The organism is Rossellomorea vietnamensis (genome assembly GCF_008180415.1).
Taxonomy (GTDB): Bacteria; Bacillota; Bacilli; order Bacillales; family Bacillaceae_B; genus Rossellomorea; species Rossellomorea vietnamensis_C.
Window position 1 is genome coordinate 461373 of sequence record NZ_VTEI01000002.1, and the last position, 57671, is coordinate 519043.

The window sequence follows — 57671 nt, forward strand, 5'->3', positions numbered from 1 at the left end:
CTGGCGAATATGAGAATCGAAACTGCCAGAATGGCTCGCTGACTGTCCGGATTCCACAAGTCTATAATTCCATGTTGCCTGAACAGCTCTCCTGCCAGCCAATCTTTTAAATTGAATATCCATCCTCCCATTAAAATTGCTGAAACCATAAATATTTAAGGACCTATGTAATCCACTCTGTTTGAAAAATATTATTTTTCAGCAAAAAAAGACCGATGAGACATCGGCCTGTTCTCGTATTACTTCATTTCATATTTAGATTAATATCAGCCTTTAGGCGCGTAGCAAACTGCCCCGATAATGATCAATAAAATAAACAGCACAACAATCAACGCGAATCCACCCGCATACCCTGCACCAGCTACAGGTGCTGCAGGATAAGCATAACAACAATTGTCATATCCGTAATGCATAAAACATATCACTCCTCGGATTTATTTCTGTTTCACCATTACTCTATGTAGCAAACGCCTAATGTGTTTGTGCTTTTGCCCAATTTCTGTTCACTGCAGCCACCAGCAGGCGATGTTTGTGCTGCCCCCTTCCCCAAAGCATCTATTTGCTTTATACTTACAAAATAGTAATCAAGGAAGTTCAATTGGATTTCAAAAATACTTACAAACTTATATGAATAACAAGGAGATCAGGATGAAGTACTTAATAAAAAATTTCTTTAACGGTGTACTGACCATTTTGCCAATTGGTTTGGTGATTTACGTAGTTTATAAGCTTTTTATTTTTCTAGACGGTCTGCTTGGGAATGTACTCAGACCCTACATGAATGAGAATTATATTCCCGGTATTGGCATATTGGCAACGGTAATACTGATCACGCTCCTTGGATGGCTTTCCACAAGATTCATAACCGGTTCAGTCATCAAACTGCTTGATTTTACTCTTAAAAAAATTCCTTTGGTTAAGACTCTGTACAGCATCATTAAGGATACAGTACATTCGTTTATAGGTGATAAGAAGTCGTTTTCACAGGTGGCGCTTGTTACTCTTCCCGGTACTGGAATGAAATCTCTCGGCTTCATCACCTCAGAAGAGCTTGAAAAGTTCCACGGCCACCTTCAGCCATATGTCGCTGTCTATATTCCGCAAACTTTTCAGGTGGCCGGATTCACTTTTTTAGTTCCGAAAGAAGAAGTGGAGATCATTGATGTCAGTCCTGAAGATGCCATGAAGTTCATTTTATCCGGCGGCATGACATCCTCAAAAAAATAAGAAAGTCTAAGTGGTTGTGATCTTCATGATCTGGATCTTCATGATCTGGTCCGAAATAATGAACTAGTCGAAAAAAGCCATAAAAAAAGAGCTGAAAATTTTTTCAGCTCTTTTTTTTATTTTGCAGAAACCGTCATTACTTGGCTTTCCCCGGCTGTTACATCTCCTGTTTCTGCTTTCTCAATTGCCTCAAAGTCATCTCCATTTGTAATGATGACAGGTGTGATGGTACTCTTCGCTTTCTCTTTTACAAGATTGATATCGAAGGTCACAAGAGGATCTCCTACTTTGACTTTTTTCCCTTCAGATACATGGGCTTCAAATCCTTCTCCATTCATGGAAACTGTTTCAAGTCCGATATGGATGAGAAGTTCAGCACCATTTTCAGCCTTGATGCCGACAGCATGTTTGGTTGGGAATACTTGAATGATCTCTCCATTTACAGGTGAAATCACTTTTCCTTCCGATGGCTCGACAGCAATACCATCACCCATCATTTTCTGAGAGAATACAGGGTCCGGCACCTCTTCAAGGTCAAGCAGCCTGCCAGTTAGAGGAGAATGTACATTGATGGAAGTTGGTGCTTCTTTTTTTTTTCCGAATAGCTTCTTAAGCATTTCAATCAACCTTTCATTGTCTGAAGTTTGTCATAGATTATGTTTTAAAGGAATGATTCAATCAGCCTCACATCAATCACTCAAAGAGTTTATTATATTTGCCATACCCCTCTTTTTCAAGGTCTTCCTTAGGAATGAACTTCATTGCTGCTGAGTTGATGCAGTATCTGAGCTGATCCGGACCTGGACCATCATCAAAGACGTGACCGAGATGCGAGTCACCAGATTTGCTTCTGACTTCCTTCCTGACCATGAAGTGGCTGTAATCCATCTTTTCTTCTACTTCCTCTTCTGTGATCGGCTTTGTAAAACTTGGCCATCCGCAGCCTGCATCATACTTATCTTTGCTGCTGAACAATGGTTTGCCGGAAACGACATCAACATAGATACCGTCACCGAATTCATCCCAATATTCATTTTTGAAAGGAGGTTCTGTTCCATTGTTTTGTGTTACCTCATACTGCATGGGTGTTAACTCTTTTTTTAACTCTTCCTTTTTCTTCACTGCTGCTCCCCCCAATGCTTTTTGGTAAATGCTTTTCGGCCTGAACCGATACTGTATCTTTGATAATGCGAAGGGTTCTTCTTGTAGTACTGCTGATGATAGTCCTCTGCTTCATAAAAATCTTTGGCCGGCAGGATCTTGGTAACAATCGGCTTTTGAAACTTGCCGCTCTTAGCCAAGTCCTGTTTCGATTCTTCCGCTGCTGTCCGTTGATCTTCATCATGATAGAATATGGCCGTTGTATAGGATTGTCCCCTGTCAAAAAACTGTCCGCCTGGATCAGTGGGATCTATTTGCTGCCAGTAAAGTTCCAGCAATTTCTCATAAGGAAACTTTTCCGGATCATAGGTGATTTGGACAGCCTCATAATGGCCTGTTGTTTCTGAACACACTTCGCGGTAAGTTGGGTTTTCTTTGTCTCCGCCGGTATAGCCGGACACCACATTCAGTATACCCGGCATTTCCTCAAACGGCTGAACCATGCACCAAAAGCAGCCGCCTGCAAAGGTCGCTTTCCGAGCCTCAGGAGTTTCCTTCATTACTCTCATCCTTTCTGCGTTCTCCATAACAATATTCCCTTTATTGCATAATTCTAACGTGAAAATGAGTAGAGGTAAAAGAATTAGATTACCGTTGGCCCATTCTGTTTTGCGTGGTCTTCTTCCACTTCTTTTTTTCAAGAGATTGAAGGCGTTTATCCGCTCTTCTTTTGGAATATTGGATTTCCCTCTGCAGCTTTTGATAACTCCTATACCGCTCTTCTTGCAGAAGTCCTTGTTGGATTGCCTGCCTGATCGCACATTGAGGTTCTTCTTCATGTGTGCAATCACGGAACTTGCACAGTTCTGCATATTCTTCTACATCCCCGAACTGAGTGGAAATCCCTTCATTGCCTTCCCACATTTGGAGCTCTCTCATACCGGGTGTGTCAATGATGAACGCTCCATTTTCCAGAAGGAACATCTCCCTATGTGTTGTCGTATGCTTTCCCTTGCTGTCTTGTTCTCTTATCTCCTTTACAGCCTGCAGGCTTCTGCCTGCCAAACTGTTCAACAATGTGGATTTCCCTACCCCTGAAGATCCAACTAACGCAGCTGTTTTTCCTATAGCCAAATAAGGAGTGAGCTCTTCCAATCCCCTTTTTTCTATTGAAGAAACCGGAATAATGGGTACTCCCATCGCGACTGCCTCCACCTCGGCAGCCTTTTCGATAGCGTTGTCACATAAGTCCGCTTTGCTCAGAATCAGCACCGGACTCGCACCGCTTTCCCAGCAGAGAAGCAGATATCTTTCAAGCCGATTGATATTCAGGTCTCCGTTCAATGATGAGACAATGAATAAAAAATCGATATTGGAAGCGATGATTTGCTCCTCTGCTTCATCTCCCGCTTTCTTTCTGGAGAATTTGCTTGAGCGCGGCAGCACTTTCTCAATCATCGCCTGTTCATGCTCCAAAGGTACGAATCCTACCCAGTCTCCAACAGCTGGCAAACCCTCAATTGTATGCGTCTGATAGTAAAATTTCCCTGGTAGCTTTGCTTGAAACTCTCCATAGAGAGACAGCAGCGTGTATACTCCTTTATGCTGTGAAGTCACTCTTCCTATTTCAAGAGCTTCATCCTTCAACTGATTGGCCTTTTCTAAAAAAATCGTCTCTAATCCGTTCAAATTGTTTCCTCCTAATATATCCGGTCTTCCGGAAAATGAACACACAAAAAAACCATGGCATAGGACACGGCCATGGTTCATATGCATATCGAAGAAACAGTTGAATCTTAAGATCAACCAGATATCATGATACATCCGCACATTGAAAACAGGCCGTGTCAGTAAAATCAAAAACAAAGTACAAATTAGATTTACTCATAACACATCACCTGCTTTCTATTTATTAATACTATTATGGCATTATTCACCATAAATGACAACATTTTTATTAAGACTGTATTCGCATGGCTCTTTTCGTAACATTTGTTGCTATTTTAACTTCATGAGATAACTGCTTTATGTTCTGGTAAGCCAAAAGAAATGAACTGCTCCCCCCACCCGATTAAAGAGAAAAATCTTAGTATAAGGAGGAAGACCATCTTATCGAAAGCAAAATTAAATACGAAAAAAGTCTTGGCTTTTTCCCTATTAATTGTGCTGATTAGAATGCGAATTCCCCATCATGCCCTTTACGCAGGAGGATCTTCGCTGCAGGCGTACGACCTCCTGCGGGACAAGCGTGTCTTTTATTTCCAGCACCCAGCCCCTCGGGGTCGTCCGCCTGGGGCGGAAATCCATATCATTTTAAACAGCCATAACATTTGAAAGAAAAGCCCTTATTTATTAAGACAATTCCCTTCTCAAGCCTTATTTAAGTTGCACAGTACTATATTGAGGTCAATGGCTTGGAGCATCTGCAGCTTAAATTTATCACGGTAGAAATGCCGTTAATGAATTGAACTCTTTTATAAAATCTAGGTGTTTTCACCAATTTTCCCAAAGGAGCATAGGGTATTGAAGTAAATTCAAATATAGGAGAGAGATGAATGACAAACAGAGAAGCCTATCTTCAGAAAGCTGCCATGTATGATTTGTTATCCATGTATTTTAAATATTCCGATCCCCGGCTGCACATACATTATTATCAAAAGCACTTGAAGTACATGCAAAAAGGGGTTCACAGTATGAGAGACCATCAACAGGAACGCCCTGCCCAAGTAAGGGTCCTTCATGCAGTCCCTGATGCACCGAATGTAGATATATATGTAAATGGCAATCTAGTCTTGAGCGATATTGCTTTCAAAGACATCACCGGATTCATGCCGCTTCCTGCCGGAAAATATCATATTGATATCTACCCTGCCGGCACAAGCGTCAGCACCGTCATCAGCAAAAAAGTGACGGTGGAAGCAGGAAATATTTATACTCTTGCCGCAGTCGGGCAAGGAAACAAACTGCAGCTTCTTCCATATGTAACGGATCCGTTCGTTCCTCACGGTGAAACAAAAGTGCGCTTTATCCATTTGTCACCAAACGCTCCAGCTGTCGATATTGCTGTTGCCAAAGGAGATGTTATCTTTCCGAAGGTTTCGTTCAAGCAAGCAACGGATTATCTAGGTCTGACGCCGATGACTGTTAATCTAGAGGTGAGAGCCGCCGGCACCAAGGATGCTGTACTAAGTGTTCCGAATGTTTCTTTACAGCCTAATCAGTCCTATACTATTTTTGCGGTTGGCCTGCTAAATGATTCTCCAGAATTGGATGCACTGTTAGTTATGGGGTGATGCGAACTCAGGCCGGATATACGATTAGACTGTGCTCTTATAGTTGTACATTCGGAAATTCCAGACTATGGACATAAGAGCCGTTTTTTTCCTTCTGAACAGGATATTAATCCAAATTAAAATTTTAAGCTGAATTTTGAAAAGCGCTTTATAGACTCAGGAGAGATATTCTTCTTGGCCGAACGCTGGGGGGATATAGAGAGAAGGTCACCCTTGCGATTCTTGGAGGCCAAACTCTGCTGGTTTTGAGTGAAATGGGCACCTAGAGTCATCCTAGCTGCCCTATTCCCATTAGTTTTGAGAGCAATCGGCATTTAGCGCCATCCTAGCTGCAGATTTTCTGCTAACAAAAAGGCTGTTTTCGCATATATTGTTGCTTTCGGAAAAATCCCAAGAGCCGGATTTTTCCCCGGATACTAAGGGATTTCTCTCTAATCGGGAACGCAGCTCTTTTCTTTTCATGATTACCAGGTTAGTAAGGTAAAATATAGTTAGTTTTTTTCGGAATTAGTATAGAATAGCAACAAAGTTTACGAAAAGAGCCAACAAAAAAGAAAATGACACCAAGAGAAAATCTAGCTGCTCTAACTCCGATGCAAATGATTGAAGTAGTCACCAAGCGAGTGTAATTGCGATATCTCCATAAAAAAATAATGGGGCTGCGGCACCCCATCATTTTTGTGTATAAAGAATTTAGTCTACCGGAACCAGCATATTAAAGACGATATCATCATTCTCCAAGTCGAACTTTTCTGCGCGAACCTGCAGATCACTCTTCATTTCCAAGTTTTGCAGCGAAACATATATTAACTCTTCGTTTGGCTGGATTTTTATCCATTCTGGGAACTCATATGAATCCCGTATGATCTTTAACACATGCTCTACAGGCAGCTTCAGGGCTCCCACCGAAATCGAGTCCTGCTTCAGGAGTAAATCACCATTCTCCAAAGCCCTAGGCTCAAATGTCATCTTAAAGTTTATTTCACTGGTAAAGACAGGCACCGCTCCATTTAGTACCACCTGGTCATCCAATACGACAGAATAATCCACAGGTGCAGTGAATTCATCCTCAATATAATGGTCGATCATTTGATTTAAATCCTTCTTGGTCGCTCTAATCTGGAAAGCGACATCCTCTCTCTCATTAAGACTTTCTTCAGGCAATGCATCATCCTCTATCGGAACCATCAACAGAACGGCAAAGAACAGAAGCACCAAAATGTTAAGTCCCAGGAGAGTAAAAAAGCTTGCCTTCCATCTTTTTTTCATATCAAAGCCCCTCTTCCCCGACAATAAATTCACTTTGAGTCAACTCTGCTAACGTTTCCCGTTCAGTCAGTTCCTCAAACATTCTCTCCGCCATTAATTCATACCCGTCATCATTAGGATGAAAGTAGTCGCCTTCAAACAGCAGGCTGTCCTGTCCTTCGATAAAAATTTCATTAATTTTGACAAAGGCTGTCCTATCATATTCAGCCAATACTTCTTCACTAAGCAGATTCCAGTTCAGGATGATTTCATCAACCTCTTTAATCTCTGAAAACCACGTATTGAAAGGGTTATAGATACCGACCAATACAATGCCGCCGTCAGGGTTGTACTGCCGGATAAGTGTCAGGATTTCTCGGAGGCGGTCAGCATAGTTAACCATTTCTTTATTAAAGACAGCAAGATTTAAATCATAGAGGTTTTCCTTAAATACCTTCATGACATCATTCCCGCCAATGGTAATGAAAACCAGGTCAGAGTCTGAGATGGCACTGCTAACCTCTTCACTTTTCAACCTTTTCAATAACTGATCGGTTCGATTCCCTCTTACGCCATAATTAGTGAATTCAGCTGTTTTAATGGAATCAAGTCTTTCAAGATCGGACTGCAAGAATGGAACATATCCACCACTTTTGGTGCTGTCTCCCACCCCTTGTGTCAAGGAATCACCGATTGAGACAATCTTAATATCTTTCGGTATGAAGTCCGCGGGCGGCTGTTCCTTCTGCAGTAAGCTATGGGTGACTTGCGGATGCGGTTCAATATTCTCACTGGAGCAGCCTGAGATAACTAGTAGAATGAACAAGAGAGAGAAGAGAATTTTTTTCATAAGACAGATCTCCTCTCTTTTTGTGGCTGTATTCGAATAAAATTGCCGCTTAGGAAAATAACCATGATCCTTAAAAAGAAGAAGCTTTTTCAAGGCTTGCTTACCAGGATATTTCAAGTAAGCAGGAGGATGCTTCCTCATAGTTATTTAGGGCAGCAACACTTTAGAATAGGCTCTTTTGTTTTCATTATATCATGAGTATATATTGAAGTCCGACTCTTTTTGCTTCGCTGCTTTCACAAACCTGCAGCACCCAGTGCATTCTGCATTCTATCCCGCAGGACTGCCGGGCTTCTTTCATCAATTTTTAACGGGCAGGAGGATTTTTAAACGTTTGAAACACATCTTTTATGAAACGGCTGTAGTTAAAATTGACAGCAACGTTATGAGATTTCCACTCTATTTTTTCTGTGCTGTCCCTGAAATCGCCTGAACTTTGACCGAATGTAATGCCCAGGTTTACTTCAATTTTCACAGGAACCTTCACAAATTCCATTTCAGAATCACGCTTAATCGACCAAAGAGCAAGAAGGTCATGCAGCGGACTCCCAGCTAGTTCCGGATATGTTTTCTTATAAAACCTCTGATAATAATCTACCAGCGGTTTAATAATACCCCCCACTTTATCACCTGTTTGCTTAAAGTAACTATCCAGATCGTTTATCATTTGAGGCGTGAAGAGAGCATACTTAGTGACATCCAAAGGTACAATGTAGACAGGCTTCGGGGACAACTGCAAGACGATATTAGCGGCATAAGGATCTCCGTAAATGTTAGCTTCTGCTACAGGGGTGATGTTTCCGGGTACCCCAAAAGCCCCTCCCATGAGATAAAAATCGTTCACGAGCTTCATCGTTTCTGGATAAAGAATAAAAGCAGCAGCCAATGACGTAAGCCTGCCTGCACAAAAAATGGTAATGTCATGCTGATATTGTGTAATGATGGTTTTCACTTCAAAGAAATTTTCTAATAAAGTTTCATCTGCATGATGATTTTCAGGAATAATCGGGCCTAGTCCCGCTATTCCATGTATCTCTGGAAAGTATTGCGGCAGCTCCCCTGTCAAAGGAGAAACAGCCCCTCCAATCACCGGCCTTTCTGCACCTGTCAACGTTTGAAGGTAGGCCACATTTTTTAAAGCGATTTCCTTTGAGACATTTCCGTAATCAGCCACGATGCCCACTATCTCGATTTCTTCACTATAGAAACCATAGAGAAGGGCTATAACGTCATCCACTCCGAAATCAGAAAACAGCAATACTTTTTTTCTTGCCACTCATCACCACTCCTCATCCTGAGATTAAGGCATTGCAACGCCTTTTCCAATTTTGTCAGAGATCCTACTGATTATGTTAAGCCATAAAGACATATAGCTGGGTGTGACTAATCGGCATTAACACATAACTAAGTTATCCCTCTAGAAAACAAGTTCACGTGACAAAGTTGTAACAATTGCACACTTATATACCACTGAAAGGTCCAAGCTGTTATGATAAAAACATTAAATAAAGGAAGTGATGAATATGCAAAAAGGGATAGCTTTATATATTGTTAGTCTGGCAGTGCTGATGTTATTCATAGCAGGGTGCAGTCCGAATGAAAAAAACAACACCGCGTCTTCAGAGGATCATGAGCATCACCATGAGGAGCTTGCTAACGGAGATATAAGAGAAGAGACAGCAGGACCAGAACAGCTGCCGTCTTTTTTAGATGATAAAGATGAAAACATTCAGCTGGTCTATGCCTCGGCTGCTCAAAATCCGGAATTACTGGAATACATTCCATGCTACTGTGGATGTGGAGAGTCTGCCGGGCACATGAATAATCTGAATTGCTTTGTCCATGAAATTGTGGATGATAAGGTCATATGGGATGATCATGGCACAAGGTGTCTTGCCTGTCTTGAAATTGCTGCCGAATCCATTGTGATGCATAAAAAAGGAGAGTCCATCAAAGATATCCGAAATTATATTGATGAAAAATATAAAGAAGGATATGCAAAGCCGACTCCGACACCGATGCCTTCTTAATGAGGAATCTTTTGAGGTAACAGATACACATTGAGCAGAACGATTGATCTGCTGCTGCCCCCTCGCAGGCTTTCCTATCTGCTAAAATAAAGGAAGGTTCCATCTTATTGGAACCTTCCTTTTTGTTCAATCTGTATAATACATAAAGCCGATCGCACCAGGACCTGTGTGGGTGCTGATTATCGGAGTCGTATCCTCGATTTCGATAGCTTCATAGCCTGTTAATTCAGTGATCCGGCTCTTCAACTTCTGAGCGAGATCCAGTCCATCTGCATGGACAAGTCCTACACCGCGGATTGTCTTTCCTTTTACATCTTCCACAAATTGGGCTGATAAATATTTAACCACCTGTGAATGGCTCCTGACTTTTGCAACAGGAGTATATTCTCCTCCAGCCAGTGAGGCAATAGGCTTGATGTTCAGGAGAGACCCGATCAAGGCTCTTCCTTTTCCTATCCTTCCGCCTTTAACAAGATTCTCCAAAGTATCCACTACCACGAATAGATTGGTTTCATTTCTAATCTGATCCAGTCTTTCCAGAATGTTTTCCAGGCTTTTCCCATCCTCCGCCATCTTGGCAGCCTCTATTACCTGAAAGGCAAGAGCTTTAGAAATAAAACGGGAATCAACGACTTTCACATTCGCAGAGCTCATCTCAGCTGCACTTTCAGCAGATCTTACCGTGCCGCTCATATTCCCAGTCATATGTATAGAAAGTACAGTGCTTCCGTCGCTGCCCAATTTGTCATATAATTTCACAAATTCTCCTGCAGGGGGCTGCGAGCTTTTGGGAAGTTCATTGGACTGCTTCATCTTCTCCATAAATTCTTTTGGAGTGATGTCAACCCGATCAAGAAAATTCTCCCCTTCGATCGATATTGAAAGAGGGACTACGTGAATGCCGTAGGTTTCAATTTCTGCTTTTGAGAGATCAACTGTAGAGTCCGTTACAATTTTTATGTCTTTCATTTCCACACATCCTTGTCTCGTGTATGCTTGTATTATACCTTGATATGCAACCGTTTTAAAACATTTTACAGTATGAGCAGCTTCTTTTTTTGAAACGGTGATTTTAATAGGTGATTTCAGTAAGACTTCTTACTATGTAATCGGATGGTGATTTCCTCTTCAGGAGAAAGACTGGATAAATTGCTTCTTACTGAAAGATCCCAAGAGCGGATTTTTCTTCCGACACTAAAGTTTTCTCTCTAAACCGAGAGAGCCGCTCTTTTCTTTCCAGCTTACCAGGTTATTATAGTGAATTGTGGCGTTATTCTTCTGACATTCCGCCAGACATCGGCTATTATTGAATTGTTCAGTTTTTAACGAATCCTCCCCTATAAAAATGATATTTTCACGCAAAAAAAGAAGCACATCACGGGAGGAGTGCTTCAAAATTAAAGGGCTACGCATTATTTTTTAATTCTACGGCATGATAGATACTTTGGTATTCCGGCCACTTCAAATGCCTTTTTAAATAATCACGGAAACTGAAAACCTTTTTCCCGGTTCCCTGATTAATATCTGACAGGAACAATTGAAGCCGCATATTGACTTTAAAATAGAGCGGGTTATCATTGGCCAACACTGGAATGTCTAAAATCTTTACCTTCTGTCCATAACTATTTTTGAACTCAAGGCTTTTCAGTAACAAAATATCAATCCTCTTTTTCACCCGTTTATACTTATATTATACCTTATAATCGTTGCTGACAGATGAGATGTTATCGTAATTTTTAAATTTTCTTATGACAAATTCTCCAATGGTTTTACACAGGCTTCAAAATCATTCCTCGTAGAATTGACTTCTTGTGACACTTTATACTTTGTCATGAACTCCGAAGGAAAAGGCACAAGCAGCTCCTTCACATCATTGAAGGTGTAGTCTGCTGTAGAAATCCATTTCTTGATGCTTTCCTCTCCCTTTAGTATGACAGGCATCCGGTCATGCACCGGCTGTACAAGATCATTGGCAGAGGTCGTGATAATGGTCGAAGAAAATGCTGCAGAATTGTCGTTTGCCTGCTTATCCCACAAGCCGGCAAAAGCAAACGGTTCCTTATCCTTCATCATAAAGCGATAGGGCTGCTTTTCTCCGTCCTTTCTCTTCCACTCATAGAAGCTGTCCGCTAGAATCGCCGTTCTCCTTTTGTTCAGCAGGTGCTTGAAGCTTGATTTTTCTTCCAGCGTTTCACTTCTGGCATTGATAAGGGGCTTCCACTTGCTTTGATCTTTTACCCAAGATGGGATAAGTCCCCATCGAATCGGACCCGCCATCCGCTGTCCTTTACCTATAATCAAGGATAGGACCGCCTGCGATGGAGCAACATTGAAGCGAGGTCCCCATTCATAGACCCATTCATCTATAAGAAATTTTTCGACAAGCTCTTCATAAGACATTGTCAATGTGAACCGTCCACACATGGCTGCCGCCTCCCTCTTGTATGTATTTTAAATTATGACATATATTATATAAGACTTTTTGGAGCAAACCTAATAAAAGCAATGGAGGTTTCTTACTGATGGATTACAAACTTAATGCTGTGGACAGCGAAATTCCTGTTATCGTAACAATTGATCCGGATAACGGTATCTATACAATCAGAAAGAGTGATACAAGCGGAGAGATTTTTAATGATCCTGAAGATCTTTTAGCCTGGTATCAGGAGAATTTGGAGCCCGGCAGCTTCACCTCCTCCATTGAATACCAAAAAGCGATTCAATGGATTAAGGCGAATCTTCATTAAAGTCACGGGCGTTCTTTATCCAGCTCTTTGCACAAACTTTGGAACTATTTAAACCCCATAAGAAGCGCCTTATTTAAATTCATATCAAACATCAAGAAAAGAACTGTTCTTCCCATATATAATCTGCTCATTTACTTTTTATTTCAGAATTTTTCCTATTAAGGGGCCCTATCTTACGAAGATCATATGAAATAGCAACAAACTATACGTAAAGAGCCATTCAAAAACTCTTTTATTTAAAAGTTCTTACAGAAGCTAAGCATCTAACAATATCTTTCATTTGCCATACCGCCTCCGCCATATTATGATGAAAACAGGATAAAAAAAGGAGGTACAAATCGGTTGGCCTTTGATTATACAAACTGGAAAGAAGAAATTGCGAACGCTGTGACACACGGTATCGGGTTTCTCCTGAGCATCCCGGCTCTTGTGCTGCTGATTTTGGCTGCAGTTGAAAAAGGGACTGCTTGGCATATTGTAAGTTATACGATTTTCGGGGTTTCCATGCTGCTTCTGTATTTGTTTTCAACATTACTTCACAGCTTTAAACCCTCACCAATAAAAAAATTGTTCGCCATCCTGGACCATTCAGCTATATATCTGCTGATTGCCGGAACCTATACTCCATTTATGTTAGTCAGCTTCCGCACCTCTTTGGGATGGACGATTTTTGGGATCATATGGGGATTGGCTATAGCGGGGGTTGTCTTCAAGTGTTATTTTGTAGACCGCTATCAAATAATTTCGACCATAGTTTACCTTCTCATGGGATGGATGATAATCATTGCCGTCAAGCCGCTATACGAAATCCTCAGCCCTACTGGGTTTTTGCTTCTTTTGACAGGCGGAATCTTTTATTCCATCGGAGCAGTTTTTTACGTATGGAACAAGCTTCCTTACAACCATGCGATCTGGCATTTATTCGTATTGGCAGGAAGCACTTTTATGTTTTTGTGTGTATTGCTTTACGTTTAATAGTTAGATTGATTTCTATAAAAAAGACCCTGCAGGACGGCAGCAGCCATCCAGCAGGGTCTTTTTTTACTCATTTAATCTGCATTAGGATACCAGTTTTACAAGCATATGGGAAAGCATATGCTGCTCTTCTTTATTACCGGCTCTCCATAGTTCATATAAAAGTTTTTCTTCGCGGTTTTTCGGCTCTTCATGCTTTGCTAGATAATCTCCAACTTTTTGAGCTGCTTTTGCTTTCTGCTCTTCATTTAAGCCTAATTTGTCAGCCTTATCTACTTTGTCGCCCAAATAGGATTTGAAGCTTTCGAAGTTGTCTAGAATGTCTTCTTTTTTATCCTCTGACATGTTTGAAAGTTTGCCTTCTACTTTGCTGCCTACTTTACTGTCATTAGTATTAGTGTTGTGTTCCATTCTGTCTCATCTCCTTTTTATTGATTGCTACAGTGTCTATATTCCCGGCTGCCATTAGACTAAACCATCCTGAACACACTGAGAAAAAATTATTTTCAGATGAGAGACATGAAACATTTTATGAAGCTTTGTTGATCCTGCCGGTTTCAATGATTTCTTTTAAGAAGTCTGCCATATCCCTTGGCGTTTTGCCGTGGTAGTCAATAAGCGGAAGGGCTGGCAGGATATTAATACGAACAGAAGCTGGTTTAAGCCCTCTCTTCTGATTTTCATAAATATCGGCAGTGCCGCTTATATAAATGGGGACTACCGGCACACCTGCGTCAAGGGCAATTCTGAATGCACCAGTTTTAAACTCGCCAATGCCTCTGCCTTTATTCCGAGTTCCCTCCGGAAAAATCACCAGAGAATGGCCGTCCTTCAGTTTGGCAGTACACTCCCTTAAGGAAAGGACGGACTGCCTTTTATTCTTTCTATCAACAAAGACACAATTCAGGACTTCCATCCAGCCACTGATGATCGGTACTTTTTTCACCTCGATTTTCGACATGAATCCGAATGGCTTATCTACATACCCTAAAAGTACAGGAATATCGAAATCGCCCTCATGGTTGGAGATGAACAGTACAGGGCCATCCGGAATATTGCCTTCCCCGGATACCTCCACCGCAGTGCCGGTCCTCTTAATGATCCCTCTGGCCCACCTTTTAGCCATGGCATGTCTCTTTCTATCTTTCTCCTCAATAGGAAATGAATCGCTGATATTTTTCATTTTCACAAGATTGGGCACACTATAAATCAAATATAAAGCCATAAATGATAGCACATACAAAAAACGAAACATGGTAAACCCCTTTCTGATTTTCTCTCTGTTATTATATCTTTTTTTAGGCTCTTTTCGTAAACTTTGTTGCTATTTAATACTAACTCCGAAGAAATACCCATGTTACGAAGGGGATATCCGAAAACAACAATATATGCGAAAATATCTTTTTCATAGTGCATGACTTCTTTTTTTCATAGGATTTGGAGTATGCATTTTTTTAAAAATGTTATTGCGGGGAAAGAGCTGAGTTGATAGATGGGCACACTTGCTCATGTCAGTTAATAGGCAGGGTAAAGATTTGTTATAAAAAGGCTGTTTTCGCAAGGCTTGTTCAGAAAAAAACATTTAAAAAGAGCCGGCAGACTCTAACGTCTGCCGGCTCTTTTTTATTATTTCTTCTTGTATACTTCAAACACATAATGATAGGGATTTTGCTCGTTTTGTACTCCCTGCTTAGTGGAGATCAATTCATACTCATCCCAATTGAGATCAGGGAAGTAGGTATCCCCTTCGAAGGTTTCATAAATTCTTGTCACATACAGCTTGTCCGCGTAGGGGATGAATTTTTCAAATATCTCCGCTCCGCCTGTCACCATGACCTCGACTTCCATTTCTTCAGCATGATGGAGGACTTCTTTTATATCATGATAGACAATGCAGCCTTCTGCTTCATATGATGCATCTCTCGTGAGGATGATGTTTTCTCTTCCCGGAAGCGGCCTTCCGATTGATTCAAACGTCTTACGTCCCATCACGATTGGATGGCCCATTGTTGTTTCTTTAAAGAACTTCAAATCCTCCGGCAGTCTCCACGGAAGCTTATTTTCATAGCCGATTACACCATTTTTATCCATTGCCCATACGAATGAAATCATACACTTACCACTCCTTTAATATGAGGATGGGGATCATAATTTTCTAAAGTGAAATCATCGAAGCTGTAGCTGAAAATATCTTTGACATCTTTATTAATACGTATGGTTGGAAGAGCGCGGGGCTCTCGCGATAATTGAAGTTTGACCTGTTCCATATGATTTTGATAAATATGCACATCCCCGAAGGTATGGATAAACTCTCCCGGCTCTAAATCACATACATTAGCTACCATCATGGTCAGCAGTGCATAGGAGGCAATATTAAATGGAACGCCCAAAAAAACATCTGCCGATCGCTGGTATAACTGGCAGGATAACTTCCCGTCTGCCACATAGAATTGAAACAAGCAATGGCAGGGCGGCAGGGCCATCTTCTCAATTTCACCAACATTCCAGGCATTCACAATCAATCTTCTGGAATCGGGGTTATCCTTGATGTTTTGCACCAGCTCGGATATCTGGTCGATCGTTTCTCCCCCGGCACCTTCCCATGAGCGCCATTGCTTACCATATACTGGACCAAGGTCGCCTGTTTCATCCGCCCATTCATTCCAAATACGAACACCGTTATCTTGAAGGTATTTCACATTGGTATCGCCATTGAGAAACCAGAGAAGTTCGTGAATGATTGACTTCAGGTGCAGCTTTTTTGTCGTGAGCATCGGAAAGCCTTCACTGAGATCAAAGCGCATCTGATACCCGAAAGTGCTCACTGTTCCTGTCCCGGTCCTGTCTCCTTTCTCAGTCCCGTTGTTCAATACATATTCGCAAAGCTCTAGATATTGTTTCATGTCGTACCCCTTTTACATGGATTCCAATTCTGTGAAAAATTGGTGTGTCGCCGGAGCTTTTTCTTCCAGCTCCTCATTGGTTTTCAAGTTCAGAAAGTACATCGCAAAGGCCTCTGCGAAGTATTCCTCTTCATAATTCAGGAAATAATCTTCTTCTGGAAATAGAAAATGGGCTTCCTGTTTCCAAATAGCAGTGAACTTCATTTTATAGTAAAGATCATCAAGCACGTAACGATTGATGCTGTGTGCCAGTTCATGGAGTTCAAGATTAATGGATCCGTGGCCGGACCCTTTTTCGCTGTGCCCGATTTTCACGAGAACCAGCTTTGATCCTCCTATACCCGGCACCTCATCCCAGGTTCTTTCTGTATTAGTGTACCCTCTCGGAGTGACTCCTTTCAAGTGTTGAGTTGTGGGGAAACTAGTTAATTTATCTTGAAACAGACGGATCATGATTCCTTCTGTTTGAACAGAATGAAGTAGCCTTGTGGGTAGATGGTCAAGGCGGTAAATAATCTGCCTGGCTTCGGATTCATCAAATGGTTCCTCGGGAAGGAGAATGATTTCTTCAAGAACTTCTGAATTCAGTTCGATGTCTTTTGTTATGGGGGCCTTTTCGAGTAATAACCCGGGATAATCTGCGGAGGAATTCTGCAAAATAAAAAAGACTCCTGCAAAGACAGCAGCGACAAGTATTGAAAGTTTCTGATACATACCTGTTGTCACCCTTTCTATCGCATGAGGCTTCTTAACCGATTAGTGGACTATGTATCTATCATAACATATATTACAATAATATTTCTCTGTAAGATTATTGAAAAATCACACTATATACAATCACTATAAATAGTATTTGGATGAAATAGTTGGTTTTCACAATAATGAAAAGCAATGATTCATATAGTGTCTTTATAAAATTTAGCAGGTAATGAGAGTTTATCTTAACTCATTCAATGAATTTCCCACAAAAAAACAAGAACGTCTTCACGTCCTTGTTAACCGTGACTCTATGATAGACTGCTCCACTGGGGAGGTACATTTTTATCCCAGTATATATCCCCCAAAGTGTGATGCTCCTGGAAATTATCATGCTTGGTATGATAATGAAAGTTAAAATAGTAACCTTCTAAAGGAGGATGGTCTCTTCTTACATGAAAACGGATGATATCTTCACCGCTTCGTTCATCATAAATATGAAAAATCTTTTCGCTTTTCGCATAAGCAGGTACTTCCGAAATGGTTAAGTGTGAAAGTTCACTTTCAGGAAATTGCTCTGTCGTTTCTTCAATAGCGGTTTGGATTTTTGGCAGAATGACACTTTGGAATTCATTTTCAATCACCGGCTTGATTTTGCTGCCAAATTTAATATAAGCCTGGTGTTCTGCTTCAGTTAACATCTTTTGGACAAAGACCTCATGATCAACAACGGATTCTTCTGCAGTTTCGGTTACCTCAGTTTGGCTATGTATACTTGAAGCGGCTTTCGTATTGGTTTTAGTAAGGGTTTCATTCTCATTAAGAAATGCCTGTGAGGGAGTAACCAGCCCAAATGTTAAAATGGATATTAATACTACAAATGATTTTCTCATCCAATTAGACACGGAGATTCTTCCTTTCTATATGTATCTCTCTTTTTCCATTATACATATATAGACGGATGAATGGTCAAAAAGGTTTCGAAAATTTTATGAAGGATATTAAATGAGGAATATGGTACTATATTAAAAGAACTTGTAAAGAGGAGGAGTATCCATGAACGTTGAAATTATGGTGAGCATCGGTTTCTTGCTTTTACTGTTTTATTTTATTACCCTGACTATAACGGATTGATCAAAATACTTAAACGATAACGGGGTTTGCTCAAGGGAGCAGATCCCGTTATCCATGAACGGAGATAATTCCATACTGAAACTTGGCAGACGGACGTTTCCTCACATAAAATCCTAGTTCCTCAAACAGTGGTGAGTTGTAGTGTTCCTTAAGGATGACTCTGCCTTTTGCAACTCTTTCTGCCTCTCTGACTGTCTCTTTATCGATCCGCTGATATACCGCCCATTTGCGCAGTGTACTGATACCAGCTGAGTCTTCAATTGGCTCCTCAAACATTGGATCAAAATAAACTACATCAAAGCTGTTATCCTCCAATGACTTCAAACAGTCGATTGCCATGCTATGCACGACTTCAATTCTCTTCATTGCCGCATCCATCTCAATGACTCCAGAATCCCACACTTTTAAACCATGTTTAACCAAGTATGAAATTGGCAGGCTCGCTTCAATTCCTTTAACTTCTCCTTCCGTCCCGACCGTGTGACTTGCAATGATACTGTCAGAACCCATGCCCAAGGTGCAGTCGAGGAAACTCATTCCCTTCCTTAATCCTGCGGCTTCTGCAAAAGTATCACTTTCTCCCTTTAGGATTCTTTTCATGCGGAAGGAAGCTGAATTGGGATGAAAGAAAAAGGGCTGGTCAGAATTCAGTGAAAATAATTCCATACGCTCCTTTCCAACGACTAAGATATCCTCTTCATATTTCTCCCTCAGCCATTTTACTGTTTTCTTTTCTCTATTGATGTAAGAGAGGTTCAATTCATCTGCCGTTTTTTTCGCTTTTCGAATCATTTCGTTAGTTGTTCTGCCTGCCGTTGTAACCAACAAAGCTGCTTCCACCTTTCCTTTAGGCCATAATAGAAAATCCAGGCAAAAGGAATTATACATTCCTTCCTCCTGGATTCATTGCGTTTATTTCTGTGTTTTTTCAAGCCCGGTTTGGATTTCAGACATGATTTCTCCAATAGAGTGATCCTCAATATTGTCGCGGGGGATGAAGTGGATAACTTCCTTGCCCTTCATGACAGCCATTGATGGAGATGAAGGCTCATATCCTGTAAAGTATTCGCGCATCTTCGCCGTTGCTTCCTTATCCTGGCCGGCAAAGACGGTAAGCAGCTGATCAGGCTGTTTTTCGCTGTTCAATACAGATTGAGTGGCCGCCGGTCGTGCCAGCCCCGCTGCACATCCACAGACAGAATTCACGACAATCAATGAAATTCCTTCAGATTGTTCCATTGTCTGCTCCACTTCTGCTGCTGTTATTAATTCCTTGAATCCTGCTTGTGTTAATTCTGACCTCATCGGCTTGACTACTTGCTTCATATATTCTTCATATGCCATTGACATGCTTATCCATCTCCTTTTACTTTTTCTTTCCCTTTAACTATTGAGCTGATCTGTCTACTCTTACTTCTCATGTGTATGCTTTTACACAATTTGTACCATGAAATAAATATCATTTTTGGTGGGCAGCGAGCCTTTTACTGCTTTCGTGCTTCTGTCATCTGCTTCCACACAGAACCCTTGGCAGCCTCTCCGCCCTCGATTCTTTCAATAGCCATTCTGACCTGAAGCTTGACTTCAAATTCGGGATCATCTTCGGCAGCTTTCAAAGCAGGCAGTATGCTTTCATCTCCTGCTTCATATAGGAACATGGCCGCACGCCACCGCACAAGCTTATTTTTATCCTGAAGGGCGTCCGCCATTTCATTCATTGCCTCTTTAAAACCGAGGTCTGAGAGGCAGTCTCCTGCGGTTCTTCTGACTGTCACGGTCTTGTCTTTCAACCCTTTATATAATAAAGGAAGCACCATTTTGTCCTCGATCATTCCTACATATACGACAGCCAGCCTGCGGATGGAAGCTTTTTCATCATTCAATGCTTTCTCAAGAAGCGGCAAGTCTTCCAGCTCAGGATCCTTTATGCTATCTAAAAGCTGATACCGTGTCTGCCAATCAGGTGCATTAAAATCTTCAACGGTCACTTTCTTTCCGCCTTTACTTTGCTTCTCATCTTTACTTTCCGGATTCTGTGCTCTTTTAACTAGTGAGTGCAGACGGTCTTGGGGGTAAGCTGCAAGAAGCTCTTCCACCACGCTTTCCCCGATTTCTTCCAGTTCACCATAGCGGGCGCCCTGGTCTTTCCATTTTCTAAGGAGAACCACATTATCTCCTTCCATTTGTGCATCGCTTACAGCTTTAACGAACTGTTCCGGCATGGAAAAGCGTTTTTCCTCCGAATCAGTTGAAAGCTTCACCTGCATGGGAATTCCTTTGAATTCCTGTACACTGACAGCGACTTCCCCAAAATGCTCATCAGCTTGCAATGCTTCATTATGAGCTTCTGATTCTTCTCCAAATGCTTTTCTTACTCGGGGAAGAAGCTCCTGCCAGTCAAATTTAGCATTTCTTTCAACAGCCAGGAAGTCGGCAACATGATAGACGCCTTTAATTCCTTCAATCTCCAGGATATCTTTAATTCTCTTAGGTGCAGAATCCGCATCCTCTTTTTTATAGTTATTGCTTTTGCCGCCAGCCATTTCTTCATCTAAAATGATTTTCATTGTATTTGGGCTTGGCGTTGGTTCTATGGATTTGATCCTCATGATCTTGACCCCTTTCTCCGTCATAATTATCTATAGTTTAACATAGACAGAATAGGTTTCTAATGAATGTGCTTAATCCTCCGCAATTTCAGAAAGGTAGGACCATCGTTCAATTAAATGTTCCAGGGCTGTATTATACTGATTGATTTCTTCCATTAGTTTCTGGGCTCTTTCAAAATCGCTTCCGACCGCTTCAAGTGAGGCTTGTGCCTCAGCAAGCTTTTCTTCCGTATCTGCGATTTTGTCATCGATTGCTTCCCATTCCCTTTTCTCGTTATAATTCATCCGCTTCTTTTTCTCAGAAGCAGGCTTTGCGGCTGGCTTGTCTGAAGGCTTCTTTTCTTTCACTTCCGCTTTCTCATCCGTTTTCTGGGCAAGATACTCAGAGTATTCTCCTAAATAGGTCCCGATATGACCGCTTCCTTCAAAGACGAGAAGCTGTTCTGCCGTTTTATCAAGAAAATAACGATCATGGGAGACCGTAATGACTACACCTGAAAAATCCATAATATAGTCCTCAAGAACGGTCAATGTTTCTGTGTCAAGATCATTGGTAGGTTCATCGAGCAGGAGTACATTCGGCTTGGTCATCAATAATTTCAACAAGAAAAGCCTTCGTTTTTCTCCTCCTGAAAGCTTTCTGATCAGCGTTCCATGACTGTGCATGGGAAACAGGAAACGTTCGAGCATGCTTGCGGCCGATATTTGGTCTCCGCTGTCAGTTGTGATTACTTCTGCGGATTCCCTGATATATTCAATCATTCTTTTATTTTCGTCCATTTCTTCATGGCCCTGAGTATAATAAGCGATCTTCACTGTCTGCCCCTGGTTCAAATCGCCTGAATCTAGTTCGTCGGTGCCAGCTAGAATATTAAGGAATGTCGATTTTCCGCTTCCGTTTCTTCCGACCACCCCAATACGATCGCCTGGCTTGATCAAGTAATTGAATCTGTCGAGAATAATCTGTCCCGGATAACTTTTTACCGCATCCTTAAATTCAAAAACCTGTTTGCCCAGACGGCTTCCTGAAAGAGACATATCTATTCCATCACTTGCTCCTGAAGGAGACATGTCCTCTTCCAGATTTTCAAAACGTTGTATCCTTGCCTTCTGCTTGGTCGTCCGTGCTTTGGCACCACGTCTCATCCAGGCTAACTCCCTGCGATAGAGATTCTTTTGCTTTTCAGCCATATGTTTTTCTTGTTCATTTCTTTCAGCCTTCGCCTCAATGAATGCCTGGTAATTTCCTTTATAGGAGTAAAGGCTGCCTCCATCTAGTTCAAAGATCCGGTTAGTGACGCGGTCCAGAAAATATCTATCATGTGTGACAACCAGCACAGCGCCCTGATACCTTGACAGGTAATCCTCAAGCCACTTAATTGACTGATAATCGAGATGGTTGGTAGGCTCGTCGAGTATTAGAAGATCAGGTGTTTCAATCAACACTTGTGCAAGTGCCACACGCTTCTTCTGCCCTCCCGAAAGCTCACCGACCTTTTTAGAAAACTGCGAAATGCCGAGTTTAGTCAACACTGCCTTTGCATTGGCATTGGCATCCCAAGCATTATGGATTTCCATCTGCCTTTGCGCCTCAAATAATACTTCCTGATTGCGCTGGCTTTCAGGACTTTCTTCTAACTGGAGCAAGGCAGTTTCGTAATCACGCATCACCTTGATAACCGCGGCATCGCTTCGGAATACCTGGCTGAGTACGGTTAATGCAGGATCAAGATCTGGCTCCTGAGATAAATATGAAATCACATAATCATTCGGCTTGGTCATATCTCCACTATCTGCTTCATCCCAGCCTGCAATAATTTTCAAAAGGCTTGATTTACCAGTTCCATTGACTCCTATCAGCCCTGCTCTCTCCTTATCTGTTATCGTAAAGCCTATATTCTTGAAAAGGGTTTTCTCCCCGTAGGATTTTGTAATGTTTTCAACTGTTAACATCCTCATTGCTGACCATTCCATTCTTTGTAAAATTGCTTGAGAAAAAGTTCCATAAACCTATGCCGTTCTTCTGCGATCTCTCTTCCAGTCTCTGTGCACATCTTATCCTTTAAGAGAAGCAGCTTCTCATAAAAATGATGGATGGTGGATGATTCTCCATTCCGGTATTCATCATGTGTCATCTTTTCTCTCACCGCGAGTCCGGGGACATAGATCGGATTGCCTTTTTTGCCTCCATAAGCAAAGGTCCTCGCAATACCGATTGCACCGACAGCATCCAGCCTGTCTGCATCCCTGACTGCTTTGGCTTCCAAGGTATCCAGTGTGCCCTCTTGACCGCCGCGATAGGAAATCACTGATATAATCTCTAGAATCTTCTCTTTTTCTTCATTATGTAATTCTATACTATTCAGTACTCTATGTAACTTATCCTGCCCCTCCTGTTCACTTTCATTAAGCTTATCATCTGCCACATCATGCAGCAGAGCAGCGGCCTCTATCCTGGCGAGGTGGCAGCTTCCTTCATTTCTTCCTATATATAAAGCAAGATTTCTTACTCTGTCTATATGGTACCAGTCATGTCCGCTTGAGTCCCCGGCATGAATTTTTTTCACTAGCTTCTCCAGGATTTTAAGGTTGTTTTTCATGGAGGGTTCCTCCTTTTAACAAATTAAGTTATTGATCGAAAATCAGGCAGTCTTTCGAATCCAGTTTCGGCACCCAGGAATTCTTCTTAGCATCTAAGGAGCAAATAACCTATGGAGGACATTTGCCGGCGGGAGATAAAAAGGGAGCTTTCGTTTATTAATCTATTTTAACAGATTGGGGAAGTAAATTTATTGGTACTCTGATTATTGACCAAGGAGAAATAAGGAGACTATTGAATAGACCCTCTTGGACCTGATTTCTGTAAAACTCTGAGGCATTTAATCGTATGGATTATTATTCTTGGTACAACTTTCTCTTCATAAAGAATGTGAAGATTTTTTTGAGTTACCATGCCATTTTCTTCTTAGCTTCCTGACTTAATGGCACGTGTCCATGCTGCCAGATCTTCTGCTTCTTGTTTAGAAGGTGATCTTTGTAAATAAAGACGTTATCAAATTTATATAGAATGGCAGCATAGTTTGCCAAAAGAGTTTTACAGATGACTTTTACAAGAATGCATAAGATTAATTTTTAATATTCCTAAGCACAAAAAAAGAAGAGGGAATCTTCCCTCCACCTTACTGAGCAAACCAGCTGATTCCCAATGTGTTTTCCCCTGCATGCACTCCGATGACAGCACCTAGTTCATGCGAGGAAAAGTCAATATCGGGGTACTTTGCTGAAAGGCCGGTAATCCAGGAATCCGCTTCCTCTTTATTCGATCCATACAGAATATAAACCTCTTTGATTTTTTTGTGCAAAAGCACTTCATTCAAATAGTCTTTCATCCTGCTGTAGCCTTTTACTGTGCTTCTTACCTTTTCCTCTACTTCAAGTTTTCCATCTTTTATCGCCAGGATCGGTTTAATTTTCAGGACAGAACCCAGAAAAAATGATACTCCGTTCATTCTCCCGCTTTTGTGAAGTTGTTCAAGGCTGCCTACCATGACATACGTTTCACCGGAATCGATTTTAAACAATAAGAGCTCTTCAATTTCAGAAGGACTCTTACCTTTCTTCCACGCATCGATACCTTCCTCTATGAGCTTTGTCAGAGGGTAGGATAAGATTTTGGAATCAATAACGGTCACAGGTATATCCACAAGCTGTGCTGCCTGGCGTGCAGAAGAAATGGTTCCGCTGAAAGCTGCTGAGACATGTATGGAAAAAATATGATCATACTCTCCTTGAAGTTTTGAGTAAAGTTCCTTGAATACTCCGATAGATGGCTGTGAAGTTTTGGCATCGGAGCCGTTTTCTTTTAACAAGTGAAATAGTTCTTGAGGAAATAAGTCGACCCCGTCTTTGTATTCCTTGCCCCCAATCAATATATTCATCGGCACAACAAATACATTTTTCAGTTCATCCAATTTTTCAGTCCTGCATGCGGTACTGTCTGTCACCCACGCTATCTTCATCCTCCTCGTCCCCCTTACTCTATATGTATGTCCATGCACTATTTATCTATGAACTTATTTAGAATAATTGCAGCAATGAATTCTCTATATGAAGGACGATTTCCTCCAAATCGTCCACCATTTCTTCCGTGATGATCCGATTAAAGTCAACAATTGCCTGGTATAAAGATGGATGGAGGGTGGAAGTCACTTCCCGCCATTCAATTTTCCGGCGTTCCCCCCACCATTCTTCCATACTTGTGATGAAGGTTGCTGGAAACGGGCTTCCTTCTGATTCATACAGAACTTGAAGCCTTGCCCCCGGTTCTCCCCCGAACTCAGGAAAAGCCTCTGCATTCCATTCTTTAGCACCTGCACTCAATGAGACCGTCACAGTAATCTTTTCACTGGCTGGGTTGCAAAGGGTTAAAGAATATCTCCTTGCCAGACTTGCCAGATCTACATTATCTTCTCTATTAACCACCTTGAGCGACCCTAATAGTTCGAGTTCATAAAGAGCTCCCTGAAGGACCACTTTAAGGTTTTCATAGGCTGTAGGATCAAACACTGCTTTTTTCCCCTTTCATCCCTGACTTAATAAAGTCCGCTTACATTACCTTTTTCGTCTACATCCATCCCATAAGCTGCAGGGATTTTGGGAAGGCCCGGCATTGTCATGACTTCGCCAGTCAAAGCTACGATGAACCCTGCACCTATTTTGGGCCTGAGCTCCCTGATGTGTATGGAGAAATCTCTTGGTCTACCCAGCTTTTTTGCATCGTCTGAAAGGGAATATTGGGTTTTAGCCATGCATACCGGTAATTGTCCCCACCCATTACCTTCAATTTCTTTAAGCTGTCTTTCTGCTTTTACAGAAAACTCAACGTCTCCCGCTCCGTAAACATTGTAAGCGACCGTTTTGATTTTATCTTCAATGCTTACCTGATTGTCATACAATCTTTTAAAAGACTTCCGGCCATTGGTAATGACATCGATCACTTTGTGAGCTAAATCCTTTCCGCCTTTTCCCCCATTTTCCCATACTTCTGTCAGTGATACAGCTGCCCCATGGCTTTCACACCAGTTCATTAGAAAAGATAGTTCCGCCTCTGTGTCTGTAATGAACTTATTGACAGCTATGACATAAGGAACCCCGAACAGGCTGATGGTTTCCATATGCTTCTGAAGGTTCTCTAATCCTTTTTCAAGTGCAGTCAGATTCTCTTGAGATAAATCCTTCTTGTTCTGTCCTCCATGCATCTTCAGCGCACGTACGGTTGCTACCAGCACTACGGCATCCGGGCTGGTTCCGAGTGCAGTTGTTTTGATGTTCATGAATTTTTCTGCCCCTAAATCGGCTCCAAAGCCGGATTCTGTGACCACATAATCTGAAAGTTTCAAAGCAGTGCGGGTGGCAATGACTGAGTTGCAGCCATGGGCGATGTTGGCAAAAGGACCGCCATGAACAAGAGCTGGTGTATGTTCGATAGTCTGTACAAGGTTGGGTTTCATGGCATCCTTCAGCAGCATGGTTAGTGCTCCTGCTACTCCAAGCTGCTGAACGGTGACTGGTTCCTTATGTATGTTATAAGCGATCACCATGCTGCCAAGGCGGTTCTTTAAATCATCAAGGTCATTTGCCAGGCATAGGACGGCCATGATTTCAGATGCGACTGTTATGTCAAACCCATCTTCTCTCGGCACACCCTGGACAGGGCCTCCCAATCCAATGATAATCTGCCTTAGAGCCCTGTCATTCATATCAAGCGCCCTTTTCCAGGTGATTCTTCTCTGATCAATCTCAAGTTCATTTCCCTGGTGCATATGATTATCGATCATTGCCGCTAATGCATTATTGGCAGTAGTTATGGCATGGATATCCCCTGTGAAATGAAGGTTAATATCCTCCATCGGAAGAACCTGGGCATATCCGCCGCCTGCCGCTCCGCCCTTGACCCCCATTGTCGGTCCCAAAGACGGTTCTCTGAGAGCGATCATTGTTTTTTTATTGATTGAATTCAGGGCATCGCCAAGTCCGACTGTCACAGTTGATTTGCCTTCTCCTGCTGGAGTCGGATTAATGGACGTAACCAGTATCAGCTTCCCATCCTGTCGGCCTTCCAGTTTTTTTAACGTTTCATACGATAATTTCGCTTTGTATTTACCGTACAGTTCGATATCCTCTTCCTGAAGACCGAGGGATCCTGCTATATCCAAGATAGGGAGCATTTCTGCCTTCTGTGCTATTTCAATGTCTGATAAAAACTTCTTTTTATTATGTTCCATTTTCATTCCTCCTGAAATCTTAAGGCATCGCATAAATCTTTTTAACCCTATGTAACTTTTACAAAACTGGCTTAGTTCCTTCATATACACTTTACAAATTTTTTGTAACCTATTTTTATAGGATACCATTTTTTCTTTATATTGAGGGGGCTCTGTTTGTGCATAATAAAAGGCTGTTTTCTCATATATTGTTGCTTTCGGAAAAATCCGAAGAGCCGGATTTTTCCCCGGATACTAAGAGTTTTATCTCTTATCGAGGGAGAGTAGCCCTTTTCTTCGATGTTTCCAGATTTCACCTCTTTTCATATGGTTATTTTTTCGAATTAGTATCAAATAACAACAAAGTTTACGAAAAGAGCCTAATAAAATGACGATTTTGATATTGACTGCTCATTACGGTGAAGGACATGTCCAGACTGCTCAAACGCTTGCAGATACATTCATTGAGAAAGGTGTGCAAAATGTCCATGTTTGTGATCTGTACGGGGAAGCTTATCCGGCAATCCATAGCTTTGCACAAACTCTCCTGAAGAAAAGTTTTTCAAGATTAGGAGCTCCTTTGTATAAAGCGTTCTATTACGGCACAGATAAGCTGTCAGCCAAAGGGCTTTCATACTTCTACCAACATCTTGGGAAGAAAAGACTCATAGAATTATTCCAATCATACCGCCCGGATATTATCATTACCACTTTTCCTATGCATGCAGGTGCCTATCTGCGCTCACGTCCGGCATTCAACATTCCGACATACACCGTCATCACCGACTATTGTGCCCACCCTTTATGGACCCATCCCTTGATTGAACAGTATTATGTCGCCTCACAGCAGGTCAAAAATACTCTTACCAGTTTCGGAGTGAACGAGAATCGAATTGGAGTAACAGGCATACCAATCCGAAAAGGATTTAGCCACCCTCCTGATCGTTCATCGGAAACCTTCAAGAAATTCAGCCTGGATCACACTAAAAAAACAGTTGTTATTGCTGGTGGAGGACTTGGTCTTCTGCCCGATGTAGATGAAATCTATAAAGGGCTGAATACTCGCAGCATTCAGATCGTCCTCGTCACCGGAAGGAATAGTGAATTAAAAAATCAACTTTCGGATGTTTATAAATCCTATGAAAACATCAAAATCTTAGGGTATGTCGATAACATACTTGAACTCATGTCTGTAACTGACTGCCTCGTCACCAAGCCCGGCGCTATCACTCTCACAGAAGCCGCTTCATTGAATATTCCGGTTATCTTAGTAAATCCGAATCCTGGACAGGAGACTGAAAATGCACGATTCTTTGCCAGTAAAGGCGCTGCCGTCATTGCCTTAAAAGCCGAATCCATAACGCCCTATATTTCTTCGATACTTTCTGATGAAGTGCTCAGGCAGCAGTTTTCCAAAGGATACCAATCTATTTATAAAAGAGGAGCAGCCATGAAGATCGCGGATGATATCCTTGAACGAAATGTTCATCTTCGTCAACAAAAAGGAGCCAACTAATATGGATACACTGACTCATGTGATCATCGGTGGTGGAATTGCATCCTTAAGCATGCTGGATCCTGTTATAGCTGAATCAGGAATCACTCCATTCATTTATGCATCTTGTATACTGGGCTCTAATGCGCCTGATCTTGATTACTTATACAAGATAAAAGGAAAAAGTTCATACTACCGTAACCATAGAGGGTTTTCACATTCCCTTCCCATGGTGCTGGTATGGACACTTTTGATTTCCTTGCTTTTTGTTCCATTGGCCTCTCCTGTTACTCTGCTGCATATAGCCTTTTGGACCTATCTATCTGTACAATTTCATGTTATTTCTGATATTCTCAATATTCATGGAACACAGGCTTTACGCCCTTTTTCAGCAAAATGGCTGTCCCTTGATGCCATTCCGCTTTTTGACTTTTTTATTTTAGCCCTTCACGCAGGTGGGTTTGCAGCTATTGGATTAGGAGAACCGCCTGGTGAAAGCTTTCTTATTGTTTATGAGATTCTTGGCTTTTATTTTGGGATACGACTGCTGGTTTCTTTTTCAGTCAAAAAACATCTGAATGCTCATTTCAAAAATGCAGGAAGAATAAAAATCATTCCATCCATGAATTTATGGAGTTTTCACGTCATCATTGAAACAGAAGAAGATTTTATTCTCGGGCAGTACTCACTCGGTAATCTTGTCATTGAAACTATACTGAGCAAATCCTTAGAAATGGATAGCAGCGTGCAGGTTTCCTTGCAAGATGAAAAAATTGCCGATTTTCTATTCAGTACACCGTTTGTACTGCCGAAAGTTGTACACCGAAAGAACAGGATCGAAGTCAGGTGGATTGATTTGCGTTTCAGGAAGAAACTTTTCTTTCCCTTCATGGCAGTATTTGTGTTAAATAAATCCCTTACCAGCGGAAAAGCATATGCAGGCTGGTTCCACAGCCCTTTCCAATTCAAGAAAAAGGTAAATCAGTTGAACAATGATTTATAAATGCGGCGCATAGGATGACTTATTCTTATGGGCTCAGTCCTTAAACTCAAACCCCACTCCATCAAGTAACGGAGCGGGGTTTTCAATGGACCGAAAAGAACATCCGGCCAATCTATAGAATTCCTTTATTGCTGCTCGCTGTAATACACTTCTTCAAAAGGCTGAACAACAACGAACCCTTCTCCTTCAAATTTCATTTGGATGGATTCGCCGCTGCCTCGCCCGAAGAAGGTCTTCAAAGAGACATCTGTCACAAAATCAGGCTCAAGATCACCTGACCAAGCAACAGTAGCATTAGGGTCGGTATAGACTGGGCTGCCCGGCCTCACAATCAGTGTCAAAGGTTCGTAATGTGATGTAATAGCAACCATCCCGGTCCCCTCTATGTGTACATTAAACAAACCGCCTGCCATCATGCCAGCTACTCTTCTCATCAGTTTGATATCCCACCTCATTCCTGGCTGAAAAGCCAGCAAGTCATTTCCGTTCACATAAATCGACTCATTGTTCAAATGAAGAATGGAAATTTTCTTCCCTTGATCAGCCAGATACAGTTTTCCTTGACCCGCTGCTTTCATTAAAGAAGTGCCCTCACCTGTAAATGCCTTTTTGAACATCTTGCCCAATCCGTGCTCCAGTACACCCTCTCTCTCGAACTTGATGGAGCCTCTATAGGAAACCATTGCCCCCATTTTCGCCCAGACATCACCATCCAGATTAACTTCGAGCATCCTCGGTGTTTCCAATTCAAATAATCCCTCACCTTTATCTTCCTGTTGTGTCTGTTTGATAAATTCATCTATTGAAAAACGCTGTTTCATATCCGTACCTCCCGTTAATTGTCTTGTATTCTGAACATAAATAGGGTCATGAATGATAATGCCTGCTTTAATTCAGAGGAAAGATTCATTAAATGTTTCTCGGGAACACCCTGTTTGTAAATCCATTTCTCATCGTCTTTCACCATTCCACTATCAAGAGCAAGTTTTTCAAGCTCCCACGGCATCATGGTATTGCATATAACTTTTTCACCGTACAACCGGGGGAATGAGTTTTCCCTCGGGTGAGCCGTCGGACCAAGAATCCCTATGCATAACATGCCATTCTGTTTCACAAGTCCTTTAACTTCCTTCAAAGCGTGAAGAGGATTTTCTGTCCATTCCAAAGAATTAATCATCATGACTGCGTCAAATTCTTCTTTTTCAAAGGGAGGATTGGATAGGTCTCCCTGTATAAAACTTAATCTGTCCTTTTCTTGCTTTTTAGCGATTTCAACCATTTTTTCTGACAAGTCCATCCCTGTCACTTTGTACCCCTTCTCATACAGTAAATAGGAGCCAAATCCATCTCCGCACCCTAAGTCGGCCACCTTGCTGCCCTCCGCTAGATGCTTCACCATGAACGGTATGATCTCTTTCCTGCTGCCCTCTGTCCACATGTTCACACTTCTGCTATGCCAGTTGCTTGCATTGTTATTCCAGCGCTCCTGCGCACTTTCATGCCATTCATTCTTTTTCACTCTGTCACCTGCTTTGCCATTAAGGTATGTAAGTAAATTTCCCATCAATACTCTTTTCTCAACAGATCCCCAAAATCCTTCTTTTCGCGCCTTCTTTCTTGGGTGTTATTTTTCACTGATTGGCCATGTGCAGCCTATAGGGAGAAATAGGCCTCCACGAGCAACCAGCTCTAAGTCAAACAGCATGCTCTCGGCAATTTCGAAATCACCCTTTTAAATTTGCTTTTTTTGACCATACTAGGTGTGAAAATAATTTAAAGGATGGATAAACGATGGAGGAAATCACAAAGATTCAAAGGAAACATGACGGACAAATCATCAGTTTTCAGACCTCGTCAGGGAGGATCATCTCCTATCAAAAGGCTTTGATGGAGGCTCAAGAAGGAAATTTAACCGGAGTCAGCTTTGGACTCGATGAAGATGGAATGACCCATTTATCCAACAGCGTAGACGGTGATACAGGATTTTCGGATTTGCCGGAGATTTTTTGAATATCAAGTACAATAATGTTCTTGATACTCATTGAACAAGGATGGGAACGGAGGGATTTCGGCTACTGCATGACAAGCGGGATGAGCCGGGAGTGCTGCCTTCAGCCCTCCGAGTCATTCACCCTTCTTTCCCAGGCTATATTTGCCATTTAAACTAAAATTTGATTATCATCGCCTTTAGTCACGTGAAATAAAGAAAAATAAGCAGCTTTGTTGTAAAGAGACTTCATCCTTCTTAGCATCCAAGGATATTCGAAAGCAGCAAACTAAGCGGGATCAGCCCTTAACAAAGAGCGTGAACAAAAAGAGGACGATTCAGGAAATCGTCCTCTTTTCATTCGTTCTCATTTTTAGCGTGTATATCCCTTAAGCTTTTAAGAAGCTCATCATTATCCTCGAAAAGCTGTACAAGATCTCCGATTCTGTCGATCGAGTCCCAGCTTAAATGATGTTCTATTCCTTCGACGTCCTCATAAATATTTTCTTCTTTCACACCGATAATATTTAAGAATTGTTCCAGGAGCTCATGCCTGAAAACCAGTCTTTTTCCGATTTTGGTTCCCTTGGCAGTCAATACAAGACCCCTGTATTTTTCATATACAAGATAATCATCTTTATCTAATTTCTGTACCATCTTGGTTACTGAGGAGGGATGGACAGACAGGGCATCAGCTATATCTGAAACTCTGGCGTATCCTTTATTATCGATCAGTAAATAGATCTGTTCTATATAATCTTCCATACTTGGCGTCGGCATATCGAACCCTCCACATTGGTAAAATATCATTAAAAGTTTACTATAGATGCTTCTTGAATACAACCGAAAGTGACAAAGCCCTTGTTTCTTAAACCCTGATGCGAGACATTTACCGTCATTTTCCTCGTGTAAAAGGAATTAGATGAAAACGTTTAAATTTTCTCACAAAATCTTCGCTAACTTCCTTGACTCATTGGAACACCGTATTGTATATTTAAGACATCATTTACAGAATTCTATGTCTTCTTCTGTTGAGACTGACAAAAGGTTCTTACAATGATAATATTTCCAAGAGCACAAGAATGTGCTTGAAAGATTTAGGAGGAACAGTATTATGCAAAACGGTAAAGTAAAATGGTTCAATAACGAAAAAGGTTTTGGATTCATCGAAGTAGAAGGCGGAGACGATGTATTTGTTCATTTCACTGCTATCCAAGGTGAAGGTTTCAAATCATTAGAAGAAGGTCAGGAAGTTTCTTTCGAAATCGTAGAAGGCAACCGCGGACCTCAAGCTGCTAACGTAACTAAATTATAATTTCGACTATTATAGATAGTAAAGGAAGCTGTTTTGGCAGCTTCCTTTTTTATTTTTTTAAAGGCTCTTTTCGTAAACTTTGTTGCTATTTGATACTAATTCCGAAAAAGTAACCATATTAAGAGGCGGAAAATCTGGGAAGACCGAAAAGAAAAGAGCTACTCTCCCCGATAAGAAATAAAACTCTTAGTATCCGGGGAAAAATCCGGCTCTTGGGGTTTTTCCGAAATCAACAATATATGCGAAAACAGCCCTATTTAAACATATATATACAAAAGAAACTGTTTCCTTTTTCCCTACAGGCAGATGTTTCTCAAAGATTATCCTCTTAGAATACATTTAACTAAATAACCCCATTCGGCTTCACTACAGGGGAGTCACATCCTCTGGAACGGACTTAGTCCTCAGGGCCATATTATCCGATGAGAATACATTGGAGGACCTTCTTAAGTTATAATTTCCTCCCTAATTAAAAGGCTCTTTTCTAAAAGATTATTGTTTTAAATATTTATTATCCTCTTCCCCATTTTTACGGAGGAGGATCTTCGCTGCAGGCGTGCGACCTCCTGCGGGACTAGCGGTCGTCTAGTTCCAGCGCCTAGCTCCTCGGGATCAAATGTTCTCAAGAGAATAAAAGGAAAAAGCGCCTTTTTTTCTCTTGAGAACATTTGCCTGTCGGGTCTGACCAGGGCTGTTCCACTTTATATACAGGCGAAGCCGAAGAGGCTCATCCAGCTCCAGCGGCCGAGGGTCAGTACCCACTGGAACGGACTTAGCGACTAGCAGATTTCGGTCTCTCTCCTTGCGATAAGTCATCATCGAATCGCTTCGCTTTTCGTGATTCCTTTATCTCATACGAGGGCCCTAAAATCTGTACGTCGCTGAACGGCCACTTCCGCTTTTGCTTCACCGCCCGCCCCGCGGAGCCGTGCGCCTGGAGCGGAAATCCATTACTTTTAAAATAGCCACAATCTATGCGAAAACAGCCAATTAAAAAGAAGCTTGTTTTTAAAAGCTTCTTTGTTCTACTATGTTAAGTTCTTGCCCAATTCCTTGATCTCCTGGCCGACTGTGCATTTTTCTATGCAAAAGCGGTGAGCATAGGTTTTACCATGCTCCTTTCTAAAGTGTGCTTTCAGCAGACAGTCCTCACAGTATGTGGCATGAATTTCGTCCAGTTTTCCAATGACTTGAGTTCGTTCCACGTTCATCACCTTTCTTGTATCCGTACTTAATATTTGGCCCTTTTCGTAAACTTTGTTGCTATTTTATATTAACTTCGTAAGATAACGGCTTTTTATTCTGCTAAGCCAAAAGGAAATGAGCTGCTCCCCGCTTAGAGAGAACTTTTAGTGTCCGGAGGGTGATACTCTCGAAAGCAAAATTAATGCGAAAACAGTCTATTTAATAGGCTTTTTCTAATTAATTGCTGATTTAGAATTCGATTTCACCTTCCCCCCTTTATGTAGGAGGATTGAAGCGGAAGGCGTACGATCTCCTGCGGGATTAGCGGGACAGGTGAGACCCCGCAATCTAGTTCCAGCGCCTAGCCCCTCGGAGTCGTCCGCCTGGGGCGGAAATCCATTTCTTTTTAAAGCAGCCACAATCTTTGCGAAAACAGCCTAATATTTAGAGTGGCTGTGGATAAATGTATCCTGCAGTGCTTGATTCGCCAAATGATCTGCTTCTTTATTTTCTTTCCGGCCAATTGCCTCATAGGCAGGCCTGATGCCAAGTGATTTAATTTTTGCTTCAATGCGGTCCAGCCAATTATTCAATGATTCTTCATAGCAGGGCCATTCTCCTTCAAGCTGTTTCAATACAACCTGTGAATCCCCTTTGATTATGCAAGGAACACGGTGAACACCGAGTTCTTCTAGCAGACCCATACAGGAATAAAGAGCAGCATATTCAGCTTCATTATTATTATCAAGCTCGAGAAGTTTTTCGTTCTTCCTGATCCTGAAATCCTCTCCGCCTTTTTGATAGTATACCACCATTCCCAGACCGGCAAGTGCATTTTCTTTATCGTATCCGCCATCAAAATAAACTGTAATATTTTCTGGTTCCTGTTCGAGCTCTTCTTTCAGTTTGAGGAACTCTTTTCTGCTCCACTCATTCTCCATTTCATCACGGATAATGATATTCTTCGCTCTCCCCGTTCTCATTAGATCTTCAATTAAATAATCCACAAATTTCCGATTCATCCAATCAGATTCAAATGTGATATTCTCCGGAATCTTTCCGTTATAATTCCAAATCACTTTCATTTTCATGGGGTCCCTCTCCTTTCAGTCTTCTTATTTGTCCGATTTGTCTTAACTATGTATAATGTACAAGGTCTTTTTATTTTATTAGGGCGTATTTAGTCTGCTTTGCGTTAAGAATATATACTATTGATTGTTTATAGTATATGCATTAATTCACTATAATTACAGGGAGATGCTGTTATGTTTAATGAATGGTTTGGACTTTTATTTATTCTTGTCAATTTCGTCCTTGTCCTGGCAATGTACCGAATGTTCGGAAAGACCGGCCTCTTTGTCTGGATAGGCGTCTCAACTATATTAGCCAATTTACAGGTCATTAAAACCATCGAGGTTTTCGGGCTGACCGCCACTCTCGGAAATGCTATGTACGGGACCGCCTTCCTCGTCACCGATATCCTGAATGAGAAGTATGGAAAGAAAGAGGCCCAAAAAGCGGTGTGGCTTGGCTTCTTCACATTATTGACGATGACGATCATCATGCAGCTGGCTCTGCTCTTTGAACCTCATCCTGATGACTTTGCACAGGGCTCACTGGAAACAGTCTTCGGCATGATTCCGCGAATCGCTCTAGGAAGCCTTGCCGCTTATCTTGTAAGCCAATTTGCGGATGTTTATATTTTTGCCTTTCTAAAGAAAAAATTCCCAAGGGACTCCCAATTCTGGATTCGCAATAATGGAAGCACCATGATCAGCCAACTGCTTGATACCCTTGTGTTCACCTCTATTGCCTTTTTAGGCGAATTTCCTTTTGAGGTATGGATTCAGATTGCTTTCACGACTTATTTATTAAAGTGGATTGTGTCAGTAATCGATACTCCCTTTGGTTATCTGGCGAAAAGAATCTCACCAAAAGACTGATTTCTCCTGCCGCTTGAAACTTATCCTGAGTATTCAAGCGGTTTTTCTATTGCCGAGAATCCTTGTTATGATTGATGTTTTTGTACTTCTTATTAAACTGAAGATAATAGTTAACATAGTCGAGGTGAAAAAAATGATTGAAGTATACATAGATGGCGCGAGTGCTGGAGATCCCGGTCAAAGCGGTGCAGGAATTTTCATAAAAAATAACGGAGATAACCACTCCTTTTCAATCCCACTGGGCATAAAGGAGAATCATGAAGCAGAGTTTCTTGCTTGTATTAAAGCACTGCAGATCTGCAAAGAAAAAAATTACAGTGTGCTGTCTTTCCGGAGTGATTCTCAGGCAGTAGTCAATGCTGTTGAAAAAGAATTTGCAAAAAATAAAAAGTATAGGCCGCTTTTGGAACAAATTCTTCTCCTTTCAAAAGAATTTGATTTATTTTTTATTAAATGGATACCCAGTAAAGAAAACAAACGAGCCGATGAACTTGCAAGAAAAGCCATCCACTTGAATATTGAGGATCCAGATGAATAGAAAAAAGCTGAGGGTATCCTGACTGTCGCTGTACTGTCATTCGTATCCATGTTGCTATTCGAAGATTGGCAGAACTCCTAACGTGGCCAACTCTGCTCCATAGGGATATGCTGGCAGCACTTATTTCCACTGCCCTACTTGCTACTTCAGCTGCCTATTTTATCCAAACAGCCGCCCAAAAGTACACCACTTCAGCGAGGGCAGCAAATACTGACAATGGAGCCAGTATTTGCTGCCCTTTTCTCTTACCTTTGGATAGGAGAGCAATTAACCGGGCTAGCCGTGATTGGCTGCTTATTCATCTTCTTAGGCATGCTCCTGGCTGAATTGCCTGGTCTAATTAGTCTTGCTATAAAGAAAGCCATTAACAGACAGGCTTTAAAAAGTAAGCAGTTACGCCAGCATTGAAAAAATTCAAGGCTTAAACCAAATATCTTACGTTGGCAGTAAGAATCAATAATTTAAATTAAACAAAAAAGCTTGGAGTCTCCCAAGCTTTTTTGTTTTGAAATACTTTATTCTTGAGGATAGCTTTTTCAGTTACTTTCTTACAGGATTAAAGACCACGCAAATGCCCCTGACTCAGGCCAGCAGTTTCAGGCTTTCCGCATGCTTCCAAGCATCCTGTCTTGTGGTGATTTTGCTGGAATGCAAGGTTTCCAATAAAGACATATAAAAGCTGTTATCGAACCCCTTTTGCGCCTTTAAAGTGATTTCAATAGCAATATTAACAATTTCGTCAGAAGCATTCAATGACCGCTTCCCAAAATAAATAAAACCGATTGCATCTTCCCCGAATTTGAATCCTTTGTTCTCTAAATGAATAAGAAAGTCTTCAGTTGTCTGTTTGCTGTACCTCACTATTTTCCTCACCCTGCATATTAGATTAGAACTCATTTGTATGTATTCATCTTTCCAGACATCAGTATTTATATCAAGCGGAAGCCCTAAAATCTGTACGTCGCTGAACGGCCGCTTCCGCTTTTGATCCCGGCCAGCTTCAGTGCCCCAACGGCTAGCGTACTGCCCATCTCCTCCTTGCGATAAGTCAACAAGTTCATTTCCTTACCCTTTTGAGAGCAGATCATGAAAAAATCGGGTTGTGGATTTTTTCAGTTATCAATCGTATACTTTTTACATTCGCTCTTTTTTAAACGAAAAATGAACATCAACTCACTTCGTTCGTTGTGTTTCCTTTATCTCATGCGGAGCTGGTACAGTCCGTACGCCGCTGAGCGGGGCACTTCCGCTTTTGATCCGGCCAGCTTCAGTGCCCCAACGGCTAGCGTACTGTCCATCTCCTCCTTGCGATAAGTCAACAAGTTCATTTCCTAACCCTTTTGAGAGCAGATCATGAAAAAATCGGGTTGTGGATTTTTTCAGTTATCAATCGTATACTTTTTACATTCGCTCTTTTTTAAACGAAAAATGAACATCAACTCACTTCGTTCGTTGTGTTTCCTTTATCTCATGCGGAGCTGGTACAGTCCGTACGCCGCTGAGCGGGGCACTTCCGCTTTTGATTCTATCTTACAAAATATTTTCTTTTTTGTCTTTGTTTTTTTTCGAGGAGGAAGCTGGCTGCCCCAAGGAGGGAGCCGAAGATGGCACCGCCAACAACTTCAGCCGGCTGGTGGCCCAGCATTTCTTTTAGTTTCTTGGGCTTTTCTTCAAAGGGAATGGCCCGGTTCTGGTCGGCTTTGCTTACCAGTTCGTCCAGGGAATTCACCTTTAATGTCAGTTCACCTGTTTGCCTGCGAATCCCTTGGGCATCATACATGACGATCAGTCCAAATACGAAGGAAAGAGCAAAGTCGATAGTTGAAAATCCCTTTTTTAATGCTATAAAAGTGGTCAAAGAGGAAACCCCTGCTGAATGAGAACTTGGCATCCCCCCGGTCTGAAATAATAACATGGGATTCCATTTCCCGGTTTTAAAATAATACAATGGAATCTTTAGAGCTTGAGCTGCAACAATGCTCAATAAGGCCGTAACGACTCCTCTATTCATCATGAAACGCCTGCCTCTCGTTCTAAAAGTAATTACCCCAATAGTGTATCCAATTGATTTGATTACATTAGGCTGTATTTGCAGACATTGTTGCTTTGGGAAGAGCAGCTCTTTTCTTTCCTGGTTCCAAGGTTATTCCGGTGAATTATGTTTATTTTTTTGAATTAGGCTGAAATAGCAACAAAGTTTACGAAAAGAGCCTTACATTAAAACCATCACTGGTGGTGAAAATAAAAACGGAGGTGAAATTATGAGCAAAAATCATAGCAATAACAGAGGCACCAAGGCACCAGGTGTTAACCCGCAAGGATTCGGACAAGATGGCGTAAAAACTCCCGATCCGAAAACGGAACTTGAGAACAGAGCAAAGCACTCCAACACTAAAAGATAAGTCTTAATCAGTTACGATTAGCCAAATAACGTACCATTAAGTCAGAGCAACTCATATATAATGGTACAATTAGCCAGGAAACGTACCATTAAGTCAGTCCCGCCTGATGTTAATAGATAGAAAAAGGGACATTTCAAAGGCCTTATGCTTTTGGAATGTCCCTTTTAAAAAATAAAAATATTAAGCATGCTGACTGAGCAAATGGTCTTTCCCGACCAGATATCTTCTAAGAACTCTTAGCTCCAGCTCGTCCATCATGGAAATGGCATCAGGAGCTATCGCTTCCCATTTGGCAGACTCCATATTGAACTTCAGCGGGACATCGCATTTAATTTCAGCTAGCTGGCGGGATACATGAAGCATGTCTAGATCAGCCTCTATTTTCTTTCGTTGAGCCGGCGTAAGAAGGTGGATCCCCTCAAGGATTCCCTGGATATGCTGGTGTTCCTGAATCAGTTTTACCGCTGTCTTTTCACCAATTCCCTTTACACCAGGATATCCGTCGCTGGTATCGCCCATAAGCGCTTTAACGTCAATGAACTGAGAGGGAGTCAGCCCTTTTTCTTCAATAAAGTAGTCTTTTGAATAGGTGTGATAGTTACCAAAGCCCTTTTTCAAAAGAACTACATCAATATTATCATCCAATAGCTGCAGCAAATCCTGGTCACCGCTCAAGATCGATACTTTTGTTTCTTTGGAAGCACTTTTGGCAATCGTACCTATACAATCGTCTGCTTCAAAGCCGCTTAATCCTATATTATAAAGAGCAAACCCTTCTGCCACCTCTTTTGCAAGGTCGAATTGAGGAATCAACTCAACTGGAGGTGCATTTCGGTTAGATTTGTAGTCTGAATAAATTTCATTACGGAATGTCGAGCTGCCCATATCCCAGCAGACTGCTGTATGTGTCGGCCCGATATGCTCCACGGCCATCAGAAGGTGCTTCATGAACCCCTGAACCCCGTTTGTAGGCTGGCCTTTCGAGTTAATCATGAATTGCCCTGAAACGGCAGTAGCAAAAAATGAGCGAAATAATAATGCCATACCATCTATCAATAATAAATGTTCGTTATGTTTTTCCACTTTAACCACTCCTTTGTTCACCTTAGCATTATAACATATTTCCGTATGAATTTTTTTAGGAATTCTTAGGAGAAGGACGAATCACAAATAGTCTGATTCTCACCATAATAAAAAAAAGACCGGCTCCTTTTGGATGCCTGGCCTTTGGTCAACCCTGTCTATCATTCCGTTTCCACACTATTTTCCTCATAAGATATCCAGTCACTGTAGCTGCCTGTATAGAGCTTTGCATTTTTATACCCTGCTGTCCACAAGGAAAGGATATTCGCAGCAGCGGTTACTCCTGAACCGCAATAAACAATGATCGGCTCATCCTTATTGATATCCACCCATCTTTTTTGGTGATTCTCTTTAGGAAGAAAGCTGCCGTTGTTGAACGCTTCTGTCCAATCAAAGTTTTCAGCTCCTGGAATATGGCCGGCAACTTTATCAATGGGTTCAAAACGCCCTAAATACCGGTCCTTGGCTCTTGAATCGACCAGCAGTCCTTCTGCTTCTCCGTCCGCTATCATTCTGACATCCTCAACAGCCGCTGACATATCCGCCTGCATATCAGGGTGATATTCTTCAGGAGAAAACTCAGTCATTTCGGATGTTACTTCAAAGCCTTCATTCTTCCAGACTTCATATCCGCCATTTAAAATAAATGCTTCCTTGTGGCCGAGGTACTTTAACATCCACCAGCACCGTGCGGCAAATGCTCCTTCACCAGAATCATAGGCAATGACTTTAGTTGAGTTCGTTATTCCGGCCTTTTGGAGTTTCTGCACAAATTGGGCTATATCAGGAAGCGGATGACGTCCTCCGTGCACCTTAATTTCGCCTGAAAGATCTTCTTCCAAATCAAAATAAACTGCCCGGGGAATGTGTGCCTCTTGAAAAAGGATTTTGCCATAATCAGGTTCTCCCAATTTATATCGGCAGTCTATAATCCTGACATTTTCACTGAGATAATTGGACGAGAGCCACTCTATTTCTTTAATATGCTCCATCAGAATCCTCCTCCTTTTTCATAAGGTTCCTAATATGTTCTTTAGGACTCCAGCAATTGAACTCATATTGGGGCTGTGTTTCGAAACCAAGTCTTGTGCAAAGGTAAAGCATCTTTCCGCTTACCCTCTTTGCAGAAAAATGCTCGCAGGTGGCACAGGCATGAAATCGGTTCTTCTTCATATGCTCCTCCCCCTTAGCTGTACGAAGACAGTTCTGTGTATACAGCCTTCCACCTCTCTAGGTTTTCAATAGATTGGAGTGCTTCCAGCCAAGAGTCAATCTGATCAGCGGATTGAGATAATAAGGAGTCCGTCATCCGTCCATGCTCCAATTCCATGAATTCCAAAGCCCACTTAAGAATGGCTTCTTTTGATTCATCGAGATAATGATCGGCTGGGGTTTCCAGATCATCCTTCAGCTTTTCCATTACTTTTTTCTTTCCGTTATTCTCAAAAAAGTCCTTTGAATTCTTGAACAGCTTCAATGCCGGCTGAAATCGTTCCCTTTCAATTTCTAAAAATGCCTTTGAAAAATCAAGGCCTTCAGGATCTTCCTTTTCATAAGGAGATATGACAAGGTCTTCCTGCAGCTTACTGATTTTTTTCAGGTATACTTCGAATTGGGAATCCAGCTGTTTTTCTGCAAATTTCTCAGCTCTTAAAGTGGTTGCCCTCATCTCTTGAGCAAAATCAAAGCCTGTTGAATCAAGCAGTTCATCAAGTGCCGAGTGAAGTGCTGCCTTTGAAGTGGAATGCTGCGAAAAAAGAGCCGGATGAAATGCTTCCTTGAAAAAGTCTGAAAAGCGCAGGAATACTCTCTGTTTCACATAATGAATCAGCTCTTTAATTTCTTGAGTTATACGCAGCTTGATGCTTTCTGGAGCCTCGCTCTTCAGGAAATCTTTCAGCTTTTCTCTAAGCAGCAGCAATTCTTCTCTTCTAGCTTCACGCTTCTGCTCATCCATGGAAGAGTTCTCGATCAGTGATCTTAATCGCTCTAAGCCCCTCTTCCACTCTGCTTCTGCAGATTGAGCTGCCATCCACTTTAACTCTCCATCAATGAATTGATCGAATTCATCTTTGAATGAATCTATTCCGGAAAGACTTGCATCCTCTTCTTCTATTGCCAGCTTGGAGGAAACTCCAAAAATTCTTGGAAAACGAATTCCGTACTGGACTAGCTGTTTTTTTACATAATCAATGACTTCTTGTTTTTCGTCCTCGTCTTTAGCAAGGTCCACCGCATTGACTACGAAGAACATCTTATCCATTTCGAATGCATCCTTCACCCTGCCCAGCTGAATAAGGAATTCACGATCTGCTTTTGCAAAAGCATGATTATAATAGGTTACAAACAGAATCGCATCAGAATTCTTAATATATTGGAAAGCCACCCCGGTATGTCTGGCATTGATTGAATCAGCTCCCGGAGTATCCACCAAGGTTATTCCCTGCCTGGTAATAGGAGAATCGTAGAAAAGATCAATAGATTCCACGAAGCAAGACTGACTTTCGTTTGCGACAAATCCCTTAAATTCCTCCATATCAACTTTCAGTACTTCACCAAGCTGTGAATGATAGTCAGAATATCCTCTTAGGAACGCGGCAAGGAACGAAAGGTGGACTTTCTCCTTCCCTTCCCCATCTTTGCTGTTTAACAGTTCAGGAATGCGCTCTGCAGCTTCACTTAGTGAATCAGCATGGTACCTGAAGATATTCATTGAATTCTGGACGTCTATCAACATTTCCTTCTCGCTTTTCAAGAACACTTTTGCCGTTCCATGATGATTTCCATCCATTGGCGGCCTGATACGATTGATGGAAGCCGTGGTAGGATTCGGGCTTACCGGCAGCACCTTGCTTCCCAGTAGCGCATTGGCAAAAGAGGATTTACCGGCACTGAAGGCACCGAATAACGCAATGGTAAATTGCTGATCCTGAAGCCTCTCTGCCTTCTTTTGCAGCACCTGAGCTGTTTGTTTTAACCCGTTGATGGTTTCAAATTTTGACCCCATTACATTCAACCGCTGAATCAATGGTTCCAGTGAAAGGTTCCGATTGTCTGCTTCTGATTGATTTCCCTCAATCTCTCTGGCAGCCGTTTCGTTTTCCAGCAACTCTTCTTCTATAAGATCTTCAGTATACAAGACATAATCTTTCTCTTTCTTTTCCCACTCTTCATCCCACTGGTTGATCATTTCTGTGGATGGAAGATTTACTTTATCTTGAATGATACTTTGAAGGTTATTAATCTTGATTTCCAAGTCTTCATTAATAAATTCAAGCTTTTTCAGAGCATCGGTTTTCTGTTTTATCTCTTTATACTTTAAACCTAATTCTTCATTTTCTTGGGCTTTCTCTTCTTCAACCAACTCTATAAGACTGTTTTTTAATTCTTGTGTTTCATTTCTTGCTTTTCTTTTCAGCTTTCCTGCCAGCTCTTCGCAGTAATTAAGGACATACTCTCCTGTCACCCTTGCACCTGGCCTTGCCGATTCCTTTAAATCCTCTTCTGTAACTTGCACGGTCAGTCCTTCTGATTTGGCAATTAAATATTCGTCATGAAATCTAGCCTTTTTCATCACAAGACTGCCTAATCCACGCAAATGCCACTCCAGCTGGGACTGAACATTACTTCCAAGATTACGAATCAGCTCTTTCATACGCTGATGCCGCTCTTCTTCTGTTTTCTTTTTGGCAAAGATCATCCCTACCTTGAAATCATCTTGAAGTGATTCCAGATATCTTTTGGCGGATTCCCTCGTTTCGAATGGCATTAAATAAGCGTTCTTAAGAATCTTTTCTCTTTCTTCGTCAAAAATATCGACGTAGTGCTTTGAACTGTTTCTGGCAATCTTTTCACTTAATTTAGACTCACGCTGATACAATGCCTCTTTATTCTGGAAATCTTCATCCGATAGTATGTCTGCAAGAGAATCTCGCTGCTCCTTCAAGTTTTCTTTCAGCCATCGTTCATGTTCACTGACAAGGAGGTTTACACCGGCAGCAAAAGAATGCTGAAGAAGTTCATCCTTATTTTTAAATAGGCTGTTGATCAAGTTCCTGACTTCAGAAAATTCATTGTCAGGATTATCGGAATCCCTGAGAGAAGTGAAAAATATCCGTTCAGGATTTACCTGCCATGCTGAGAATGACTCTGATACCGATTGCTTGAAATTTTCAAACGACAATTCGTCTTCGTTATGTTTATCAATTTGATTTACTATGAGGTACAGCCTCACTCCATGGTTAGCCAGCTCTCGAGCATACTCGAAGTTCAGCTGCGACTGCACATGGTTGTAATCCATTACATAGAACACAATATCCGCTAGATGGAGAGCCGACTCGGTTGATATACGGTGAGCATCATCCGTACTGTCTACTCCCGGTGTATCCAGGACGGTCACTCCGTCAGGAAGCTTAGTATCCTTTTTTCCTATCTCAATGCTTTGGACGTTTTCTCCATCTTTACAATACCTTTTCACAATATTGAAGTCATAAGCACCATTGAAGATAACTGATTTCCGGTCATGGTAATGAATCTTCGCAAAATCTGACTCTGCATGATGAAGCTTTACCAGGTTTGCAGATGTTGGAATCGGGCTTGAAGGCAGCAATTCCTCCCCTGCAAGTGCGTTGATCATGGTGGATTTACCGGCAGAAAAGTGTCCGCAAAATCCCGCTATGAATTCATTTTTCCAAAACTTATGAGCCAGCAGTTCGGCTTTGGCAGCCGTTTCTTTATCTCCGGTCTCAACAAGAGTTTCATATAAAGAAGCTAGTTTTTTTAATTTATTTGTCGTCTTATTGTCTGATAGCGTTTGCAAAAGAACCTTCCCCTTACACCTTTGAGTAGTCATGATATTGATATGCATCTTTATTTTAGCTTATAATTCGCTTCTTTCCTATTAAAAGATAGCAAAAAACCCACCGAGTTACTTGGTTAGTCCACAGTTCATACACCCCAGAGAATGCTGCAAACTGCTTCTAAAGAACTAAAGAGAAAGCTCTTGCCCAACCCGACAGGCAAATATTCCAAAGAGACAAAAGGCCGTCTTTCCTTTTAATGTCTTCAGAACATTCGTCCCAATGAGCTGGACGTAGATATCCCAGCGCCCACACAGGAGTAATTAAATTTTATGAACAACAAAAAAGGACTCAATATTCAAGAGGTCTTGAACATTCAGTCCTTTTCAGGAAGCTATTGACGATTATAGGCAGGAACCAGTTCTGTTGGTTTTTTCTCTTCTACCAGCCCGCCTTTAGAAGCAGCAGCGGAAGTACTTTGTGAAACGAACACATTATTCAGCACATACTTCATGACCATGCCGTAAGCTGCAGCTGTAAAAATGACCAAAAATAAAACCATGTAGAAACCCCTTTCCTTTCACTCGTCTTGAGAATAATTTTCATCTTCAATTAGAATTTTATCAAAAATGATAATCATTTTCAATGATGTTTCATTCATTTTTTTTAAATTTGCTTCTTTTTTTTTCGAATGTCGAAAGCAGCGACCATAAAGGCTGCAGCAACTCAGTCAACTTCTTCTTTTTTCATCACAGGTAGAAACCGCTTTTTGCCTTGATGGACAGCCTGGTAGTTTGTCGCTTCTTTCAGGGCCTTTTCTTCCAAAGGAATGCGCACAGACAAAATAAATTGGTTAAGCAAAGCAAAAATGAATAATGTCCAATAAGCGTTAAACATTAAAGGTATGACTATCAGTTCGACTGTGACAATAAAATAATTGGGATGCTTGATAAATTTATAGGGGCCTTTCGCTACCACTTCTGCCTGTGGCAGCACTATGATTTTCGTATTCCAGTATTTTCCCAATGAAGCAATGACCCATACCCGGCCAGCCTGAGTGATTAGAAAAAGGATGAATAACAAACCCCAGTAATCATTCAGAGTTCTTTTTAAGAAGAATTCTTCCGCCAATAAAGAAATAAAGAAAAGCAGATGAATGGAAACCATCAGCTTATAATGTTTCTGGCCGTATTCCCTTGCGCCTCTACCTTTCATCCATTTTTCATTTCTTTTAGCAATAACCAGCTCTACCATACGCTGAATCGCTATGACTGCAAACAGTATATAAAACATCATTCCCACCTCATCAGTAGTAATTCTGAACTGAATCCCGGGCCAAGAGCCACCCCAAGTCCGATATCACCCTCTTTTATATCTTTGTTCAAGTGCTCTTTTAACACATAAAGGATTGTTGCTGAAGACATATTGCCGAATTTTCTCAATGTATCTCTCGAAATATCAAGAAGGCCTTCTTTTAACATCAGTGCCTTGTCATAAGCTTCGATTACCTTCTTCCCTCCAGGGTGGGCAACAAAGTGATTAATATCCTTTAGGGATAATTTGTGCTGCTTCAGCAGTTTTTCAACATTTGGCTTTAACCATTCTTCTATAATCGAAGGAATATCTTTTGAAAAGACAACAAATAATCCATCATCTTTGATATCCCATCCCATGACATCGAGAGAATTTTTCATAGTAGTTGTTTGTGTTGCAAAGATGGCAGGCAGCGGGGCAGCTGCTTTTTGTACAGCCTCGCTTTCATCACCGCTCACCAGGCAGCAGGCTGTTCCATCAGCAAACAAGGAGGTGCCGATCAAGTTGCTCTTCGACCGGTCTCCGTGCTGAAATGTCAGGGAGCAAAGTTCAATTGACAGCACCAAAACATTAGCCTTCGGAAACGCGAGGCAGTACTCATATGCCCTTGCCAAGCCGCTTGCCCCTCCCGCACACCCCAGGCCCCAAATCGGGATTCTTTTCACATGATCTGGAAATGGAAGGTGGTTCATAATCCTTGCCTCAATACTTGGGGTGGCAAGTCCAGTCGTACATATAGTGAAAATAGCGTCAATATCCTTGTAAGAAACCGGACTGCTTCTTTCAATACACTTTCGAATGGCTTCTGTCCCTAATGTGACTGCGTTTTCTATAAAAGAGTCATTCTTTTCCTGAAATGAACGAGGTCTTTTGAACCATTCAATATCATGGACAAAATGCCTGGATTCAATTTCACCATTCTGGAATACCGGCAAAAGTCTTTTAATGTCCCTGAAGTCCCGGGAGAATAAATTTTCGGCAAAGTTCGCCACTTCCCCTTGTTTAATAGAGTGCGGGGGGATGGCCGTTTCTACGTTTATGATTTTAGGCATATTGATCTCTCCTTACCTCAGTAAGGATATCTTTACCAAGCTGAAAAAAATCATTCATTTTTCTTAACAGAGACAGTAAACAAGCGGTGTTTTCTGTCGATAATACCTATATACATAGAAATCATGTAAAAAGCACTACTTTATAAAGAATCAACGATCTACTTTTTCAAAATTCAAAATCATCATTCTTTTTTCAGAAATTATGCTAAGCTAAAAAAAGACAAAATAATGGAGGATTCGACATGACTACAACTACAAAAAGTGTTACCGATATTTTAAATGGTACGATACAGTCAATCAAATCGGTCATTCCCCTCCCTGTAAAAGTCGATCAGCCCACTCTTCTTTCAGAGCCTTTGAGGACACATAAGATTGGTGTATTAATCGGTCTTACTGGTGACATTCGGGGGCAGATCATCTTCGATGGAGATATAGAGGACTTCCAAGGCCTTGGAAATGCCATGTTCGGTATGCCTCTCGAAGGGGAAATGCTTGAATCCTTTGCAGGTGAACTAGGCAATATGATTGCCGGCAACCTCTCTACACACATTTACCAGCTGGGGCATTCCATGGATATTACCCCGCCTACCGTTATTGCAGGCGAATCAAGGCTGTCCGGTTTTGACCGGGCATTAAGGCTTCCAATCACTTTAGAAAATGGCAATGAATTCATCGTTGTGATAATGGTCGACCTAGACTGAAAAATTATGACAAAGAGAGAAGACATACGAATCGTCTATTCGCATACCTTCTCTCTTTGTTATTTTACTAGTTATTTTACTAGTTATTTTGCCATATCTTACTTTAATTCTTGTGGATATAGCAGTCGGCCTCGGGTATTTATGCTTTGCGGGCCAATATTTATAGATTTCCTCACGCTCACTGGTCCGTATCTTCTCTTTGCGGACCAACATCTATGAATTTCTTCATTCTTACTGGTCCGTATTTTCTCTATGCGGGCCAATTCTATGGATTTCTTCATTCTCATTGGCACGTATCTTCTCTTTGCGGGCCAACATCTATAAATTTCTTCACTCTCACTGGTCCGTTTTTCTCTTTGCGGGCCAATATCTATAAATTTCTTCACTCTCACTGGTCCGTATTTTCTCTTAGCGGGCCAACATCTACAAATTCCTTCACTCTCATTGGCCCGAATCTTTTCTTTGCTGGCCAACATCTATGGATTTCTTCCTTCTCATTGGCACGTATCTTCTCTTTTAGGGCCAACATCTATGAATTTCTTCACTCTCATTGGCACGTATCTTCTCTTTTAGGGCCAACATCTATGGATTTCCTCACTCTCATTGACTCATATTCCCAAATGCGTGCTAACAACCATCGTGATCCTCAGCCCTGTATCAGAGGCTGCAAGAGAATAAGCCCAGAACCTGGAACTCGATAATTAATTAGACGGCCTATTATGTTAAGCAGATAACTTAATCAAAATCCTTGGATCGTCATCCCGCCGTCTACGAAGAGAGTCTGTCCGGTCACATAGTTTCCAGCTGAAGAAGCGAGGAATACAGCCGGTCCCACCAGCTCCTCCAATTCACCAACCCGCTTCATGGGAGTGACCGCCAAAATATCCTGCACGTATTCTTCGTCTGCAAGGAGCTTTTCAGTCAGAGGCGTTTTGAAGTACCACGGCCCGATGCTATTCACGTTGATATTATAACTTCCCCACTCTAATGCAAGAACTTTGGTCATCTGGATCAGTGCAGCTTTTGTGGCTGCATAGACCACCCCAGTCCGCAGTGCAACATGCCCCGCAACAGATGCAATCGTAATGATTTTACCGCTGTTTTGCTCTTTCATGATCTTACCTGCTTCCTGGCTCATCATGAATGCGGATTTAAGGTTGGTATCCATGATTTTCTCCCATTCATCATCTGTTACATCCAGAGCTTTAGACCTGATATTCATTCCGGCATTATTGACAAGAATGTCGATAGATCCGGCCTGTTCTTTCACACTTGAAATAGCTTTTTCTACTTCTTCTCTTATCGTAACATCTGTAGTCAATATGTATGCTTTTCTTCCGATCTTTTCAATATGAGTTGCGGTTTCCTTCAAATCTTCCTCTGTTCTGGATAAAATGGCTACATCAGCACCAGCTTCCGCCATACCGATGGCAATTGCCCGTCCTATTCCTCTGCCTGCTCCTGTAACAACGGCAGTCTTTCCCTTTAGCTCAAAAGATGGTAAAAACATCACAATCTCCCCTTTTAACTATTTTCCTCATTTTAACATAAGCCGTATACTTTCATGAGGAGATTGCTCTTACTTCACTAATCCTGTTGATCTGAAATTTTATGAAACTGATTTTGAATCGTTATTTTCTTGGTTTCTTCGCAGCATAAATCACATATATCTTCCTTTTCAAAGAGTCTCCGACATCTGTCGCAATAAAATTTCTCCATTTCCATACCTCCATGAACTCGCTGCTTCCATTGTATGCAGCAAGGTCTGCGGAAGTGTCTGACAAGCAGAAAATAACGGCTTCTGCTTGGTCTTTTGTATCTATTTAATCTGCATCGGCAATTTATATTAATCGTGACAGGCTCTTCTGCAGGTGCTTCATCGGATCTCTACCGGCTTCCCCTATCAACAAAATGGTTAAGATTCCATTCTTCGAAAACCGGGGTCAAGCAGTTGTGACTATCGAAACACTTTAACCTCTCATAGAAAAAAGCCCTGAATAACCGAGGGCGCTGAAAATCTACCAGATATTAGAATCTACTTTTTATTCACACAGAAAAGACAATGAATATGTTGCTCTCTATATAGCTTTAGAATCCTTTAATCTTTTTTAATCATTTGCCTGCAGGAGCTACTTTTCATCTTCAATGACTAGTCGATGAAAAGCAGCTGATTCATGACAGTGACCGGTGGACCGACCATTTCCAGGCGATCCTGCCTCTTAGAGGAAAGATCATCAACGTGGCACTTATCAAAGCTGTTCAGTATGGTAGGTAGTAAATAAAGGAATAATTTTCCCTTATTTAGCAAAAAACATTTAAAAAAGTTTAAATAGGGGAATTAAATTCCCTTATTTAACTTCAGACACTTAAAAAATGTGCTTTTTATTCAAATAAGAGAAAAAATTTCCTCTATTCATCCCAGAATTAGCTTGATTTTAAAATTAAGGGAAAAAAGTTCCCTTATTCATACTGCTGGGCACTTAATTAAGGAACTAACAGGCACTTTCCCTTAAGATCAGGCGCCAGCCCAACGCAGGCGGGTATTGTGAACGGAATCCAACTTTCATTCATAATATTGGAAGCGGAAAAGGTACGTTTCAACAATTTAAAATTTACAGAAATTTTTTCAATGACCTTAAATATCACTCTTGGCTTTTACAAGAGATCAAGAAGCTCTCTGCTCCACTACTCTCACAGTTTTTTCAGATCTTCTTACATTGAAAACAATATTCAAAAGAATGGCTGTCAGGCTTCCTGCTACGATGCCGTTGCTGGTCAGGATCTGCAGGCTTCCAGGCAGCTGGCTGAACATGTCAGGAACAACAGTAACGCCCATGCCCATCCCGACTGCACAGGCAACAATCAATAGATTCTCCTGTGAATCGAATTCGACACGGCCAAGCATTTTGATTCCATATGCGACCACCATGCCGAACATGGCAATCATCGCGCCTCCAAGTACAGGAGATGGTATGACAGTGGTCAGTGCTCCGATTTTTGGTACAAGTCCAAGTACGACCAGCATGCCACCAGTTAAATAAATCACATTTTTCGTTTTGACACCTGAAAGCTGAGTAAGTCCAACGTTTTGAGAGTAGGTAGTGTAAGGGAAAGCATTGAAAATTGCTCCCAGCACGATGGCTGCCCCTTCCGCACGGTATCCCCTCGCCACATCGTTTTCTTCTATTTTTTCCTCACAGATGTCACTTAGCGCAAAATATACACCTGTCGATTCTACCAGACTGACCATCGCTACCAGAATCATGGTTAAAATGGCTGTCAAATGAAATTCCGGCATTCCGAAGTAGAACGGCTGGGCCAAGTGGAACCAAGAAGCTTCAGCTACCGGTGAAAAATCAACCTTGCCCATAAACCCTGCTGCTAACGTGCCGGCCAACAAGCCCAATAGAATGGCTACCGCTCTAACAAATCCTTTAAAGAAACGGAACAATAAAATGATGAAAAGCAGGGTTCCAAAAGCCAAGCCGATGTTGGAAAGAGCACCAAAGTCAGCTGAGCCTTCACCGCCTGCCATGTTATTCATAGCTACCGGGATCAGCGTAATTCCGATTATCGTCACAACGGATCCAGTGACTACCGGAGGGAAGAAACGAATCAGCTTGCCAAAGTATTTGGAAATCACCATTACGAACAGACCCGAAACAAGAATGGACCCATAGATGGCCGGAATTCCATACTGCCCGCCAATGGTAATCATCGGTCCCACTGCTGTAAATGTACAGCCAAGTACAACTGGAAGCCCGATACCGAAGAAACGATTCTTCCAGACTTGTAAAATAGTCGCCACACCGCACATAAGAATATCAATCGAAACTAAGTAAGTAAGCTGCTCTCCGGTAAGACCAAGTGCCCCGCCAACGATCAAAGGGACAATGACTGCCCCTGCATACATGGCAAGAACATGCTGAATCGCAAGTGAAGATAATTTCAATGAGTTCATGTTAAAGCCTCCTCTGCGAATTCTACTTTTCCGCCTGACAGTGATTGAAGCCTTGCAAGAGACTCTACCTTAAATCCTTTTTCTCTCAGCAGCTTTCCTCCATCTTGAAAAGCTTTTTCGATGACAATCCCTATGCCTGCAATGGAGGCACCTGTTTGGGAAACAATGTTGATCAATCCTTCTGCAGCTTGTCCATTGGCAAGAAAATCATCTATGATCAGGACATTATCAGTCTTTTTTATGTACTTTTCAGAAATGGTTATCGTATTTGTTTCTTCCTTTGTAAATGAATACACATCTGCGGTAAGCAGTCCCTCCGTCAAAGTAAGCGACTTTCGCTTCCTTGCAAAAACGAGCGGGACATCCATCGTTAACGCTGCCATCACAGCAGGCGCGATCCCGGATGATTCAAGAGTCACAATCTTTGTGATACCTCTATCCGCAAAAAGCCTCGAAAACTCTTCTCCAATCTCTTTCATTAAAAATGGGTCGACCTGATGGTTTAAAAAGGAATCCACTTTCAGAACTGAGTCAGATAACACGCTTCCCTCTTTGATGATTTTCTCTTCTAACTTTTTCAATCCATTCTCCTCCTTCCGCCCTCCAGCAGAAAAAAGCTCAAGGGCATCACACTCATCATATGAGCGAGACAATGCCTTTGAGCTTTATAAAACCAAAGAAAACAGAAAGAACTCTTCCGTCCATTGCTCACTCATAGTCGAATAATTTACGGTTATCCGGTAGAGACTTGCAGGCCATATTCCTGCGGTTATATGAGTAAGTGTTATGTAATTACTCATTAGTATATCAGGTTAGAATGGAATTTCAAGTCTTTTTAGACAAATATACGAACAATAAACAAATTTTTGTATCGTTTGTTCGCTTATTTATACTATTAGATTTGGTTTTCAAAACCTTCTTAAAACTCCTCATCCTCGTTCTTCACACTTCTTTCACAAATATTCTTATCAGGTGTGACTTATATCACAGATAGGATATAGTTTCTTCCCTATTATTAAAGTATCAAGATAGTGTTAGCTACAGGAAAGGAGTGAGCCGCATGGCAAATCCGCAGTTAAATCACAAGACGAAGGTAAAGACCGAAGATTCCTCATCTTTGAAAGGAACTTTCGCGGCCGTATTGTTACTCGGGCTGTTTCTTATCCTCAGCTGGTTTGGTGTTTTTTATATTTTCATAGATCGTTTCTAAGTGGAAGGGGAAGATTGTATGCATATGCACCGTTATGAAAAATGGTGGCTTGCTTTTGGTACTGGGTCTCTTATTATATTCTTAATCATTCTAGGTATCGGCGCTTTTCATTCAGGTCATACTCCGCCAAGCGCCAAGGCGTATATCGATCCTGAGCAGGTCGATCAAATCGCTCCATTCAGTGAGCCTGGATTAAAAAAAGTCGAGGGCAAAGACTGGGATTATGAACTGGTCGTTGTCGGTTCAGCCTTCTTTTACTTCGCCGGTGAGGAAATTGAAGTTCCTGTTGACTCAAAGGTGAAAATCATTGCGACTACAAAAGACGTAGTGCATGGATTTCAAGTGGCAGGCACTAATATTAATATGATGCTTGAGCCAGGATTCATCAGTGAATACGTAACAACTTTTGATAAAAAAGGTGAATATCTCGTTTTGTGCAATGAGTATTGCGGGACAGGTCACCATATGATGCAAACAAAGATCAAGGTGGTGGATTGACATGATGACAAAAGTTGATCGAAGGGATGGCCGTTTAGCACTTGCTCATTTATATGCAGCGTTCATTGCACTGGCTCTAGGAGGGCTTGCAGGGCTGCTGCAGGTGCTGGTCAGGTCAGGAAGCTTCACTCTTCCTGCGAATATTGGTTACTATCAAGTTTTAACCGTTCATGGAGTTCTATTGGGACTTGTACTTACGACATTTTTTATCTTAGGTTTTCAGCATGCCGCTATTTCAAGAACATCCGGCACATATCGCAGCGGTTCACGCAAAGCAGGCTGGATTGGATTCTGGGTAATGCTTGTCGGGACTGCTATGGCAGCGGTTATGATTTTATTAAATGAAGCTACTGTTCTTTACACCTTTTATGCTCCACTTCAAGCTCACTGGATTTTTTATCTTGGTTTGACTTTTGTTGTGGTGGGCAGCTGGATCGGCGGAGGTGCAATGATTGCTGAATATATCCACTGGAGAAAAAAGCATCCCGGCCAGCCTAGTCCTCTTTTGACGTTCATGGCCATCATTAATACAGTTTTATGGATTGTGGCTACCTTGGGTGTTGCAGGAACGGTGTTATTTCAACTGCTGCCATGGTCACTTGGACTAGTTTCTGAAGTCGACGTTCTGATCAGCCGGACGCTTTTCTGGTACTTCGGCCATCCGCTTGTGTATTTCTGGCTGCTTCCCGCATACATGGCTTGGTATGTGATCATCCCAAAAATCATTGGTGGAAAAATATTCTCTGATTCATTGGCACGTCTGTCTTTTATCTTATTCCTGCTCTTCTCGATTCCAGTAGGATTTCACCATCAGCTGGTGGAGCCTGGAATAGATGCAACTTGGAAGTTCCTGCAGGTTGTTTTAACCTTCATGGTTGTCATCCCATCATTGATGACTGCTTTCTCATTGTTTGCAACCTTTGAAATGTATGGAAGGTCCAAAGGGGCCACTGGATTATTCGGCTGGTTTAAAAAACTTCCTTGGGGAGATGCACGTTTTACTGTTCCATTCATCGGAATGGCGGCTTTCATCCCTGCCGGAGCCGGCGGACTGATCAATGCCTCAAACCAAATGAACCAGGTGGTCCACAATACCATTTGGGTTACAGGACACTTCCATTTGACACTTGCAACTTCTGTTGTATTGACCTTCTTCGGGATAGCCTATTGGCTCGTTCCTCATTTGACCGGACGCGTTCTTACTAAAAAAATGAACAAACTGGCAATCATCCAAGCAGTCGTATGGGCAGCAGGAATGAGCATCATGTCTGGAGCCATGCACGCTGTCGGGCTGCTAGGTGCACCAAGACGTTCTTCCTTCTCAACATATGGTGATGCCCCTCAGGCATTGGACTGGATCCCGTATCAGGTTGCACAGGCAGTCGGCGGAACCATTCTTTTCCTTGGAATCATCTTGATTCTTTATATCTTCACTAACCTGGCATTCTTTGCTCCTAAAGGTGAAGAAGAGTTCCCAATTGGAGAAACAGCCGATGAAGCAGAGAAGACCCCGATGGTGCTTGAAAATTGGAAAATCTGGCTCACTGTTCTGGCTGCTTTGATCTTGATCGCTTATACGATTCCGTTTGCCGATATGATTCAAAACGCACCGCCGGGTTCAAATGGATTTAAGTTGTGGTGAATATGGTTACAGGTCTCTTTTAATAGAGGCCTGTTTTTTTGTTGTTTTAGTTTAGTGAAATTTCTTGATTATGGTACGGTGACTCATTGTGATTTTATGATTGATTTTTTAGGCAGGGGTATTTTTCGAGGGCGTAACCCTTGCGATTACTAGGTCGGTGCACTCGTTTTCTTAGCGGGGATTATCATTTTTTCGTTTTGATGTACCTCACTTCCTTAGCGAAGTACATTATCTTCTCGATTTTGGGTTTTGATGTACCTCGCTTCTTTAGCGAAGTACATCATCTTCATGTTTTTCCCCTTTGATGTACCTCGCTTCCTTAGCGAAGTACATCGACTTCATGTTTTTCCCCTTTGATGTCCCTCGCTTCCCTAGCGAGATATATCAACTTCATGATTTGCCCCTTTGTTGTCCCTCGCTTCCTTAGCGAAGTACATCATCTTCATGTTTTTCCCCTTTGATGTCCCTCGCTTCCTTAGCGAGATCCCTTATTTTATGTATCCCGCTCCCTTTAAGAGGAGAATGTTCTACCTAATACACCTTCCCCGCGTTTTCCAATGAATTCATTATATTGCTTTACATAGCAAAAAACCGGCAGACCCATCAAAGGGACTGCCGGCTTCAACTGAAAATTATTAAGATAAGTTATAAACTCTGGAATACTTCTCAGTGAGGTAGTTTACAAGATGAGTGGCATTCAGCCCTTCTCCTGTTACCTCTGTAAGAATTTCAAGCGGCTTCTTCATTTTCCCCCATTGATGTACATTCTTTGTCATCCATTCGCGGATAGGAGCCAGGTCACCTTTTTGAAGCAGTTCATCATAATTAGGAATGTCTTTGATCATCGCTTCCTTGAATTGAGCAGCATACATATAGCCTAATGCGTAAGATGGGAAGTAGCCGAAGCTGCCCCCTGCCCAATGGACATCTTGCAGCACGCCTCTTGCATTGGTTTCTGGCCTGATTCCTAGATACTCTTCGTATTTGTCATTCCAGATCTGCGGCAGATCTTTCACTTCAATTTCATCGTTGAAAAGACCTTTCTCAATTTCGTAGCGGATCATGATGTGAAGCGGGTATGTCAGTTCATCCGCTTCAATCCTGATTAAAGAAGGCTTAGATTCATTGATAGCACGATAGAAATCTTCCAGTCCGACTTCATCAAACTGTCCTTCTCCATACTCCTTAAGCAGGGAATAGTTCTTCTCCCAGAAGGAATAGTTTCTTCCTACGAAATTCTCGTAGAATAGTGATTGAGATTCGTGGATTCCCATGGAGGTGCCGGTTGCAAGCGGAGTGCCTGTCAGGCCGCCTGAAATATTCTGTTCATACAGCGCATGGCCGCCTTCATGGATGGTACCAAAGACTGCCGTTCTCCAATCGCCTTCATCGTACTTAGTTGTCACCCTTACATCACCAGGGTTCAAGCCGATGGCGAAAGGATGGACCGTTTCGTCCAGTCTCCCGGAATTGAAATCGTATCCCATCTGTTCCAGAATCTTAAGGCTGAATTCTTTTTGCTTTCCTTTAGGGAAATGCTCAAAAATGAAGTCAGTCTCAGGCTTGCTGTCACTCTCACTGATGCGCTGGACAAGCGGAACAATTTTGTCACGCAGCTCGCCAAATACCCTATCGAGTACTTCAACCGTGACGCCCGGCTCATACATATCAAGCAGTGCATTGTATTTATTGCCCTCGTATCCCCAATACCCTATGAACTTCTTATTGATCTCAACCAATTTTTCAAGGTAAGGCTGGAAGGAATCAAAGTCATCGTTTTCTTTTGCCGCTTCCCAGGCACTTTCGGCTTTGGATTGAAGCACGACATATTCCTTATATTCATCTGCAGGTATTTTTTTATTGCGATCGTATTCTTTTTGGCACTCTTCCAGTACTTTCAGGACCATTTCCGTCAGGTCGGATTTATGTGCGGATAATTTTGCTATGTAAGCTGCCATCTCTTTGCTTGTTGACATTTCAAACACTTCTGAAGACAACAGTCCGATTACTTCTGATCGCTGTTCAATTCCATTTTTAGGCGCTCCAGTCCTTAAGTCCCAAAAAATAAGGCCCAGGGCTTCATTGTATGCTGACATTTTCTTTACATATTCTAAAAAATCTTTTTCAATTTCTTTTATCTCTGTTGACATATTACTCCCCCTAATCTCGGTTTACCATGCTATTTTATCATAGTTTTCTGATAAATTCTTCTCTGAAGACCGGTATAGCAATTGTTTTTTAAAATACATATGCCAGATTCTCCTGTAACCGCGAGAGTCTTTAGCCGCTTCCCATGTATGGAAAAACACCCCTCTTTAAAACTATGGGACAAGGTCTAGAAAAATGTTAAAAATGAAAAAGCGGGAAATACAAACAACGTATTTTCCGCTTTAAAAAGTATTAATATGGCAGTACAGACTTGACTTGAGGCAGTAGAGGCTTTTCCTCCTCCTTCAGCAAAATGGAT

The 57671-nt window shown here is 41.7% G+C and carries 61 protein-coding genes, 1 pseudogene and 1 riboswitch (2 of these 63 cut by a window edge); of the genes and pseudogenes, 17 read left to right on the plus strand and 45 right to left on the minus strand.

What is annotated here, in order from left to right; all coding sequences use genetic code 11:
- Together FZC78_RS04840 and FZC78_RS24825 are read right to left on the minus strand one after the other, a co-directional pair.
- On the minus strand, positions 1-123 hold the 5' portion of the coding sequence (locus FZC78_RS04840; protein WP_148938509.1) for a hypothetical protein. It extends 78 nt beyond the left edge of the window; only the first 123 of its 201 coding nucleotides appear in the window; it begins with the start codon at positions 121-123; its stop codon lies off the left edge, out of view.
- Between the two features lie 143 nt (positions 124-266).
- Positions 267-359, minus strand: a pseudogene (locus tag FZC78_RS24825) (YjcZ family sporulation protein); the annotation flags it as partial.
- Between the two features lie 289 nt (positions 360-648).
- On the opposite strand from FZC78_RS24825, the gene FZC78_RS04850 reads away from it, so the two are divergent.
- Positions 649-1227 (plus strand): DUF502 domain-containing protein, encoded by a 579-nt coding sequence (locus FZC78_RS04850; RefSeq protein ID WP_148938511.1) that lies wholly within the window; start codon positions 649-651, stop codon positions 1225-1227.
- A gap of 116 nt (positions 1228-1343) precedes the next feature.
- Here the strand turns inward: FZC78_RS04850 and FZC78_RS04855 are convergent, their stop codons facing one another.
- The 4 genes from FZC78_RS04855 to rsgA form a co-directional block, all read right to left on the minus strand.
- A complete protein-coding gene (locus FZC78_RS04855; protein WP_148938512.1) occupies positions 1344-1844 on the minus strand; it encodes a PTS sugar transporter subunit IIA in 501 nt (166 codons plus the stop codon).
- Between the two features lie 76 nt (positions 1845-1920).
- Positions 1921-2310, minus strand: coding sequence for a peptide-methionine (R)-S-oxide reductase MsrB (msrB, locus tag FZC78_RS04860; RefSeq protein WP_148938815.1), 390 nt, complete (start codon positions 2308-2310; stop codon positions 1921-1923).
- 35 nt (positions 2311-2345) lie between these two features.
- Positions 2346-2915 carry a peptide-methionine (S)-S-oxide reductase MsrA gene (msrA, locus tag FZC78_RS04865; protein ID WP_148938513.1) on the minus strand — a complete coding sequence of 190 codons (570 nt, stop codon included), beginning with the start codon at positions 2913-2915 and terminating at the stop codon, positions 2346-2348.
- 61 nt (positions 2916-2976) lie between these two features.
- Complete coding sequence (gene rsgA / locus FZC78_RS04870) at positions 2977-4017, minus strand: ribosome small subunit-dependent GTPase A (RefSeq protein ID WP_252183508.1); 1041 nt, start codon at positions 4015-4017, stop codon at positions 2977-2979.
- A gap of 866 nt (positions 4018-4883) precedes the next feature.
- Between rsgA and FZC78_RS04875 the strand changes: the two genes are divergently transcribed.
- Positions 4884-5621, plus strand: coding sequence for a DUF4397 domain-containing protein (locus FZC78_RS04875; protein WP_148938514.1), 738 nt, complete (start codon positions 4884-4886; stop codon positions 5619-5621).
- A 693-nt stretch (positions 5622-6314) separates the two neighbouring features.
- On the opposite strand, the gene FZC78_RS04880 is transcribed toward FZC78_RS04875, so the two are convergent.
- The 3 genes from FZC78_RS04880 to FZC78_RS04890 form a co-directional block, all read right to left on the minus strand.
- Entirely contained in the window at positions 6315-6890 is a 576-nt protein-coding gene (locus FZC78_RS04880; RefSeq protein ID WP_148938515.1) for a YpmS family protein, read from the minus strand.
- 1 nt (position 6891) lies between these two features.
- Positions 6892-7719 carry an SGNH/GDSL hydrolase family protein gene (locus FZC78_RS04885; protein WP_252183509.1) on the minus strand — a complete coding sequence of 276 codons (828 nt, stop codon included), beginning with the start codon at positions 7717-7719 and terminating at the stop codon, positions 6892-6894.
- A 307-nt stretch (positions 7720-8026) separates the two neighbouring features.
- A complete protein-coding gene (locus FZC78_RS04890) occupies positions 8027-8995 on the minus strand; it encodes a nucleoside hydrolase (protein WP_148938516.1) in 969 nt (322 codons plus the stop codon).
- 259 nt (positions 8996-9254) lie between these two features.
- Between FZC78_RS04890 and FZC78_RS04895 the strand changes: the two genes are divergently transcribed.
- Positions 9255-9749 carry a PCYCGC motif-containing (lipo)protein gene (locus tag FZC78_RS04895; RefSeq protein WP_286365474.1) on the plus strand — a complete coding sequence of 165 codons (495 nt, stop codon included), beginning with the start codon at positions 9255-9257 and terminating at the stop codon, positions 9747-9749.
- 126 nt (positions 9750-9875) lie between these two features.
- Here FZC78_RS04895 and FZC78_RS04900 read toward each other — a convergent pair whose 3' ends face one another.
- The 3 genes from FZC78_RS04900 to FZC78_RS04910 all read right to left on the minus strand — a co-directional run bounded on the left by FZC78_RS04900 (position 9876) and on the right by FZC78_RS04910 (position 12173).
- Positions 9876-10718, minus strand: coding sequence for a DegV family protein (locus FZC78_RS04900; RefSeq protein ID WP_148938518.1), 843 nt, complete (start codon positions 10716-10718; stop codon positions 9876-9878).
- Between the two features lie 436 nt (positions 10719-11154).
- Complete coding sequence (locus FZC78_RS04905) at positions 11155-11403, minus strand: DUF2535 family protein (RefSeq protein WP_148938519.1); 249 nt, start codon at positions 11401-11403, stop codon at positions 11155-11157.
- Positions 11404-11495: 92 nt separating this feature from the next.
- On the minus strand, positions 11496-12173 hold the full coding sequence (locus FZC78_RS04910; RefSeq protein ID WP_148938520.1) for an SOS response-associated peptidase: 678 nt from the start codon (positions 12171-12173) through the stop codon (positions 11496-11498).
- A gap of 98 nt (positions 12174-12271) precedes the next feature.
- Here FZC78_RS04910 and FZC78_RS04915 point away from each other — a divergent pair, with 98 nt between their 5' ends.
- Complete coding sequence (locus FZC78_RS04915; protein WP_148938521.1) at positions 12272-12496, plus strand: hypothetical protein; 225 nt, start codon at positions 12272-12274, stop codon at positions 12494-12496.
- 342 nt (positions 12497-12838) lie between these two features.
- Positions 12839-13471: a PAQR family membrane homeostasis protein TrhA gene (trhA, locus tag FZC78_RS04920; RefSeq protein WP_148938522.1), complete on the plus strand. Its 633-nt coding sequence runs from the start codon at positions 12839-12841 to the stop codon at positions 13469-13471.
- Between the two features lie 84 nt (positions 13472-13555).
- Here trhA and FZC78_RS04925 read toward each other — a convergent pair whose 3' ends face one another.
- The 14 genes from FZC78_RS04925 to FZC78_RS04990 form a co-directional block, all read right to left on the minus strand.
- Positions 13556-13882, minus strand: coding sequence for a DUF3243 domain-containing protein (locus tag FZC78_RS04925; RefSeq protein ID WP_148938523.1), 327 nt, complete (start codon positions 13880-13882; stop codon positions 13556-13558).
- 118 nt (positions 13883-14000) lie between these two features.
- On the minus strand, positions 14001-14726 hold the full coding sequence (locus FZC78_RS04930; protein WP_252183510.1) for a lysophospholipid acyltransferase family protein: 726 nt from the start codon (positions 14724-14726) through the stop codon (positions 14001-14003).
- 371 nt (positions 14727-15097) lie between these two features.
- On the minus strand, positions 15098-15583 hold the full coding sequence (locus FZC78_RS04935) for a dihydrofolate reductase (RefSeq protein ID WP_148938524.1): 486 nt from the start codon (positions 15581-15583) through the stop codon (positions 15098-15100).
- A complete protein-coding gene (locus FZC78_RS04940; protein WP_148938525.1) occupies positions 15580-16374 on the minus strand; it encodes a thymidylate synthase in 795 nt (264 codons plus the stop codon). Before FZC78_RS04940 ends, FZC78_RS04935 begins: the two co-directional genes overlap by 4 nt.
- A 12-nt stretch (positions 16375-16386) precedes the next feature.
- Positions 16387-17088 carry an anthrax toxin lethal factor-related metalloendopeptidase gene (locus tag FZC78_RS04945; RefSeq protein ID WP_148938526.1) on the minus strand — a complete coding sequence of 234 codons (702 nt, stop codon included), beginning with the start codon at positions 17086-17088 and terminating at the stop codon, positions 16387-16389.
- Positions 17089-17381: 293 nt separating this feature from the next.
- A complete protein-coding gene (locus FZC78_RS04950; protein ID WP_148938527.1) occupies positions 17382-17975 on the minus strand; it encodes a YpjP family protein in 594 nt (197 codons plus the stop codon).
- A gap of 277 nt (positions 17976-18252) precedes the next feature.
- Positions 18253-19092, minus strand: a complete 840-nt coding sequence (locus FZC78_RS04955; RefSeq protein WP_252183511.1) for a class I SAM-dependent methyltransferase — start codon at positions 19090-19092, stop codon at positions 18253-18255.
- A gap of 24 nt (positions 19093-19116) precedes the next feature.
- The gene (locus FZC78_RS04960) at positions 19117-19554 is read right to left on the minus strand and encodes a BrxA/BrxB family bacilliredoxin (protein WP_148938528.1); all 438 of its coding nucleotides are present in this window, start codon (positions 19552-19554) and stop codon (positions 19117-19119) included.
- A gap of 134 nt (positions 19555-19688) precedes the next feature.
- Positions 19689-20813 (minus strand): conserved virulence factor C family protein, encoded by a 1125-nt coding sequence (locus tag FZC78_RS04965; protein WP_148938529.1) that lies wholly within the window; start codon positions 20811-20813, stop codon positions 19689-19691.
- Positions 20814-20885: 72 nt separating this feature from the next.
- Positions 20886-22772 (minus strand): ABC-F family ATP-binding cassette domain-containing protein, encoded by a 1887-nt coding sequence (locus FZC78_RS04970; protein WP_148938530.1) that lies wholly within the window; start codon positions 22770-22772, stop codon positions 20886-20888.
- Entirely contained in the window at positions 22769-23413 is a 645-nt protein-coding gene (locus tag FZC78_RS04975; protein WP_148938531.1) for an HD domain-containing protein, read from the minus strand. Before FZC78_RS04975 ends, FZC78_RS04970 begins: the two co-directional genes overlap by 4 nt.
- A 579-nt stretch (positions 23414-23992) precedes the next feature.
- Positions 23993-24832, minus strand: a complete 840-nt coding sequence (locus FZC78_RS04980) for a DegV family protein (RefSeq protein WP_148938532.1) — start codon at positions 24830-24832, stop codon at positions 23993-23995.
- Positions 24833-24890: 58 nt separating this feature from the next.
- Positions 24891-25379, minus strand: a complete 489-nt coding sequence (locus FZC78_RS04985; protein ID WP_148938533.1) for a hypothetical protein — start codon at positions 25377-25379, stop codon at positions 24891-24893.
- Between the two features lie 26 nt (positions 25380-25405).
- On the minus strand, positions 25406-27097 hold the full coding sequence (locus FZC78_RS04990) for a formate--tetrahydrofolate ligase (RefSeq protein ID WP_148938534.1): 1692 nt from the start codon (positions 27095-27097) through the stop codon (positions 25406-25408).
- 367 nt (positions 27098-27464) lie between these two features.
- Here FZC78_RS04990 and FZC78_RS04995 point away from each other — a divergent pair, with 367 nt between their 5' ends.
- Positions 27465-28592: an MGDG synthase family glycosyltransferase gene (locus FZC78_RS04995; protein ID WP_148938535.1), complete on the plus strand. Its 1128-nt coding sequence runs from the start codon at positions 27465-27467 to the stop codon at positions 28590-28592.
- 1 nt (position 28593) lies between these two features.
- Positions 28594-29574 (plus strand): metal-dependent hydrolase, encoded by a 981-nt coding sequence (locus tag FZC78_RS05000; RefSeq protein ID WP_187444807.1) that lies wholly within the window; start codon positions 28594-28596, stop codon positions 29572-29574.
- 125 nt (positions 29575-29699) lie between these two features.
- Here FZC78_RS05000 and FZC78_RS05005 read toward each other — a convergent pair whose 3' ends face one another.
- Complete coding sequence (locus FZC78_RS05005) at positions 29700-30395, minus strand: AIM24 family protein (protein ID WP_148938537.1); 696 nt, start codon at positions 30393-30395, stop codon at positions 29700-29702.
- A gap of 14 nt (positions 30396-30409) precedes the next feature.
- A complete protein-coding gene (locus FZC78_RS05010; RefSeq protein WP_148938538.1) occupies positions 30410-31093 on the minus strand; it encodes a class I SAM-dependent methyltransferase in 684 nt (227 codons plus the stop codon).
- Positions 31094-31365: 272 nt separating this feature from the next.
- Here FZC78_RS05010 and FZC78_RS05015 point away from each other — a divergent pair, with 272 nt between their 5' ends.
- Complete coding sequence (locus tag FZC78_RS05015) at positions 31366-31584, plus strand: DUF3892 domain-containing protein (RefSeq protein ID WP_148938539.1); 219 nt, start codon at positions 31366-31368, stop codon at positions 31582-31584.
- Positions 31585-31918: 334 nt separating this feature from the next.
- Here the strand turns inward: FZC78_RS05015 and mntR are convergent, their stop codons facing one another.
- Positions 31919-32341: a transcriptional regulator MntR gene (mntR, locus tag FZC78_RS05020; RefSeq protein WP_148938540.1), complete on the minus strand. Its 423-nt coding sequence runs from the start codon at positions 32339-32341 to the stop codon at positions 31919-31921.
- 334 nt (positions 32342-32675) lie between these two features.
- Between mntR and cspD the strand changes: the two genes are divergently transcribed.
- A complete protein-coding gene (gene cspD / locus FZC78_RS05025; protein ID WP_113929350.1) occupies positions 32676-32876 on the plus strand; it encodes a cold-shock protein CspD in 201 nt (66 codons plus the stop codon).
- A gap of 1028 nt (positions 32877-33904) precedes the next feature.
- Here the strand turns inward: cspD and FZC78_RS05030 are convergent.
- Both FZC78_RS05030 and FZC78_RS05035 read right to left on the minus strand, forming a co-directional pair.
- Positions 33905-34081 carry a zinc-finger domain-containing protein gene (locus FZC78_RS05030; protein WP_148938541.1) on the minus strand — a complete coding sequence of 59 codons (177 nt, stop codon included), beginning with the start codon at positions 34079-34081 and terminating at the stop codon, positions 33905-33907.
- 417 nt (positions 34082-34498) lie between these two features.
- On the minus strand, positions 34499-35152 hold the full coding sequence (locus tag FZC78_RS05035) for a reverse transcriptase-like protein (RefSeq protein WP_148938542.1): 654 nt from the start codon (positions 35150-35152) through the stop codon (positions 34499-34501).
- Between the two features lie 174 nt (positions 35153-35326).
- Between FZC78_RS05035 and FZC78_RS05040 the strand changes: the two genes are divergently transcribed.
- The 3 genes from FZC78_RS05040 to FZC78_RS24145 all read left to right on the plus strand — a co-directional run bounded on the left by FZC78_RS05040 (position 35327) and on the right by FZC78_RS24145 (position 36950).
- Positions 35327-36004: a queuosine precursor transporter gene (locus tag FZC78_RS05040; protein WP_148938543.1), complete on the plus strand. Its 678-nt coding sequence runs from the start codon at positions 35327-35329 to the stop codon at positions 36002-36004.
- A gap of 133 nt (positions 36005-36137) precedes the next feature.
- Entirely contained in the window at positions 36138-36542 is a 405-nt protein-coding gene (locus FZC78_RS05045; RefSeq protein WP_148938544.1) for a reverse transcriptase-like protein, read from the plus strand.
- Positions 36543-36680: 138 nt separating this feature from the next.
- Entirely contained in the window at positions 36681-36950 is a 270-nt protein-coding gene (locus FZC78_RS24145; protein ID WP_435874011.1) for an EamA family transporter, read from the plus strand.
- A 174-nt stretch (positions 36951-37124) separates the two neighbouring features.
- On the opposite strand, the gene FZC78_RS05055 is transcribed toward FZC78_RS24145, so the two are convergent.
- A complete protein-coding gene (locus FZC78_RS05055; RefSeq protein ID WP_148938545.1) occupies positions 37125-37439 on the minus strand; it encodes a DUF6123 family protein in 315 nt (104 codons plus the stop codon).
- 628 nt (positions 37440-38067) lie between these two features.
- Positions 38068-38553, minus strand: a complete 486-nt coding sequence (locus FZC78_RS05060) for a divergent PAP2 family protein (protein ID WP_148938820.1) — start codon at positions 38551-38553, stop codon at positions 38068-38070.
- Between the two features lie 250 nt (positions 38554-38803).
- Between FZC78_RS05060 and sspL the strand changes: the two genes are divergently transcribed.
- Positions 38804-38944: a small, acid-soluble spore protein L gene (gene sspL, locus FZC78_RS05065; protein ID WP_148938546.1), complete on the plus strand. Its 141-nt coding sequence runs from the start codon at positions 38804-38806 to the stop codon at positions 38942-38944.
- Between the two features lie 180 nt (positions 38945-39124).
- Here the strand turns inward: sspL and FZC78_RS05070 are convergent, their stop codons facing one another.
- From FZC78_RS05070 to FZC78_RS05095, 7 genes are all read right to left on the minus strand, one after another.
- Complete coding sequence (locus FZC78_RS05070; RefSeq protein ID WP_252183527.1) at positions 39125-39988, minus strand: 5'-3' exonuclease; 864 nt, start codon at positions 39986-39988, stop codon at positions 39125-39127.
- 200 nt (positions 39989-40188) lie between these two features.
- Positions 40189-41019 carry a sulfurtransferase gene (locus FZC78_RS05075; protein WP_148938548.1) on the minus strand — a complete coding sequence of 277 codons (831 nt, stop codon included), beginning with the start codon at positions 41017-41019 and terminating at the stop codon, positions 40189-40191.
- On the minus strand, positions 41006-41200 hold the full coding sequence (locus FZC78_RS24000; RefSeq protein ID WP_148938549.1) for a hypothetical protein: 195 nt from the start codon (positions 41198-41200) through the stop codon (positions 41006-41008). Before FZC78_RS24000 ends, FZC78_RS05075 begins: the two co-directional genes overlap by 14 nt.
- Before the next feature lie 13 nt (positions 41201-41213).
- Positions 41214-44846, minus strand: a complete 3633-nt coding sequence (locus FZC78_RS05085) for a dynamin family protein (RefSeq protein ID WP_187444808.1) — start codon at positions 44844-44846, stop codon at positions 41214-41216.
- Between the two features lie 374 nt (positions 44847-45220).
- Positions 45221-45388 carry a hypothetical protein gene (locus FZC78_RS23485; RefSeq protein WP_187444809.1) on the minus strand — a complete coding sequence of 56 codons (168 nt, stop codon included), beginning with the start codon at positions 45386-45388 and terminating at the stop codon, positions 45221-45223.
- Between the two features lie 164 nt (positions 45389-45552).
- The gene (locus FZC78_RS05090; RefSeq protein WP_148938551.1) at positions 45553-46122 is read right to left on the minus strand and encodes an isoprenylcysteine carboxyl methyltransferase family protein; all 570 of its coding nucleotides are present in this window, start codon (positions 46120-46122) and stop codon (positions 45553-45555) included.
- Positions 46119-47192, minus strand: a complete 1074-nt coding sequence (locus FZC78_RS05095) for a type III polyketide synthase (protein ID WP_148938552.1) — start codon at positions 47190-47192, stop codon at positions 46119-46121. The genes FZC78_RS05090 and FZC78_RS05095 overlap by 4 nt, the downstream gene beginning before the upstream one ends.
- A gap of 242 nt (positions 47193-47434) precedes the next feature.
- On the opposite strand from FZC78_RS05095, the gene FZC78_RS05100 reads away from it, so the two are divergent.
- Positions 47435-47893: a chemotaxis protein CheX gene (locus FZC78_RS05100; protein ID WP_148938553.1), complete on the plus strand. Its 459-nt coding sequence runs from the start codon at positions 47435-47437 to the stop codon at positions 47891-47893.
- A gap of 739 nt (positions 47894-48632) precedes the next feature.
- Here FZC78_RS05100 and FZC78_RS05105 read toward each other — a convergent pair.
- The 3 genes from FZC78_RS05105 to FZC78_RS05115 form a co-directional block, all read right to left on the minus strand.
- A complete protein-coding gene (locus FZC78_RS05105; RefSeq protein ID WP_148938554.1) occupies positions 48633-49403 on the minus strand; it encodes an SDR family NAD(P)-dependent oxidoreductase in 771 nt (256 codons plus the stop codon).
- Positions 49404-50558: 1155 nt separating this feature from the next.
- Positions 50559-51854, minus strand: a complete 1296-nt coding sequence (locus FZC78_RS05110) for a nucleobase:cation symporter-2 family protein (RefSeq protein ID WP_148938555.1) — start codon at positions 51852-51854, stop codon at positions 50559-50561.
- Entirely contained in the window at positions 51851-52435 is a 585-nt protein-coding gene (locus tag FZC78_RS05115; RefSeq protein ID WP_148938556.1) for a xanthine phosphoribosyltransferase, read from the minus strand. Before FZC78_RS05115 ends, FZC78_RS05110 begins: the two co-directional genes overlap by 4 nt.
- 114 nt (positions 52436-52549) lie before the next feature.
- Positions 52550-52651, minus strand: a riboswitch (purine riboswitch).
- Between the two features lie 263 nt (positions 52652-52914).
- On the opposite strand from FZC78_RS05115, the gene FZC78_RS05120 reads away from it, so the two are divergent.
- The 3 genes from FZC78_RS05120 to FZC78_RS05130 are packed head-to-tail and all read left to right on the plus strand — an operon-like array spanning position 52915 to position 55204.
- Positions 52915-53064 (plus strand): cytochrome c oxidase subunit 2A, encoded by a 150-nt coding sequence (locus FZC78_RS05120; RefSeq protein WP_148938557.1) that lies wholly within the window; start codon positions 52915-52917, stop codon positions 53062-53064.
- An 18-nt stretch (positions 53065-53082) separates the two neighbouring features.
- A complete protein-coding gene (locus FZC78_RS05125) occupies positions 53083-53562 on the plus strand; it encodes a cytochrome c oxidase subunit II (protein WP_148938558.1) in 480 nt (159 codons plus the stop codon).
- Position 53563: 1 nt separating this feature from the next.
- The gene (locus FZC78_RS05130) at positions 53564-55204 is read left to right on the plus strand and encodes a b(o/a)3-type cytochrome-c oxidase subunit 1 (protein ID WP_148938559.1); all 1641 of its coding nucleotides are present in this window, start codon (positions 53564-53566) and stop codon (positions 55202-55204) included.
- Positions 55205-55839: 635 nt separating this feature from the next.
- Here the strand turns inward: FZC78_RS05130 and FZC78_RS05135 are convergent.
- Entirely contained in the window at positions 55840-57354 is a 1515-nt protein-coding gene (locus tag FZC78_RS05135) for a carboxypeptidase M32 (RefSeq protein ID WP_148938560.1), read from the minus strand.
- Between the two features lie 250 nt (positions 57355-57604).
- Positions 57605-57671, minus strand: the final stretch of a protein-coding gene (locus tag FZC78_RS05140; protein WP_148938561.1) for an ATP-dependent DNA helicase. It continues 1838 nt past the right edge of the window; the window shows 67 of its 1905 coding nt (coding positions 1839-1905); its start codon lies beyond the right edge, outside the window — the gene reads right to left on this strand; it ends in the stop codon at positions 57605-57607.

Excerpts from the sequence above, each read along its gene's own strand:
- FZC78_RS04850 (WP_148938511.1), top strand. The coding sequence starts at position 649 with ATGAAGTACTTAATAAAAAATTTCTTTAACGGTGTACTGACCATTTTG.
- FZC78_RS04855 (WP_148938512.1), bottom strand. The coding sequence starts at position 1,844 with ATGCTTAAGAAGCTATTCGGAAAAAAAAAAGAAGCACCAACTTCCATC.
- msrB (WP_148938815.1), bottom strand. The coding sequence starts at position 2,310 with ATGCAGTATGAGGTAACACAAAACAATGGAACAGAACCTCCTTTCAAA.
- msrA (WP_148938513.1), bottom strand. The coding sequence starts at position 2,915 with ATGGAGAACGCAGAAAGGATGAGAGTAATGAAGGAAACTCCTGAGGCT.
- FZC78_RS04875 (WP_148938514.1), top strand. The coding sequence starts at position 4,884 with ATGACAAACAGAGAAGCCTATCTTCAGAAAGCTGCCATGTATGATTTG.
- FZC78_RS04880 (WP_148938515.1), bottom strand. The coding sequence starts at position 6,890 with ATGAAAAAAAGATGGAAGGCAAGCTTTTTTACTCTCCTGGGACTTAAC.
- FZC78_RS04885 (WP_252183509.1), bottom strand. The coding sequence starts at position 7,719 with ATGAAAAAAATTCTCTTCTCTCTCTTGTTCATTCTACTAGTTATCTCA.
- FZC78_RS04900 (WP_148938518.1), bottom strand. The coding sequence starts at position 10,718 with ATGAAAGACATAAAAATTGTAACGGACTCTACAGTTGATCTCTCAAAA.
- FZC78_RS04910 (WP_148938520.1), bottom strand. The coding sequence starts at position 12,173 with ATGTGTGGACGGTTCACATTGACAATGTCTTATGAAGAGCTTGTCGAA.
- FZC78_RS04915 (WP_148938521.1), top strand. The coding sequence starts at position 12,272 with ATGGATTACAAACTTAATGCTGTGGACAGCGAAATTCCTGTTATCGTA.
- FZC78_RS04925 (WP_148938523.1), bottom strand. The coding sequence starts at position 13,882 with ATGGAACACAACACTAATACTAATGACAGTAAAGTAGGCAGCAAAGTA.
- FZC78_RS04930 (WP_252183510.1), bottom strand. The coding sequence starts at position 14,726 with ATGTTTCGTTTTTTGTATGTGCTATCATTTATGGCTTTATATTTGATT.
- FZC78_RS04935 (WP_148938524.1), bottom strand. The coding sequence starts at position 15,583 with ATGATTTCATTCGTATGGGCAATGGATAAAAATGGTGTAATCGGCTAT.
- FZC78_RS04940 (WP_148938525.1), bottom strand. The coding sequence starts at position 16,374 with ATGAAACAATATCTAGAGCTTTGCGAATATGTATTGAACAACGGGACT.
- FZC78_RS04945 (WP_148938526.1), bottom strand. The coding sequence starts at position 17,088 with ATGTATCAGAAACTTTCAATACTTGTCGCTGCTGTCTTTGCAGGAGTC.
- FZC78_RS04955 (WP_252183511.1), bottom strand. The coding sequence starts at position 19,092 with ATGTATAATTCCTTTTGCCTGGATTTTCTATTATGGCCTAAAGGAAAG.
- FZC78_RS04960 (WP_148938528.1), bottom strand. The coding sequence starts at position 19,554 with ATGTCAATGGCATATGAAGAATATATGAAGCAAGTAGTCAAGCCGATG.
- FZC78_RS04965 (WP_148938529.1), bottom strand. The coding sequence starts at position 20,813 with ATGAGGATCAAATCCATAGAACCAACGCCAAGCCCAAATACAATGAAA.
- FZC78_RS04970 (WP_148938530.1), bottom strand. The coding sequence starts at position 22,772 with ATGAGGATGTTAACAGTTGAAAACATTACAAAATCCTACGGGGAGAAA.
- FZC78_RS04975 (WP_148938531.1), bottom strand. The coding sequence starts at position 23,413 with ATGAAAAACAACCTTAAAATCCTGGAGAAGCTAGTGAAAAAAATTCAT.
- FZC78_RS04980 (WP_148938532.1), bottom strand. The coding sequence starts at position 24,832 with ATGAAGATAGCGTGGGTGACAGACAGTACCGCATGCAGGACTGAAAAA.
- FZC78_RS04990 (WP_148938534.1), bottom strand. The coding sequence starts at position 27,097 with ATGGAACATAATAAAAAGAAGTTTTTATCAGACATTGAAATAGCACAG.
- FZC78_RS04995 (WP_148938535.1), top strand. The coding sequence starts at position 27,465 with ATGACGATTTTGATATTGACTGCTCATTACGGTGAAGGACATGTCCAG.
- FZC78_RS05000 (WP_187444807.1), top strand. The coding sequence starts at position 28,594 with ATGGATACACTGACTCATGTGATCATCGGTGGTGGAATTGCATCCTTA.
- FZC78_RS05005 (WP_148938537.1), bottom strand. The coding sequence starts at position 30,395 with ATGAAACAGCGTTTTTCAATAGATGAATTTATCAAACAGACACAACAG.
- FZC78_RS05015 (WP_148938539.1), top strand. The coding sequence starts at position 31,366 with ATGGAGGAAATCACAAAGATTCAAAGGAAACATGACGGACAAATCATC.
- mntR (WP_148938540.1), bottom strand. The coding sequence starts at position 32,341 with ATGCCGACGCCAAGTATGGAAGATTATATAGAACAGATCTATTTACTG.
- cspD (WP_113929350.1), top strand. The coding sequence starts at position 32,676 with ATGCAAAACGGTAAAGTAAAATGGTTCAATAACGAAAAAGGTTTTGGA.
- FZC78_RS05035 (WP_148938542.1), bottom strand. The coding sequence starts at position 35,152 with ATGAAAATGAAAGTGATTTGGAATTATAACGGAAAGATTCCGGAGAAT.
- FZC78_RS05040 (WP_148938543.1), top strand. The coding sequence starts at position 35,327 with ATGTTTAATGAATGGTTTGGACTTTTATTTATTCTTGTCAATTTCGTC.
- FZC78_RS05045 (WP_148938544.1), top strand. The coding sequence starts at position 36,138 with ATGATTGAAGTATACATAGATGGCGCGAGTGCTGGAGATCCCGGTCAA.
- FZC78_RS05055 (WP_148938545.1), bottom strand. The coding sequence starts at position 37,439 with ATGAGTTCTAATCTAATATGCAGGGTGAGGAAAATAGTGAGGTACAGC.
- FZC78_RS05060 (WP_148938820.1), bottom strand. The coding sequence starts at position 38,553 with ATGAATAGAGGAGTCGTTACGGCCTTATTGAGCATTGTTGCAGCTCAA.
- sspL (WP_148938546.1), top strand. The coding sequence starts at position 38,804 with ATGAGCAAAAATCATAGCAATAACAGAGGCACCAAGGCACCAGGTGTT.
- FZC78_RS05070 (WP_252183527.1), bottom strand. The coding sequence starts at position 39,988 with ATGGCATTATTATTTCGCTCATTTTTTGCTACTGCCGTTTCAGGGCAA.
- FZC78_RS05075 (WP_148938548.1), bottom strand. The coding sequence starts at position 41,019 with ATGGAGCATATTAAAGAAATAGAGTGGCTCTCGTCCAATTATCTCAGT.
- FZC78_RS24000 (WP_148938549.1), bottom strand. The coding sequence starts at position 41,200 with ATGAAGAAGAACCGATTTCATGCCTGTGCCACCTGCGAGCATTTTTCT.
- FZC78_RS23485 (WP_187444809.1), bottom strand. The coding sequence starts at position 45,388 with ATGGTTTTATTTTTGGTCATTTTTACAGCTGCAGCTTACGGCATGGTC.
- FZC78_RS05090 (WP_148938551.1), bottom strand. The coding sequence starts at position 46,122 with ATGATGTTTTATATACTGTTTGCAGTCATAGCGATTCAGCGTATGGTA.
- FZC78_RS05095 (WP_148938552.1), bottom strand. The coding sequence starts at position 47,192 with ATGCCTAAAATCATAAACGTAGAAACGGCCATCCCCCCGCACTCTATT.
- FZC78_RS05100 (WP_148938553.1), top strand. The coding sequence starts at position 47,435 with ATGACTACAACTACAAAAAGTGTTACCGATATTTTAAATGGTACGATA.
- FZC78_RS05105 (WP_148938554.1), bottom strand. The coding sequence starts at position 49,403 with ATGTTTTTACCATCTTTTGAGCTAAAGGGAAAGACTGCCGTTGTTACA.
- FZC78_RS05110 (WP_148938555.1), bottom strand. The coding sequence starts at position 51,854 with ATGAACTCATTGAAATTATCTTCACTTGCGATTCAGCATGTTCTTGCC.
- FZC78_RS05120 (WP_148938557.1), top strand. The coding sequence starts at position 52,915 with ATGGCAAATCCGCAGTTAAATCACAAGACGAAGGTAAAGACCGAAGAT.
- FZC78_RS05125 (WP_148938558.1), top strand. The coding sequence starts at position 53,083 with ATGCATATGCACCGTTATGAAAAATGGTGGCTTGCTTTTGGTACTGGG.
- FZC78_RS05130 (WP_148938559.1), top strand. The coding sequence starts at position 53,564 with ATGATGACAAAAGTTGATCGAAGGGATGGCCGTTTAGCACTTGCTCAT.
- FZC78_RS05135 (WP_148938560.1), bottom strand. The coding sequence starts at position 57,354 with ATGTCAACAGAGATAAAAGAAATTGAAAAAGATTTTTTAGAATATGTA.